The 57,421-nt window shown below is 65.8% G+C and carries 47 protein-coding genes, 2 tRNA genes, 1 pseudogene and 1 riboswitch (2 of these 51 running past the window's edge); of the genes and pseudogenes, 21 read left to right on the plus strand and 29 right to left on the minus strand.

Features of this window, described 5'->3' with window-relative positions; all coding sequences use genetic code 11:
• Window positions 1–369, minus strand: the 5' end (the start) of a protein-coding gene (locus B0B01_RS10845; RefSeq protein ID WP_076649871.1) for an ABC transporter substrate-binding protein. 588 nt of this gene lie to the left of the window's left edge; 369 of the gene's 957 nt are visible here — the first part of the coding sequence; its start codon is at window positions 367–369; the stop codon falls past the left edge of the window.
• 170 nt (window positions 370–539) lie between these two features.
• On the opposite strand from B0B01_RS10845, the gene B0B01_RS10850 reads away from it, so the two are divergent.
• A complete protein-coding gene (locus tag B0B01_RS10850; RefSeq protein WP_143733046.1) occupies window positions 540–1,247 on the plus strand; it encodes a response regulator in 708 nt (235 codons plus the stop codon).
• On the opposite strand, the gene B0B01_RS10855 is transcribed toward B0B01_RS10850, so the two are convergent.
• Complete coding sequence (locus B0B01_RS10855) at window positions 1,220–4,174, minus strand: ATP-binding protein (protein ID WP_083946179.1); 2,955 nt, start codon at window positions 4,172–4,174, stop codon at window positions 1,220–1,222. The two genes, B0B01_RS10850 and B0B01_RS10855, sit on opposite strands and share 28 nt — an antisense overlap.
• A 53-nt stretch (window positions 4,175–4,227) precedes the next feature.
• Between B0B01_RS10855 and torT the strand changes: the two genes are divergently transcribed.
• The gene (gene torT / locus B0B01_RS10860; protein ID WP_083946181.1) at window positions 4,228–5,289 is read left to right on the plus strand and encodes a TMAO reductase system periplasmic protein TorT; all 1,062 of its coding nucleotides are present in this window, start codon (window positions 4,228–4,230) and stop codon (window positions 5,287–5,289) included.
• A gap of 250 nt (window positions 5,290–5,539) precedes the next feature.
• Here torT and B0B01_RS10865 read toward each other — a convergent pair whose 3' ends face one another.
• The 4 genes from B0B01_RS10865 to B0B01_RS10880 all read right to left on the minus strand — a co-directional run bounded on the left by B0B01_RS10865 (window position 5,540) and on the right by B0B01_RS10880 (window position 9,960).
• Complete coding sequence (locus tag B0B01_RS10865; protein ID WP_076649873.1) at window positions 5,540–5,947, minus strand: hypothetical protein; 408 nt, start codon at window positions 5,945–5,947, stop codon at window positions 5,540–5,542.
• Between the two features lie 109 nt (window positions 5,948–6,056).
• The gene (locus B0B01_RS12915) at window positions 6,057–6,737 is read right to left on the minus strand and encodes an ANTAR domain-containing response regulator (protein ID WP_159438974.1); all 681 of its coding nucleotides are present in this window, start codon (window positions 6,735–6,737) and stop codon (window positions 6,057–6,059) included.
• 76 nt (window positions 6,738–6,813) lie between these two features.
• Complete coding sequence (locus B0B01_RS10875; protein WP_076649875.1) at window positions 6,814–7,992, minus strand: transporter substrate-binding domain-containing protein; 1,179 nt, start codon at window positions 7,990–7,992, stop codon at window positions 6,814–6,816.
• A 333-nt stretch (window positions 7,993–8,325) separates the two neighbouring features.
• On the minus strand, window positions 8,326–9,960 hold the full coding sequence (locus tag B0B01_RS10880; RefSeq protein WP_076649876.1) for a purine-cytosine permease family protein: 1,635 nt from the start codon (window positions 9,958–9,960) through the stop codon (window positions 8,326–8,328).
• Here B0B01_RS10880 and B0B01_RS13290 point away from each other — a divergent pair.
• Window positions 9,865–10,188, plus strand: coding sequence for a hypothetical protein (locus B0B01_RS13290; protein ID WP_200805421.1), 324 nt, complete (start codon window positions 9,865–9,867; stop codon window positions 10,186–10,188). The genes B0B01_RS10880 and B0B01_RS13290 overlap by 96 nt on opposite strands.
• Window positions 10,189–10,314: 126 nt before the next feature.
• On the opposite strand, the gene B0B01_RS10885 is transcribed toward B0B01_RS13290, so the two are convergent.
• The 3 genes and pseudogenes from B0B01_RS10885 to B0B01_RS13445 all read right to left on the minus strand — a co-directional run.
• Complete coding sequence (locus tag B0B01_RS10885; protein WP_083946185.1) at window positions 10,315–12,399, minus strand: hydantoinase B/oxoprolinase family protein; 2,085 nt, start codon at window positions 12,397–12,399, stop codon at window positions 10,315–10,317.
• A 35-nt stretch (window positions 12,400–12,434) separates the two neighbouring features.
• A complete protein-coding gene (locus tag B0B01_RS10890; protein WP_234967786.1) occupies window positions 12,435–13,961 on the minus strand; it encodes a hydantoinase/oxoprolinase family protein in 1,527 nt (508 codons plus the stop codon).
• 36 nt (window positions 13,962–13,997) lie between these two features.
• Window positions 13,998–14,507, minus strand: a pseudogene (locus B0B01_RS13445) (hydantoinase/oxoprolinase N-terminal domain-containing protein); the annotation flags it as partial.
• Between the two features lie 453 nt (window positions 14,508–14,960).
• A riboswitch (TPP riboswitch) is annotated at window positions 14,961–15,065 on the plus strand.
• Window positions 15,066–15,141: 76 nt separating this feature from the next.
• Here B0B01_RS13445 and thiD point away from each other — a divergent pair.
• Window positions 15,142–16,035, plus strand: a complete 894-nt coding sequence (gene thiD / locus B0B01_RS10895) for a bifunctional hydroxymethylpyrimidine kinase/phosphomethylpyrimidine kinase (RefSeq protein ID WP_076649878.1) — start codon at window positions 15,142–15,144, stop codon at window positions 16,033–16,035.
• A gap of 20 nt (window positions 16,036–16,055) precedes the next feature.
• On the opposite strand, the gene B0B01_RS10900 is transcribed toward thiD, so the two are convergent.
• The 7 genes from B0B01_RS10900 to B0B01_RS10930 all read right to left on the minus strand — a co-directional run bounded on the left by B0B01_RS10900 (window position 16,056) and on the right by B0B01_RS10930 (window position 23,788).
• Window positions 16,056–16,937 (minus strand): energy transducer TonB, encoded by an 882-nt coding sequence (locus tag B0B01_RS10900; protein WP_076649879.1) that lies wholly within the window; start codon window positions 16,935–16,937, stop codon window positions 16,056–16,058.
• Window positions 16,934–17,407 carry a TonB system transport protein ExbD gene (gene exbD / locus B0B01_RS10905; RefSeq protein ID WP_076649880.1) on the minus strand — a complete coding sequence of 158 codons (474 nt, stop codon included), beginning with the start codon at window positions 17,405–17,407 and terminating at the stop codon, window positions 16,934–16,936. The genes B0B01_RS10900 and exbD overlap by 4 nt, the downstream gene beginning before the upstream one ends.
• Window positions 17,408–17,413: 6 nt before the next feature.
• The gene (exbB, locus tag B0B01_RS10910) at window positions 17,414–18,631 is read right to left on the minus strand and encodes a tonB-system energizer ExbB (RefSeq protein ID WP_076650192.1); all 1,218 of its coding nucleotides are present in this window, start codon (window positions 18,629–18,631) and stop codon (window positions 17,414–17,416) included.
• Window positions 18,632–18,841: 210 nt separating this feature from the next.
• The gene (locus B0B01_RS10915; RefSeq protein ID WP_076649881.1) at window positions 18,842–19,525 is read right to left on the minus strand and encodes a Fe2+-dependent dioxygenase; all 684 of its coding nucleotides are present in this window, start codon (window positions 19,523–19,525) and stop codon (window positions 18,842–18,844) included.
• Window positions 19,519–20,214 (minus strand): tetratricopeptide repeat protein, encoded by a 696-nt coding sequence (locus B0B01_RS10920; protein ID WP_200805422.1) that lies wholly within the window; start codon window positions 20,212–20,214, stop codon window positions 19,519–19,521. Before B0B01_RS10920 ends, B0B01_RS10915 begins: the two co-directional genes overlap by 7 nt.
• Window positions 20,215–20,228: 14 nt before the next feature.
• Window positions 20,229–22,508 (minus strand): TonB-dependent receptor, encoded by a 2,280-nt coding sequence (locus tag B0B01_RS10925; protein WP_083946187.1) that lies wholly within the window; start codon window positions 22,506–22,508, stop codon window positions 20,229–20,231.
• Window positions 22,509–22,663: 155 nt separating this feature from the next.
• Window positions 22,664–23,788, minus strand: a complete 1,125-nt coding sequence (locus B0B01_RS10930; protein ID WP_076649882.1) for an alpha-hydroxy acid oxidase — start codon at window positions 23,786–23,788, stop codon at window positions 22,664–22,666.
• Window positions 23,789–23,942: 154 nt separating this feature from the next.
• Between B0B01_RS10930 and B0B01_RS10935 the strand changes: the two genes are divergently transcribed.
• From B0B01_RS10935 to B0B01_RS10945, 3 genes are read left to right on the plus strand one after another with little or no spacing between them, the layout of a single operon-like run.
• Window positions 23,943–24,656: a lysophospholipid acyltransferase family protein gene (locus B0B01_RS10935; protein WP_200805423.1), complete on the plus strand. Its 714-nt coding sequence runs from the start codon at window positions 23,943–23,945 to the stop codon at window positions 24,654–24,656.
• Window positions 24,653–25,600, plus strand: coding sequence for a phosphatidate cytidylyltransferase (locus B0B01_RS10940; protein WP_076649883.1), 948 nt, complete (start codon window positions 24,653–24,655; stop codon window positions 25,598–25,600). Before B0B01_RS10935 ends, B0B01_RS10940 begins: the two co-directional genes overlap by 4 nt.
• 45 nt (window positions 25,601–25,645) lie before the next feature.
• Window positions 25,646–26,311, plus strand: a complete 666-nt coding sequence (locus B0B01_RS10945) for a CDP-alcohol phosphatidyltransferase family protein (RefSeq protein WP_076649884.1) — start codon at window positions 25,646–25,648, stop codon at window positions 26,309–26,311.
• Between the two features lie 23 nt (window positions 26,312–26,334).
• Here B0B01_RS10945 and purB read toward each other — a convergent pair whose 3' ends face one another.
• The 3 genes from purB to glnA form a co-directional block, all read right to left on the minus strand.
• Window positions 26,335–27,639, minus strand: a complete 1,305-nt coding sequence (gene purB / locus B0B01_RS10950) for an adenylosuccinate lyase (protein WP_076649885.1) — start codon at window positions 27,637–27,639, stop codon at window positions 26,335–26,337.
• A 58-nt stretch (window positions 27,640–27,697) separates the two neighbouring features.
• The gene (locus tag B0B01_RS10955; RefSeq protein WP_076649886.1) at window positions 27,698–28,372 is read right to left on the minus strand and encodes a 5-formyltetrahydrofolate cyclo-ligase; all 675 of its coding nucleotides are present in this window, start codon (window positions 28,370–28,372) and stop codon (window positions 27,698–27,700) included.
• A gap of 153 nt (window positions 28,373–28,525) precedes the next feature.
• Window positions 28,526–29,932 (minus strand): type I glutamate--ammonia ligase, encoded by a 1,407-nt coding sequence (gene glnA, locus B0B01_RS10960; RefSeq protein ID WP_076649887.1) that lies wholly within the window; start codon window positions 29,930–29,932, stop codon window positions 28,526–28,528.
• Between the two features lie 226 nt (window positions 29,933–30,158).
• On the opposite strand from glnA, the gene B0B01_RS10965 reads away from it, so the two are divergent.
• Complete coding sequence (locus B0B01_RS10965; protein ID WP_143733047.1) at window positions 30,159–31,733, plus strand: NAD(P)H-hydrate dehydratase; 1,575 nt, start codon at window positions 30,159–30,161, stop codon at window positions 31,731–31,733.
• A gap of 93 nt (window positions 31,734–31,826) precedes the next feature.
• Window positions 31,827–31,911 (plus strand) — tRNA-Leu (locus B0B01_RS10970).
• A 5-nt stretch (window positions 31,912–31,916) separates the two neighbouring features.
• On the opposite strand, the gene B0B01_RS10975 is transcribed toward B0B01_RS10970, so the two are convergent.
• Entirely contained in the window at window positions 31,917–32,522 is a 606-nt protein-coding gene (locus B0B01_RS10975; protein ID WP_076649889.1) for a hypothetical protein, read from the minus strand.
• Window positions 32,523–33,082: 560 nt separating this feature from the next.
• Here B0B01_RS10975 and B0B01_RS10980 point away from each other — a divergent pair.
• Window positions 33,083–33,159, plus strand: a tRNA-Asp gene (locus tag B0B01_RS10980).
• Window positions 33,160–33,497: 338 nt separating this feature from the next.
• Here B0B01_RS10980 and B0B01_RS10985 read toward each other — a convergent pair.
• Together B0B01_RS10985 and B0B01_RS10990 are read right to left on the minus strand one after the other, a co-directional pair.
• Window positions 33,498–34,292 (minus strand): lytic murein transglycosylase, encoded by a 795-nt coding sequence (locus B0B01_RS10985; protein WP_076649890.1) that lies wholly within the window; start codon window positions 34,290–34,292, stop codon window positions 33,498–33,500.
• A 76-nt stretch (window positions 34,293–34,368) separates the two neighbouring features.
• Window positions 34,369–35,763 carry a M20/M25/M40 family metallo-hydrolase gene (locus B0B01_RS10990; RefSeq protein ID WP_076649891.1) on the minus strand — a complete coding sequence of 465 codons (1,395 nt, stop codon included), beginning with the start codon at window positions 35,761–35,763 and terminating at the stop codon, window positions 34,369–34,371.
• Between the two features lie 293 nt (window positions 35,764–36,056).
• Here B0B01_RS10990 and hemA point away from each other — a divergent pair, with 293 nt between their 5' ends.
• From hemA to ispG, 3 genes are all read left to right on the plus strand, one after another.
• Complete coding sequence (hemA, locus tag B0B01_RS10995) at window positions 36,057–37,280, plus strand: 5-aminolevulinate synthase (protein WP_076649892.1); 1,224 nt, start codon at window positions 36,057–36,059, stop codon at window positions 37,278–37,280.
• 119 nt (window positions 37,281–37,399) lie between these two features.
• Window positions 37,400–38,632 carry a helix-turn-helix domain-containing protein gene (locus B0B01_RS11000; RefSeq protein WP_076649893.1) on the plus strand — a complete coding sequence of 411 codons (1,233 nt, stop codon included), beginning with the start codon at window positions 37,400–37,402 and terminating at the stop codon, window positions 38,630–38,632.
• A gap of 77 nt (window positions 38,633–38,709) precedes the next feature.
• Window positions 38,710–39,831, plus strand: a complete 1,122-nt coding sequence (gene ispG / locus B0B01_RS11005) for a flavodoxin-dependent (E)-4-hydroxy-3-methylbut-2-enyl-diphosphate synthase (RefSeq protein WP_076649894.1) — start codon at window positions 38,710–38,712, stop codon at window positions 39,829–39,831.
• Window positions 39,832–39,883: 52 nt separating this feature from the next.
• Here ispG and B0B01_RS11010 read toward each other — a convergent pair whose 3' ends face one another.
• The gene (locus B0B01_RS11010) at window positions 39,884–40,636 is read right to left on the minus strand and encodes a DsbA family protein (RefSeq protein WP_076649895.1); all 753 of its coding nucleotides are present in this window, start codon (window positions 40,634–40,636) and stop codon (window positions 39,884–39,886) included.
• Window positions 40,637–40,796: 160 nt separating this feature from the next.
• Between B0B01_RS11010 and B0B01_RS11015 the strand changes: the two genes are divergently transcribed.
• The 4 genes from B0B01_RS11015 to prfB all read left to right on the plus strand — a co-directional run bounded on the left by B0B01_RS11015 (window position 40,797) and on the right by prfB (window position 47,058).
• Complete coding sequence (locus tag B0B01_RS11015) at window positions 40,797–41,942, plus strand: pyridoxal phosphate-dependent aminotransferase (protein ID WP_076649896.1); 1,146 nt, start codon at window positions 40,797–40,799, stop codon at window positions 41,940–41,942.
• Window positions 41,942–43,192: an N-acetylmuramoyl-L-alanine amidase gene (locus B0B01_RS11020; RefSeq protein ID WP_076649897.1), complete on the plus strand. Its 1,251-nt coding sequence runs from the start codon at window positions 41,942–41,944 to the stop codon at window positions 43,190–43,192. The genes B0B01_RS11015 and B0B01_RS11020 overlap by 1 nt, the downstream gene beginning before the upstream one ends.
• Window positions 43,193–43,284: 92 nt before the next feature.
• Window positions 43,285–45,837, plus strand: a complete 2,553-nt coding sequence (locus B0B01_RS11025) for a penicillin-binding protein 1A (protein ID WP_076649898.1) — start codon at window positions 43,285–43,287, stop codon at window positions 45,835–45,837.
• Window positions 45,838–45,933: 96 nt separating this feature from the next.
• Entirely contained in the window at window positions 45,934–47,058 is a 1,125-nt protein-coding gene (gene prfB / locus B0B01_RS11030; RefSeq protein WP_076649899.1) for a peptide chain release factor 2, read from the plus strand.
• Between the two features lie 6 nt (window positions 47,059–47,064).
• Here the strand turns inward: prfB and B0B01_RS11035 are convergent, their stop codons facing one another.
• Window positions 47,065–47,862, minus strand: a complete 798-nt coding sequence (locus B0B01_RS11035) for a helix-turn-helix domain-containing protein (protein ID WP_076649900.1) — start codon at window positions 47,860–47,862, stop codon at window positions 47,065–47,067.
• A gap of 226 nt (window positions 47,863–48,088) precedes the next feature.
• Between B0B01_RS11035 and B0B01_RS11040 the strand changes: the two genes are divergently transcribed.
• Complete coding sequence (locus B0B01_RS11040) at window positions 48,089–48,427, plus strand: hypothetical protein (protein ID WP_076649901.1); 339 nt, start codon at window positions 48,089–48,091, stop codon at window positions 48,425–48,427.
• A gap of 103 nt (window positions 48,428–48,530) precedes the next feature.
• Here the strand turns inward: B0B01_RS11040 and ilvN are convergent, their stop codons facing one another.
• The 5 genes from ilvN to metG form a co-directional block, all read right to left on the minus strand.
• Entirely contained in the window at window positions 48,531–49,091 is a 561-nt protein-coding gene (gene ilvN / locus B0B01_RS11045; RefSeq protein WP_076649902.1) for an acetolactate synthase small subunit, read from the minus strand.
• Window positions 49,092–49,146: 55 nt separating this feature from the next.
• Window positions 49,147–50,898 carry an acetolactate synthase 3 large subunit gene (locus tag B0B01_RS11050; protein WP_076649903.1) on the minus strand — a complete coding sequence of 584 codons (1,752 nt, stop codon included), beginning with the start codon at window positions 50,896–50,898 and terminating at the stop codon, window positions 49,147–49,149.
• Between the two features lie 284 nt (window positions 50,899–51,182).
• Window positions 51,183–52,004: an arginyltransferase gene (locus B0B01_RS11055; RefSeq protein WP_076649904.1), complete on the minus strand. Its 822-nt coding sequence runs from the start codon at window positions 52,002–52,004 to the stop codon at window positions 51,183–51,185.
• A gap of 124 nt (window positions 52,005–52,128) precedes the next feature.
• A complete protein-coding gene (locus B0B01_RS11060; RefSeq protein ID WP_076649905.1) occupies window positions 52,129–52,572 on the minus strand; it encodes an RDD family protein in 444 nt (147 codons plus the stop codon).
• A gap of 72 nt (window positions 52,573–52,644) precedes the next feature.
• Window positions 52,645–54,354, minus strand: coding sequence for a methionine--tRNA ligase (gene metG / locus B0B01_RS11065; RefSeq protein ID WP_076649906.1), 1,710 nt, complete (start codon window positions 54,352–54,354; stop codon window positions 52,645–52,647).
• Between the two features lie 193 nt (window positions 54,355–54,547).
• On the opposite strand from metG, the gene B0B01_RS11070 reads away from it, so the two are divergent.
• The 3 genes in view from B0B01_RS11070 to B0B01_RS11080 are tightly spaced (at most 19 nt apart) and all read left to right on the plus strand, a layout consistent with a single transcriptional unit that may run on beyond the window.
• On the plus strand, window positions 54,548–55,465 hold the full coding sequence (locus tag B0B01_RS11070; RefSeq protein WP_076649907.1) for a 3-dehydrocarnitine:acetyl-CoA trimethylamine transferase BcoG: 918 nt from the start codon (window positions 54,548–54,550) through the stop codon (window positions 55,463–55,465).
• A complete protein-coding gene (locus tag B0B01_RS11075) occupies window positions 55,462–55,941 on the plus strand; it encodes a hypothetical protein (RefSeq protein ID WP_076649908.1) in 480 nt (159 codons plus the stop codon). The genes B0B01_RS11070 and B0B01_RS11075 overlap by 4 nt, the downstream gene beginning before the upstream one ends.
• 19 nt (window positions 55,942–55,960) lie before the next feature.
• On the plus strand, window positions 55,961–57,421 hold the 5' portion of the coding sequence (locus B0B01_RS11080; protein ID WP_076649909.1) for a carnitine 3-dehydrogenase. 12 nt of this gene lie beyond the right edge of the window; the window shows 1,461 of its 1,473 coding nt (coding positions 1–1,461); the start codon lies at window positions 55,961–55,963; its stop codon lies off the right edge, out of view.

Below are 57,421 nucleotides of genomic sequence, written 5' to 3' on the forward strand. Positions count from 1 at the left end.
TTCCTTGGTCCAGAGCGGATACCACCAGTCCTCGCGGGTGATGGCATCGTGATCGCCCGCGTCGTGGATGCCACCCTTTTCGACCGCGGCGTTGAAGGCGGCGGCAAAGGCGCCCTCCCAGACTTCGAGCTCCACGGTGGCATCGCCGAGGCGGATCGCCTCGTAAACCGCCTGGCTGTCGGTCGAGACGTATTCGACGTTGTCGCCGATCGATTCGAGCATGTCGCCGTAGATGTGGCTCATGACGATCTGGCTCGACCAGTTGTGAATCGGAATGATGACCGGATCGCTCGAATCCTGGGCGAGCGCGGCCTGCCCGGACAGGGCGAGTGCGGCGGCGGTGGACAGAAGTATCGTGGTCTTTTTCATTTGGTTTCCCTGTTGTTACGGCGGTCGAAAATGCCGCCGGATCGTTGCGGGGGAGTGATCTCCCCTCGATTCGATCCTAGGGAGCGGTTATGAACATGTCAGACCTTTCCCATGAACAGGCTGGTCCGGGATGTGAAACATTGTTAACAGTCGCCCCGGGGAGGACGACCATGACAATGCGCGACACACCGCATATCCTCATCATCGAGGATGAACCCGTCACGCGGGCGACACTTGCCGCCTATCTCGACCAGAGCGGCTATCGCATCAGCGTCGCCGATGATGCAGCGGCGGCCGAAGCGATCCTGGCGGCGGATCCGGCCGATCTGCTGCTGATCGACGTCAATCTTTCGGGCAAGGACGGGTTGCAGATCACCCGCGAACAGCGCGCGATTTCCGAGGTCGGGATCATCCTGATCAGCGCCCTGACCGAGGATGTGGACCGTATCGTCGGGCTGGAGATCGGCGCCGACGACTATGTCTGCAAGCCGTTCAACCGGCGCGAGCTTCTGGCACGGATCAAGAACCTGCTGCGGCGCACGACCCAGTTGCGTCATGTCAACAACCGGACGCTGCGCTTCGAGGGGTTCGTTTTCGACATCCTGACCCGCCAGTTGCACGACCCCAAAGGGCGGCTGATCCCGCTGACCCGGGGCGAATACGAGATCCTGCGGGCGCTCGCCGCGCAGCCGGGCGAAGTGCTGAGCCGGGATGCGCTGCTGCATGCCATGGCGCGGCGCCACGAAAGCGGATCGGACCGCACCATTGACGTGCTGATCCGGCGCCTGCGCCAGAAGCTTGGCGACGATCCCCGCGCGGCGCGGTTCATCACCACATCTCACGGCGAAGGCTATGTGTTCACGGCCAACATGGGCTGACCCCCGCCGCCAGAATCAAGCCGGGCAAGCTCGGCCTGCATCCCTGCGCGCAGATCCCGCGCCTGCCGCTCCAGCGTTTGGAGCTGGGGGGCAAGGGTCTTGGCGGATTCACCGCTGCGCGCGGATTTTTCCAGGCCGGTGAGGGTCGCGAGGAAGTCGGAGACCTCGAAATTCGAGGCCGCGCCCCGGGCCCGGTGCGCCTCGGCGGCAAGCGCGGGCCTGTCGCCGGCCGCGGCTGCCGCACGGATGCGCGCCATGTCCACCTCGAGGCGTTCGAGATAGAGTCGGGCCAGCGCGCCCGCCTGTTCGGCCCCGAGATCGGCGATGGTTCCCGCCAGAAGGCGGGTGCGGGGGCCGGCGGGGGGCACGGCGGCGCTGCGGGGCGAGGGGAACACCTTCCGGCGCCGCCCGGCCAGCACCTCGGCAATCGCCTCGGCAAGGCGCTCCGGCGAAACGGGCTTGGTGACGAAACAGTCCATGCCGGCGGCAAGCTGATCCTCGATCTGGTCATCCGCCGCATGGGCCGAGATCGCGATCAGCGGCAGATCCGCCAGCGCAGGGTCGGCATCGGCGCGGATCAGCCGCGCGATCTCGAGCCCGCTTTTCCCCGGCAGGTTCACATCCATCAGCACCAGTTCGAACTGTTGCAGGCGCAGCCGCTCCAGCGCCTCCTCGCCGGTGGCGACGCAGGTCACGTGATGGCCCATCCGTTCAAGATAGGCGCGTGCGACGCGGCGGTTGATTTCGTGATCCTCGACCACCAGCACCTCGAGCGGATCGGCCGCGGGCAGCGGCGCGGGGCGATCGGGCGGCGTCAGCAGAGCCGGATCCGCCAGCGCGAGCGGGACGCAGAGCGTGAACACCGAACCGACCCCGAGGCGGCTTTCGACCCCGAGCGTCGCCCCCATGGCATCGGCGAACTTGCGGCAGATTGCGAGCCCGAGCCCGGTGCCCCCGAGGCTGTGGCCATTGGGGCTGCGTTCCTGCTCGAAGGGCTCGAACACGCGTTCGAGCGCCTCTGCCGAAATGCCGCGCCCGGTATCGCTCACCTCGAAGAAAAAGAGCGGCATCTCCGTACCGGGCACGTGTTTCTGGCGCACCCGCAGCACGACCGTGCCCTCGTCGGTGAACTTGAGCGCGTTCGAGACCAGGTTGAAGAGAACCTGCCGCAGCTTGACCATGTCGCCCCGCACCGCCAGCGGAAGGTCGCCCTGCGCATCGACCAGAACCTGAACCGGCTCCTCGGCGTCTTCGGGGCGCATGAGCAGGGCAATGTCGTGCACGAGTTTCGGGATCGAGAACACCTGTTCCTCGTTCGGGAACTCCCCCCGTTCGGCGCGGGAAAAATCCAGAATGTCATTGAGCAGCCCGAGCAGGTTTTCCGCCGACGAAAGCGCGACCTGCACGTCCTCGTCGCCGCCCGAGTTCGCCCGGTCATGCGAAAGCTTGCGCAGCATCCCGAGCACCCCGTTCATCGGCGTGCGGATTTCATGGCTCATCATGGCGAGGAATTCGGACTTCGCGCGGGTGGCGGCCTCGGCCTCGCGGCGGGCGGCGGTATGGGCCGCGACCTCGCCGCGCAGCTCTTCGGTCTGTTCGTTCACCAGGCGCTGGAGCTCGTTGCGGTGCTCGAGAAGCTCGGCCGCGTTGCGGTCGCGCTCCTCCTGCAGGGCCTGGTTGGTCAGCGCCTGCTGGCGGAAGAATTCGACCGCGGTTTCCATGCGCGCGATCTCGTCCCGGCCCTCGGGGTGAATCGCGCCGTGCAGCCGCCCGGCGGCCAGGGCGCTCATGCGGTTCGACAGCCGGTCCAGTCGGCGGGTCACGTTGCCGCGAATGTAGAACCACAGCACCAGCAGCGAAATCAGCATGGCGATCGCGCCGGCGACCAGATTGCGCATCTGCACGTCATGGATCGCGGCGAGCGAATGCACGCCCCGCTGGCCGGCATGTTCCTGCGCCTGCATGGCCGCCGCATCCGCTTCGTGCCCGAGCAGCAGCGAGGTGCTGCGCAACTGGTTCTGCCCGGCGGCGATCTGCCCGTCGAGCCGCAGGATGTTGGCCGAGGCGCCAAGCGCGCTCGACTCGCCGGGGCGGGCCTCGGTCAGCAGGGTGATCTTTTCGAGCAGCTCCGCCGCCTGCAGCGCCCGGCCGGGGTCGCGCACCGACGCGATGCGCCGCCTGAGAATTTCGATTCGCTCGATCAGCCCCGCCTCGAGATCCTGCAGCGTCTCTGGATCGCCGATGCCGCCGATCCGGTTCGCCATCAGCCCGATTTCCGAACTGCGCGAGCGCAATTCGAACATCAGACCAAGCTGGAACAGATCCACCTCGATCAGCTTGTCGAGCGCATCGAGCCGGCTGTTCTCGGATCCTTCGCCCTCCGCGCTCAGGTCATAGATGTTCGAGATCATCGCCGATGTGCCCATCTGCGCGTTAGCGACCAGGGTATCGGCCATCTCGAGCAGGATATTGGTGGCCTCGCCGACCACCGCGAGCTTGGCATCGCGCTGCTGGGTCTGGGCAATGCGCTGGCGCACCAGGTCGTCAAGCGCCGTCATCTGTTCCCCGACCTGCCGGAGCGTCGCGAGGATCCGCCCGTAGCCCGGCCCGCTGGCCGGGCCGTGCTTGTCCTCGAGCCGCTGTTCGAGCGCCAGGATCTGCGTCAGGAGGAAATCCGACCGTTGGCGGCGCTGGGCCTGGGTGCGCACCTGCGCCAGTTCGGGGGCAAGCGCAACGATGCGGGCGCTTTCCTCGGCGATGGTGCGCACCTCGGCGATCATCGGAATGGTTTCGTCGATCATGGCGGTCTGTTCGCGCGCCACATCGCGCAGTTCGAACCAGCCGAAAATATCCGCGAGCACCGGCAGACCGGCGATGACGGCAAAGGCCAGCAGCAGCCGCGCGCCCAATCCTGCGTTTCCGAACATTGCACTCCCTTGCCGGTCGGGGTTCTATGACTCCCAGCCTACAGGGATTTGTCATGACCGGAAGAACAAGGTTGCGCCTGCCGCTGATCCTCGCCTGCCTGCTGATGCCTGCCGCGGCCCTGGCGGAGACCTGGGCGCTCGAGCAGCGCACGATTCCGTTCGATTACGACAGCCCTGCGGTGCCGCTCGATTACGAGCCGCTCGAGCGGGCCGAGCAGGACTGGAACTTCTGCGTGGCCCTGCCGCACATGAAGGACGCCTATTACCTCAGCATGAATTACGGCATGGTCGAAGAGGCGCGCCGCCTCGGTGTCCGTTTCCACATGCTCGACGCCGGCGGCTATCCCAACCTCGACCGCCAGATCGAACAGATCGAGGATTGCGTCGCGCAGGGGGCCGATGCGCTGATCGTGGTGACGGTGTCCTACGAGGGACTGAGCCCGGTGATCGCGCGCATTTCCCGACAGATCCCGGTCATCTCGGCGGTAAATGACATCGCCAACGAGGGAATCTCCGCCAAGGCCGCGGTGTCCTGGTACGATATGGGAAATGCCGCAGCCCGGGTGATCGCCGAACGCCACCCCAAGGGGTCGGAGCCGGTCGATCTGGCCTGGTTTCCGGGGCCCGAAGGGGCGGGCTGGGTGCAGTTCGTCGAGGCGGGCTTTCGCGACGGGATCCGCGAAAGCTCGGCCCGGGTGGTGGCGACGCAGTTCGGCGATACCGGCCGCGAAATCCAGGTGCGGCTGGTCGAGGAGGTGCTCGATGCCCACCCCGGCATCGCCTATCTGGTCGGCAGCGCACCCACGGCCGAAGCGGCCATTTCCGTACTGCGCGCGCGCGGCCTGTCGGATCGTGTTGGAATCGTTTCGGATTACATGACCCACGCGGTCTATCGGGCGCTCCGGCGCGGACGGGTCATTGCCGCGCCGACGGATTTTCCGGTCATGCAGGGGCGGCTTGCGATCGAGATGGCGGTGCGTGCGGTGGAAGGGCGGCTTGAAGTCCGCCATGCCGGTCCCCGGATCCAGTTGGTCACCCCCGAAAACGTGCGGGAGATCGGCCCCGAGGGTTCGCTTGCGCCACCGGATTTCGTGCCGGCCTTCGTGTTCGAGTGATGCGGATACGGCGGATCCGGGGGCCCGCAGGCCCCCGGGGTGCGGGGTCAGAATCCCGCGAAATATTTCCCGATCAGCACCAGCGCCGCGGTGATGGCGATGATGATGATCCAGGAAACGACCACATGGGCCGCGCCGTCTTTCTTCATGGTCTGTCCTCCGGGCCGGCCTTGCGCACGGGCAGAACCGGCGCCGATGAATCCCGGAACGGCGCCTGGCCCGCAGGGCGGGCAGGCGCGGTGAAGAAGCCTCAGCCGCGGAGCGGCGAGGCTCCGGCAGAAGGGAACAGGGGCGGTGCGCGGATCGGGGCGTGGCTCTCCGGCGTGGCGCGGCGGGGCAGGGCGCTTGCCCGCGCCCAGGCTGGGCGGCGGCCGGCCGACAGCAGAACTGCTGGTGCACGGTCCGCAATGACATCCGCCGCCGGACCCGGCGGGCCCGCGGGCTCGTCGTCCGCCCGAGCCGCCACGCGGGGCTGCGGTTCGTTGCCGGCCAGCAGGAAACGGGGCTGATCGAAAAGGCGCTCGTCCCCGCCCGGCCCGGCATTCGCATGGGGTGCGAGGATGAGGCAGAGCAGGGCGACAATGGCAAGGACGCCGGCCAGCCGGGGCAGCAGTCCGGGATGCGGGGCATCGGTCGCTTCCGGCAGGCGGGATGACAAGGGCGGACCTCCAGGCCGGGTCATGCGATCGTCAGCATATGCACACGCAGCCGCGGCCGCGCAAGAGAGCACCCCGACCCGGACCCGCCGCAGGCGCGCCGCCCGGCTGTCAGCCCGAGGAACACTCCGAATCGCGAAGCTCGTTCAGAAACGACAGCGCCTCGTTGTCGTTCCAGTCGAGCACGCCGAGAATTTCCTCCGATATGACATCGACGGTGGTCCGCCGTTCCATCGCCAGCCGGCGCAGCCGGTCATAGGCTTCCTTTTCCGACCGATTGCTGGTCAGCATCATGGCCAGCTTGGCGCGCTCCACCGTCCGGCAGGTTTCCAGCTTGGCCCCCAGCCGGCTGAGGGCGGAGCGCAGCTTCTGTTCGCGCCGATAGTTGTTCACCGTCACCAGCAGGTTGGTGAGGATGCCGAACGGCCGGATCGGCAGCCCGATGACGGCATTGGCGCGCATTCGCAAAAGACGGTCGATCGCAAGCGGGCTTTCGTAATCAATGACCGCAATGAGCACCGCGGGCGGAGCGCTTGCATTCCACTGAAATGTCTCGTTGTCCTCGATCACCTTGTCGACCATGACGAAAACGACGTCGATATCCTCACCGTAATCCGGCGGCGGGGGCCAGACTTCGTTTACCCGGCAACCGATCCTGACCAGATGGGATTTGAGCGCGGCGCCCTCGCTGATTTTAGGCTGGACCAGAAGGATACGCAGCGAACGGAGATCCTTGACAAAGACCGGACTCTCCTTTTCACCGGACTCATGTAAGGCACGAGCAGCTCGCATATCGGGGGCCTTTTGCTGGGGAGCCATTCGGGGTTCTACCTTGCGTTCGAAAGACCATGAGACGGGACACATTTCTCTAACAGCGGATCTTGCTGGGCCGGACCGTTGAAAGCTGGTCGTGAATATCGAATAACCCGTCATCATTCAGCGTGTAATTGGCCTGATAAGGGTCGGGACGTATGGCTTCGCTTGAGGCGGCAATAATGTCGAATTGCCCGTCTTCTCTCACCGCCCCGATCTTTGGCCAGATATAGCGATGCGAATTGGACGGGTCGATGGTGACGCGCCCCTGCGGTGAATTGAACGAGGACGTGAAAATTGCCGACCGTATCTGGTTGAAATTGTCCGAATCGCAATTCTGCATGGCCTGCGCAACCACATGGGTCTGCGTATAGGCCGCTTCCCAGCACATATTGACGCTCACCGGCTTTCCTTCGCTCGCCTGATATCGTTGCAGGCAAAGCCGGTTCATCGGATTGTCCTGCGACTGGAAATATGCGGCGGCCGTTATATGGCCAATGGCGGCGGCACCGATTTCCTTTATGTCGGCCTCGCTCGTCGTCAGGCTCGCGACCGGGAGCTGCTGCGCGTCGAGACCGCTTTCCGCATAGGCCCGGTAGAAGTTCACATTCGAGCTGCCGACGAAATTGTTGAATATGACGCTCGGCCTGCGGCGGTTTATCTCCTTGATCAGCAAGTAGAACTCGTCCAGGGACGCATCTTCGCGCAGATAGTGCTCGCCGATGATTTCACCGCCGTTCGAGCGGACCAGTTCGCCCATGATCCGGCCCGATTCACGCGGCCACACATAATCGGACCCGACGATAAAGACCCGCGGATCGTAATGTTCGAGAAGGTAGCTGCCAAGGAAAAAGCTGTTCTGGTTCGGAACGGCCCCGAAATAGACAGCGTTCCCCGAATATTCGAAACCCTCGTATTGCGCCGGATAACACAGAAGCCCGGCTTCCCTGTCGAGCACGCTCAGAACGGCCTTGCGCTGGCTCGAGGTATAACATCCCAGGATCACCCGGACCGATTTTTCGGTCAGAAGCTCCTGTGCCATTTTCTCGTAAGCCGATGTTTCGCCTTTGGGGTCGCCATATACGGCATTCAGCCGGCGCCCGTTTATTCCCCCATCGGCATTTATTTCTTCAATTGCAAATCTGGTGGCTGACAACATGCTGCGTTCGGTAACCGATGTCCACCCGGATGTCGAAAACAGAACGCCTATGTTGATGTCATTGTCAGACGGCATATCAGCAAGCCTCCGTTAAGTTACAGGGCAGGCGGCAATACCAAAACCTGAACCTGTGCCTGAAATATTCATCGACCACGGGATTGAATGTTGCATGTCCGCCGCTGCCGTTCAATTCATGGATGATGCCCGGGGCGAAGAGGGCCGGCGCTCGGGCTGTGGTTGATCCATGGGCGGAAATTCACTCATTTCGGGCGTGATCCTGCCCTGATGCTGCCATGTTCAGTGTCGAAGATGGACAGGGCCTGGCCCGGTGGCCGGGGGCTTGTCGCATCTGCTGGCGGGGTGGGTTGCAGCCGCTCCGGGCTGCAACCTTCTGTTTCGAGCACAGGCTCAACCGGCCCCGACCGGCGCCTTGATCGGTTCGGATTCGCGGACATATTGCCCGGCTTCGACCCGTGCCGCCTTCAGGAACTCGCTCTGGTCCGACGCGCAGGCGAGGCAGATCGGAGCATGTCCGGCCGACGGATCGCGATCCATTTCATGGGCGATATAGGCCTGGTGACAGACATGGCAGCGAATTCTCGCTGACCAGGGATCGTCGACCTCGTTGCGGGGGTCGTGCGGGCGGTCCATGATGTACCAGTTCATCCGCGCGATGCCGAGCGACGCCGCGTAAATGGCGACGGCAATGACCAGCGTGACCGGAGGGCCCCAGATGCCGCCAAAGCTGCCGCCAAAGATCAGCATCAGGCAGCCCGTGATCGAGGCGATGATCCATGCGCCAAGCCCGCCCGGATTGATCATCGGAACGCGGCCCGGCCGGAATTCGAGCATGTCGGCCTTGACCCCGCGCAGATAGCACCAGCCGATATGCGTCATGGCGACACCGACCCAGGCAACGATGATGACGCCCTGGAACTGCAATGTCAGAAGCAGATAATCGAAGACGTTGGTGAGCATCACGAGGAATATCACCACGGTCATGATGATCACCCAGACCGTCCGCGGCCATGAAATCTTGAACGCCCGTGCAAAGAAGTTCTGCATGTTCGTCGATGACAGATAGAAGTTGATCGTGTTGATCCGCGTCTGGCTGGCCCAGACGAGGATGACGCCGAACGGCCCCATCAGCGCAACGATGCCGATGATCGCGGAGGTCTCGGAAAGCTCGCCCTCGATCGGAATCGTATGGGCGATGAAGATCCCGATGGCGCCGTTGATGAGCAGCGTCACCACGTAGAACGGAATGCCGAAGCTGAAATTACCGTTCGCCGGCGCATCTTCCTTGCGGCCGAACCGGGCCACGTCCCATGTCATCATCACGACGACCCAGACGCCCATGTAGACGGTGAACGCGAACCACCACCCCGGAACGCCGAGATCGGCCTCTACGGCCGGAAAATAGGTCAGCCATTCGCCGGAATAACCATGTCTTGCCGAAGCCCAGATCACGCAGGCGATGAGCCCGAACACATAGAGCGGCAGCAGGATCCCGTTGATCCGGTCAAGCCAGGTTCTCACCCCGCGCATGACCAGCGGTGCGCTGTAAAGACAGACGATGAAATACCAGAGGCTCATCGGCCCGCCGAAATAGTCCTGCAGCGCGATGGCCACGATCGAGCCTTCGGCGATCGCGTAATAGGTGATCGTCACGCCGAACAGCAGGGCGGCGAATGTCGCGCCGACCTGGCCGAAGACCGCCCGTGAAAACAGGGCGACGCTGGTGCCGCTGCGCGCGGAAAACCGTGCCGCCACGTTGCAGAGGAGGCCGTAAACCACGGTGGACAGGGCAATCCCGATCAATGTGTCCACGGTGCCGACGGTCAGCGCGACGGTGCTGCCGACCACAACCCAGAACATGGCGCTCATGAGGCCGAACCATGCCATGGATAGTGAAAAACGAGAACTTCGCCAGGTTGGCGGAACGATATGCAGCGAAAAATCTTCGGCTGCGGCCTGGCGAAGGACTTCCGGTTCGTCCTGATATATGATTTCCGGTTCTGGAATTCCGCTGGCGGTGGTCATTTTTATTCTCCCGTTGGCTGGCTTTCGCCAATGTCCGGGCTGTCAGTGAAAACGCAGTCACCTGTGCCCGGTGATTGCCATTTGCGAATGTCGCACATGGTGTTTTCAGATATGGCCACCTTGAAATCTCAGGGTCTTCCGATCGCTTCTCCGAGCATGCTGATGAAAAAAATTCGGGCGCAGAAATATTCCGGTTCCGTGTTCATACTTGGCAGTTTCTTGTTTTGAATACCGGCACTCTCAGGCGGGAACTTTTCACCATCAATTCACTCGGGCTCCTGATCCTCGGGTTCAAGGGGACATTGTGGATGAGGCGGCGACCCAAGCCGCCTCATCCTGACAAGGCGCTGTCGATCAGGCCGCCTTGTTTCTCTGGGACGCTTCCTCGCTCAGGACGGCCAGCGTCTTGCCCCAGTAGGGCACGACCCGGCGCTTGAGCATGGCGCGGAACTGCTGGGTCGTCGTCGGCAGAAGGGTGCCGTCACCCCAGTCGAGGATCACGCCATACTGACGCACGCAGTCCATCACGTTGAGGTCGCCGTCGCGATATTTCCGCGCGATTTCCTCGGCATCCTGTTCGAGCCAGCCGATGCGGGATTCAGCGATCCGCTTGCGCTCGCGCTCGGTTGCCTCGTGATCGACCTCGTATTGGGCGAGATCGCGGTCGATTTCGCGAATGACGACCCCGTAGTCGATCAGGGCGCGTTCGACGCTCACATATTCATCGGTGACATCGTCGCAGACCAGTTCCGGGTCACGCAGGAGCGGATCGCCGACACCGCCGCCACCGGCGGAGGGGCGTGTGAACACGTCATCCACGTCGATCGGCAGGGTCGAGAAGATCGAGCCGAGATAGCGCTCCCGCTCGGTCCCCTTGTTGAGCCAGACCCCGTGCGGGATCGACGGCAGGCCGCCCCACATGCCCCATGTGACCGAACGTTCGCGGTCGCAGCAGTAGGAGACCACGATGCGTTCGCCCTCGAAGACGGAGCCGCCCTTTTCGGCGCCGAGCCCGCCGCGCGCCTCGCCCGGGCCGGCCGAGTCCTGCACGAGGTCATGGCATTTCGTCAGCACCGGAGCGAGCCGTTCCTGACCTTCGAGCGGCTGGATGCCGTATTGCGCGCCAAAGACCGGGGCCGTCGCGTTGAACCCGTCGCGCCCGTTGCGGCCGCCCCAGCCGCCGGCCATCCAGTCGTACCACATGAAGTAAGGTCGCCCCTCGAGCCGGGTATCGCGCCCGCCGACCAGCAGATATTCAAGGTTGAAGGCACAGCCCATGGTTCGCTCTGGCAGGATTTCCGCCCAGAGACCGAACACCGAGTTCATGAGCTTTTCGAATGGCCCGGAACAGAAGCCCGCGCATGGGCTTGGCCATTCCGCGTTGACCACGGTGCCGGGTTCGCCGACGTTGACCGTCACCGCGCGGTAAAGCCCGGAGTTCAGCGGCAGCTCGGGGAACTGGTACTTGGTCCCGGCGACGATCCCCGCAAAGGCGCCCCCGTATCCCGCGTTGAGGAAGGTCGAGATCTGCGGGTGTGAACCGGACAGGTCGTAATGGGCGTGGTTGCCGTCGATCGTGAACTTGATCTTGATCGGGATCAGCCCTTCCTCGAGCTTGGGATCCTGGTCGATGTAATCCTCGGCATACCAGGTTCCGTCCGGCAGCTCGGACAGCCGGGCGCGCATGAGCACCTCGACGTAATCCTGCACCTCCTGGAAGGCGGTGCGGATCGTGTCGACCCCGTACTTGTCGCAGAGCCGGACGATTTCGCGCTCGGCAACCGCGGTGGCTTCGGCCTGTGCCTGCATGTCGCCGATGATGTCGCCGGGGTTGCGGGTGTTGGCCGCGATGAAACGCGCCACGTCCTCGTTCCAGACGCCCTTGCTCCAGACCCTGACCGGGGTGATGCGCAGCCCTTCGCCCATATGGTCAAGCGCGGTGATGTTGAACGAACCGGGTGCGGCGCCGCCCACATCGGCCCAGTGACCATTGGCCTGCGAATAGCCGAGAAGCTCGCCCTTGTAGAAGATCGGGCGCAGGATCCGGGTGTCGTTGAAGTGGCTGCCGCCGCGGAACGGGTCATTGATGATGAAGACGTCGCCGGGGTGGATATCGTCGCCGAATTCCTCGATCACCGCCTTGCAGGTATAATGGAGCGTTCCCACGTGGGCGGCAATGTCGCCGGTCCCCTGCATCACGAGATTGCCCTGCGGATCGCTCAGCCCCGAGGAAAAGTCGCGGCAATAGATCACGAAGGAATAACAGGTCCGGAGAAGCTGCTCGGCCATCTGGTCGACGATGTTGACGAAGGAGTTTCGCAGCACCTCGAACGTGATCGGGTCAAGGCTGGTCTGGAATTCGGTCTTCCGGTCTTCGGGTGCCGGGGGAAACTGAATTCCCTTGTCGGACAGGCCGGTGAATTTGGTCGGTTGTGTCATGTCGTTTCCTTTCGATGTCGCGTCGGACGCGGCGTTCATGCGGTATTGACGTTGATCTGGATATTCAGCCATTCGTCGATATAGGCCGTGGCGTCCGGCGGAATGACGGTGGTCGAGTCGAGCTGATCAATAATCGCCGGTCCGTTGATCGTCACACCCGCCGGAAGATCATCGCGGTCGTAAAGATTGGTGGGGACGGCCTTCGTCTGCCCGTGGAACCAGACCTCGCGCGATCCTTTGGGCGTTGCCTGCGCATTCCTGTCGATTTCGACTTTCGGGAAGGTCGGTTTCGGAGTGACGCCGATGGCACGAACGGTCAGGCGATAGATTTCCACCGGGAAATCCTCCCGCCGGAAGTTATGCGCCTTTTCGTATTCGTCGTGGAAGATCGAAACGGCATCTTTCATCGACTTGATTTCGCCCGGAACCGGAACCGCGAGCGAACGCCACTGACCGCGATAGCGCATGTCCACGAAACGCTGGAAGGTCATGTCCTCTTCGGCCACACCGTCGCGTTCAAGCCGCTCGCGGCCCTCGGCTTCGATCTTGCGGAAGGTGGCTTCGATGTCCGTCGGATCGGCCTCGGCCGCGTCCTTGAGGAACATCTGCGTCACGTCATGCTGCACATCGACCAGCATGCAGCCGACCGCCGAGGTCACCCCCGGGTTGGGCGGCACGATCACCATCGGCACGTTGAGCTCGCGGGCGATGTCCACCCCGTGCAGCGGTCCGGCACCGCCGAAGGCCACGAGCGCGAAATCGCGCGGGTCATGGCCGCGGGCGATCGAGATCAGGCGGACCGCATCGGCCATGTTGGCATTCGCGACCCGCAGCGTGGCGAGTGCCGCGTCGATGATGTCGAGCCCGAGCGGCTCGGCCACCTTCTGCATCGCCTCGATGGCTGCCTCGCGGTCAAGCTTCATGCTGCCGCCGGCGAGTTCGGTGCCGACACGCCCCAGGATGATGTTCGCATCGGTGTTGGTCGGATCGAAGCCGCCGGCCTTGTAGCAGGCAGGGCCGGGCACGGAGCCGGCGGATTGCGGACCGTTGCGCAGCGAGCCGGCCTTGTCGATCCAGGAAATCGAACCGCCCCCGGCGCCAATGGTCAGAACCTCGACCGAAGGGAAGCAGATCGGGTGGCCCCAGTCGACCTCCCACTTGTCGGTCATGCGCAGCGACCCGTTTTCCGCCAGCGAGATATCCGCCGAGGTTCCCCCCATGTCGAGGCCGATCGCATTGCTGTGGCCGCAGAGGCTGGCGAAATACTTGCTGGCGATGGCGCCGGCGGCGATCCCCGATGCGGCAAGCCGCGCCGCGTATTTCTCGGCCGTCGCCGGTGTCATCACGCCGCCGCCCGAATGCAGGAGCAGAACGTCGGCCTCGTATCCGCTTGCGGTCGTCCGCTGGTCGAGATCGCGCGCATAGGGCCGGATGATCGGCGCAAGGATCGTGTTGGCAACCGTGGTCGAAAACCGGTCGTCCTCGAAGATTTCGGGATGGGTTTCGTGCGAGGTCGTGATGGCCACATCCTCGCCGAGTTCCTCGGCAAGTATCTCGGCCATTCTCATTTCATGCTCGCCGTTGATATAGGCATTGATGAAACAGATCGCGACGGCGGTGACATTGCGCTTGCGGAGAATTCGGGCCACTTCGCGAGCTTCATTTTCGTCCATCGGCTCGACGATTTCGCCGCGGTAATTGATGCGCTCGCTGACAACCAGACGATCCCGACGGCGGATATAGGGCGGCGTCCCCTCCTTGTAGGCATCCCAAGGATCTTCGCGTGTGCCACGGCCGATTTCCAGAACATCGCGGAATCCGCGCGTCGTCACCATTGCCGCAGGTTTGAAATTCCGGGTGATGAGAGCATTGGTCGCAATGGTCGTTCCATGCGTGAAAAGTTCCACGTCTTTCCAGTTTATATTGGCTGCCTCCGCACCGTTCATGATGGCGTCAATCGGGTTCTTGGTGCTCGCGACTTTTGCCACCGTCTGGTTGCCATTTGCGTCGAGAACGAAAATATCGGTAAATGTTCCACCGACGTCGATTGCCGCTCTGATACGCGTTCCGTGGAGCGCAGAATCCGCGCCTGTTCCATCCATACTCATATGAATATTTCCTCCCGTTTATGCGGAGTGGATTGCACGCACAACACGAGTAGCGTTGCGTATTGCCAGTGCAATTATGTCTGGGATTTGGTGGTCATTCACGCCGTTCGCACAGGGCATCGGGTGATATGGCCGCATTCGCTGTTGAATGCCCTTTCACGCTACAGCATTAATCTCGTTTGCGCTACAAATTCTTTCGGGTCATGCTGCAATTGCAAACCGAAGCGGCCAATCCTGCAGAATAAAATGCCCAGGCAACGGGATAGCGGCAAATGCTCCGGTTTCTGCACCGCAAAAGCCACCGTCTCCGCTCCGCAGCTCTGGCGGGCAGGCATCCGACGGATTGCAATCTGGGCGGAAGTCCGCGCCGCCGACGAATCAGCCGGCCCCCGCGAAGGACGGAAACCATGACCCTTGCAAGCGGTAACCTGCGCGTTAAGATGACGCACGGAACTCATACGCTTGGGGTGTCCCTGACGGGGCTGAGAGGCGCGACAGCGTCAACCCATCGAACCTGAACCGGGTCATGCCGGCGGAGGGAAGGGTAGAGTGGAACAGGCCCGCCTGTTCCAGCGCAACCGCGCGCGATCCCTTCCCGATGCCGCCGCCACCCGCCACAACCGGAGCGTCGGCCATGCCAGCAGCAGCATCATTCATTCACATACCTGCGATTGCCCTGACCATCGCCGGCTCGGACAGCGGCGGCGGCGCCGGGATCCAGGCCGACCTGAAAAGCTTTTCCGCGCTCGGGGTTTACGGGGCCTCGGTGCTGACCGCGGTGACGGCGCAGAACACGCGCAGCGTTACGATGGTCGATGCCGTGAGCCCGGCGATGATCGCCGCCCAGATCGACGCGGTTTTTGACGACCTCGCGGTGAGCGCGGTCAAGATCGGTATGCTGGGCGACCCCGGGGCGGTGGCCTGCGTCGCCGAGCGTCTGTCCGTGTGGCTTGGCCGGCGGCCGGTTCCGGTCGTGCTCGATCCGGTGATGGTGGCAAAATCAGGCGATGCGCTGATCGCGGCCGAGGCGATGCCGGTGCTGCGTGAAAAGCTGCTCCCGCTTGCCACCCTGCTCACGCCCAATCTGCACGAGGCCGCCTGGCTTCTGGGGTGCGAGCCGGCGCGCAACAGCGGCGAGATGGTCGAACAGGGCGAGCGTCTGCGGGCGATGGGCGCGCAGCAGGTGCTGATGAAGGGCGGACACGGGGAGGGAGACTTCTGCACCGATGTCCTGGTCGGGCCGCAGCCGCTTGAACTCGGCGCCGCGCGCCATGCCACCCGCAACACGCATGGCACCGGATGTTCGCTGTCCTCGGCGATCGCTGCCGGGCTGGCCAAGGGGCTCGACATGGGGGTGGCGGTCACCCGCGCCCATGGCTGGCTTCAGGGCGCGATCGCGGCGGCCGACACACTGGGGGTCGGGCAGGGGCGGGGACCGGTGCATCATTTCCACGCGATCTGGCTGGCGCCCGGGCGGCAGAAGACGGATCATGCGGCCCCCGAAAGGACGCATGAGGTGGAAAGCTGACGGTCCCGCTACAGGGAGCGTCAGCGGATGCTGAAGCGGATCGGGGCCACGATCGTGCGATTCACGCCGGGCGGCGGGGCCGGAACCGGCGAGGCGCGCTGGACGAGTTCGACCACCGCCGCATCGAGCGCCGCCGACCCGGAGGAGGCCGCCAGCGAGACACTGGTCACATTGCCCTGCTCGTCGATCGAGAAGCGCACCTGCGCCGTGCCCTCTTCGCGCCGCGCCCGTGCCGCGCCGGGATAGCGCTTGCGCCGCTCCAGATGCGCCATGAGCTGCGATTGCCAGCGCGAGGGCGAGACGTTCGAGCTGGCCTGCGCTGCCGAATCCGCCGTGGCGGCATTCCGGGCAGCCTGGGGCGCCTGGGTCGCGGCCCGGGTCTGCGCCTGCTGCGGCGGGGTCTCGGGCTTGGGCTGTTCGCGCGGGGTTTCGCGGGGCTTTTCGGGTTCGACCTTTTTCGGCTCCGGACGTTCCGGGCGTTCCTTCGGGCGCACGGCGGCGATCTCGGGGTCCGCGACCTCGGCTTCGGGAAGCTCCACCTCGGGTATTTCCTCGGGCTCGGGTTCCGGTTCCGGTTCGGGTTCCGGCTCCGGTTCTTCCGGCTCGGGCTCGGGCTCGGGTTCCGGTTCGGGCTGCTCCTCGACATCCTCAAGGTTCTGCTCGGCCTCGCCGACCTCGGTTTCATCGACCTCTGCCGTTTCGGGCAGGGGGGCAAGCTCGACCATGATCGCGGGCGGCGGCCCGTCGGGTGCCGTGTCTTCCTCGGGCACATGGAGAATCAGCACCGCCGCGCCCACATGCGCGCCGAGCGCGATCACCGCCGCCCCGGCCCAGAGCAGCACGCGTGCGCTCCGCCCGCCGCCGCGGTGTATCGCAGCAAGGGGATCGGGCCCGGTGCTCATGGTGCGGCCTGTTCGTCCGGGTCGGACACGCCCGCGGCCGCTGCTGCTGCGGCGCCGCCCTCCAGCCCGACAAGGGCGATCTTGAGATAGCCGGCCGAGCGCAGAAGGTTCATCACCTCCATGAATTCGCCGTAATCGACCCCCTTGTCCGCCCGCAGGAAGATCCGCGCCTCGTGATCGCCGCCGGTTTCCTGTTCAAGCCGGCCGGCGATGTCCTCGCGCGTCACCGGGGTTTCACCAAGGGCAAGCGTGAGATCCGATTTCAGCGTCAGATAGATCGGCTCGTCCGGCCGCTCGGCGCGCGGCGCGTTGGAGCCCGGCAGGTCCACGTCCACATCCACCGTCGCGAGCGGCGCCGCGACCATGAAGATGATGAGAAGCACGAGCATGATGTCGATGAACGGCACCACGTTGATTTCGTGGTTGTCCCGCAGGTCATCGGTCAGGCTGTTGCGGAAACGGCTTGGCATGGGTTCTTACTCTGCGGCACGGGCGGTCAGGTCATGGGGGGCGGCAAGCTGCCGGAAATCGAGATCCCGGCTGACCAGCCGCTCGATTCCGGCGGCAACCTCGGAAAGCTCATGGCGATAGCCGGTGATCCAGCGCGCGCAGGCGTTGTAGATGATGACCGCCGGGATCGCCGCAACAAGGCCGAGCGCGGTGGCAAGCAGCGCCTCGGCAATGCCGGGGGCCACGACCGCAAGGCTCGACGATTGCGCCTCGGCAATGCCGATGAACGAATTCATGATTCCCCAGACGGTGCCGAACAGCCCGACAAAGGGCGCGGTGGAGCCGATCGTGGCAAGGATGCCGGTGCCGACGGCCGCGCGCCGCCCGGCGCTTGCGACGATCTGGTCAAGCGCCGAAGTCACCCGTTCCTTGAGCCCGCTGCCGCCCGCGTGATCGGTCGCCGGGCCGGAAAGCTCGGCCTCGGTCAGGGCGGCACGCAGCATCTCGCCGGCCGGGCCGCGGCTGCCTTTCATGCGCTCGGCGGCGTCGCGCAGGCTCCGCGCCTCGGCGACCAGACGGCGCGCCTTGCCCGCCCGTGTCCGCGCGCCCATGATTTCGAGCGCCTTGAACAGGGCCACGGTCCAGGTCACGAGCGAGGCAAAGATCAGCCCGAGCATCACCAGTTTCACGATCACGTCGGCGTTGCGATACATGCCGAGCGGAGAAAGGTCGTCGGGCAACTCGCCGCTCTGTTCGGGGGTGGAAAGCAGCGACGACAGGGCGCCGGCCGGATCCTCGATCGGCGAGGGGATCGGGGCCGCCTGTGCCGCGGTCCCGTCGGTGGCCTGGGGTGCAGGCGTTTCCGGCCCGCCCGCCGAATCGCTTGCCGAATCGTTCGCAGCATCCATGGCACGGAACCGCGTGACGTCGGTGACCGCGGCGTCGGGCTGTGCGGGAGTCGCGTTCTCGCTGCCGGAGGGCGCGGCTTGCGACGTTGGCGATGTGTCCTGCGCCGTCTGCGGAGCCGCTTCGTCGGCCGTTGCCGGGGATTCGCCGGTTTCGGCGGCGGGCGCCGCGCGTTCCGGGGCCGGTGTCGTGCCCTCGGGCGTTTCCGTTGCGCTGTCCTGATCCGGCGGGACGGTCTGCGCCCCTGCGGGCGAGGCATGAAGCGGGGCGGCCAGCGCCAGCAGACCGGCGAGGACAAAAGCAACCGCGCGCGGTCCGGTCCCGGGGCGGCCTGTCATGCTGCGTCCGTTTTCGACAGGAAAATACATGTGACGACCTTTCACGATTTTCAGCAGTCGGGCGAGTGGCGCCCCGGCGGATGTTCAGGGCCTCTTGCGGCCGCAGGAAGGTGGGGGTTCATTACCTGAGTGGCTTGCTCAACTATTTCCGGCTTCCCGTCAAGGCCCCGCGAAACAGTTTTCTCATATGGGCGGCCGGGCGCGGAAGGTTCAGATCTCGGCCCACATGCGGATCAGGTTGTGATAGATGCCGGTCAGGCGCACCGCCTCGGGCGAATTGGCACCATTCCGGGCAGACAGCGACTGGATCGACTGGTCGAGGTCGAACAGGATCGTGCGCCGCTCGTCCGAACGCACCATGCTCTGCAGCCAGAAGAAGGACGACACCCGCGCCCCCCGCGTGACCGGCGTCACCTGATGCAGCGAGGTCGAGGGATAAAGCACCATGTGCCCCGCCGGCAGCTTGACCTGCTGCGCGCCGAACTGGTCCTCGATCACCAGTTCGCCGCCATCGTATTCCTCGGGTTCGGACAGGAACAGCGTCATGGAAAGATCGGTGCGCAGCCGCTCGCCGGTCAGCGGCACGGAGCGGATGGCATTGTCCACATGGATGCCGAAGGTTTCCTCCTGCGCGTAGCGGTTAAACATGGGCGGCAGGATCCGGTGGGGCAGGGCGGCCGACATGAACAGCGCGTTTCCGGCCAGCCGGTCGAGGATGAACTGCCCGAGCTCCAGCGCCGTGCGGCTGTCGGGGTCGAGCTGGTGGTTGCGTTTCACATCATAGGACTGGGAACCCGCGGTTTTGCGCCCGTCCTGCCAGTCGGCGGCATCGAGCGCGCGGCGCAGTTCGGAAACCTCGGCCGGGTTCAGAACCCCGGGGATGGCGATCAGCATGACGGCGGCTCCTGGTGGTGGTCCGGGGCAGGGGTGGCGGCGGCGGCGGTCCTTGCGCGCGCCTGCGCCGCAAGGGTGCGCAGGCGGCTGTCGGAATGACCGGCCAGCCCCGCGGCCATGGCGCGCCAGTAGTCGGGAAAGCCGCAGTTGAGCGAACGCCCCAGCCAGCCGAGCGCGGATTCGATGTGCCCCGTCTCGATCATGCGGCGTGCCAGGTTGAACATGGCCCAGGGATCGCCGGCCTCGGCCCCGGCGTGGAAATAGTCGTCCGCGGCGTCGGGCAGATCCGGGCCGTCACCCGATTCGGCCAGCATGCCGAGCATGTTGAGCGCCTGCACATGACCATGCCCCGCGGCCTTGGCGTAAAGGGCATGCGCGGTGGCAGTGTCCCGTGTCACGCCGCGCCCGGAAAGGTGAAGGTCGGCCAGGTTGAACATCGCCCAGGCTTCGCCCGCATCGACGGCGCGGCGGAACCAGTCGGCAGCCTGCACGGGGTCGGGGGCCACGCCCCAGCCGCGGTCATGGATGCGCCCGAGCATGGTCAGCGCCATCGCCTCGCCGCTGCGCGCAGCCATGCGGAAACTTTCGATGGCCGCCGGTGCATCGCCGCTGTTCAGCAGCATCTGCCCAAGCGCCAGCGCGGCCCTTGCGGCCGCGCTGTCCTGTTTTCCGGCTTTGGTTGCCTGCACGGTCTGCCCCGCGTTCAGAACCGCTTGCTGACCGAGACCACGAAGGTCCGCCCCGAATCCGGGACCGCCCGCGAGCTGCTGAAGGTCGAGCTGTAGTTCTGGTGATCGGTCAGGTTGTAGGCGTTCAGCGCCAGCCGCCAGTCGTTCTGCTCATAGGAAATCATCGCGTCGAGCGAGAACGTCTCGGGGATCTGCGCGGTGTTGTCCGGGTTGGAGAAGTATTTCGAGGCATAGCGGATGCCGCCCGCCAGGGTGACTTCGCCGGGGATCGAGACGCCGCTTTGCGGCAGCACGTAGCTGGTCCAGATCGAGGCGTTGTTGCGCGGAACACCCGGCGCACGGTTGCCGACATTATCGTCCTCAATGCCCGGCCCGCCACGCACCTTGCCATCAAGATAGGCATAGTTCGCATAGACGCTCCAGGCATCGGTGATTTCGCCCGAGGCGCCGATTTCGATACCGCGGATGCGGCGGCCCTGTCCGGCGTCCGAGAACCCGACATCGATACTGCCGTCCGGGTTGACGTCATAGCTGTTCTTCTTGGTGATCTGGAAGATCGCCCCGGTCAGGCCGACTCGCCCGCCCATGAGGTTCATCTTGCCGCCGAGTTCGATCAGATCCGCGCGTTCGGGCTTCAGCGAACCTGCGATTTCGCTATCGAAAGCGTTGACGTTCATGGCAATGTCCGTGCCTTGCGGACGATAGGTGCGCGCAAAGCTCAGATAACCCATGAGGTCGGGATTGGGCTCGTAGATGATGCTGATCGACGGGCTGATCTTGCTGGAACTGCCCCTCGCGCTGATTGGGTCTGTTGCCCCGATCAGCAGACCGTCGAAGCTGTTCTCGAAATGATCCAGCCGCGCAGCACCGGCGATGGACCAGCCGTTTCCGAAAGACATGCGGTCGCTTACGAAAAGCCCGGCATTGAAGGCGGTCGACCGCATCTGCGGGCCATATTCAATCGCAAGGCTGCCGATGTCATAGACCGGGTTCGTGACCGGAGTGGTGCCCGGGCGCGCCGGCACAAAGGTGCCGCGGCGGCGCTTGTCCACCTGATAGTTCAGATCGAGGCCGACCATGACATCATGTTCGACCGTGCCGGTCTGGAATTCGCCGCGCAGCGCCAGCACGTTCTGGAAACCCCAGCCTTTCTGCCTGTAGGTCATGCCTCCGCCAGCGGCATAGGACATGTCGACATCGATTCCGGCGAGGAGGTCCGCAAGCTGTTCCGGGGTGAGCGCGGCGGGATGCGTCGCCGAGCGATCCCGGGTAAAGCGTGAAAGCCGGGTATCGTTGGTGAGGATCCAGCCATTGCCCATGTCATGGCTCAAGGTTGCGGTGATGTCATGAACATCGGTATCGTCGCGGTCGGTGCTGCGCACATAGGACGTCCTGCGGCTGTAACCCGGCACGCCATATTCCAGCAGCGGGCGCGAGATGCCGTCCGCGCCTTCGGCCATGGGCTGGCCCATGTCGGGTTTGCCGCGTTCGCGCAGATAGGAATAGCCGATGTGGAACTCGGTTCCGGTGCCGATCCCCGTGCCCCAGTCGACGGCGAGCCCGAGGCGGTCGGATTCCACGTGGTCGCGGTGCGCGGCGTCCTGCTTCTGCGCCATCAGGTTGAAGCGCAGCGCCTGGTTCTCTCCGACCACGCGGTTCGTGTCGATCTGGATCCGCCCGAGCGGCCCGGTGCCCGCCATGCCGCTGACGGTCGTCTCGTCGGTCAGATGGGCGCGTTTCGAGGTCTGGTTGATCAGCCCGCCCATGTTGCCGACGCCGAAGTTGTCCCCCGAGGGGCCTTTGAACACCTCGACCGATTCGGTGTTGAAATTGTCATGGGTGAAGGCGCCGAAATCGCGCAGCCCGTCACGATAGATATCGCCCTGCGCCGCGAGGCCACGGATGCGGAACTGGTCGCCGGAAGAGCCGCCGCGCCCCTCGCCGGTCGAAAGGGTGATGCCCGGCACGTTGCGCAGGGTTTCCTCAAGCGTGATCGCCTGCTGCTGCCGGATGATCTCGGCCGGCACCACCTGGATTTCGCGCGGCGTCTTGAACACCGTCGCCGGCAGGCGCGAAACACCGGTTCCGGCCTCGTTGGTGTTCGCGGGCGCCGCGCCGGTCGTGATCGAGATGGTATCGAGCGTGGTCATGCCGGGTTGATCCGGCTCGTCCTCGGGGCTGTTGTCCTGGGCATGGACGGCCTTGGCGGTAGCGATTCCCCCGAAAGCGACACCGAGCGATACGCCGACGGTGGAAAGTTTGAAACGCAACGATTGGGGCTGAATGGCAGCCATGTCCTCTGTCCTCGTCCGAGCTGTTTTGAACTGCTGGCTGGCGGCGTTCGCGCGCTGGCTGTCCGCGCTTATAGAACAAAAGCCGAGGGATTCAATCAGGAATCAACTTTCCGTGTCTCGCCCCGCCTGACCGTTGCCGCCGCACAACCTCCGGATCAGCCCTGCGCAAACGGCGCAGCGGGGCTTGATCCGTCGGATGACCAGATCACGCCGGCGTCGATCCCGGCGATGCTGCGCCGTCCGGTCAGGGCCATCGCGACCTCTAGCTCACTGCGCAGGATCGACACAAGATGCGCAACCCCGGTTGCGCCGCCGACCGCCAGCGCATGGATCTGCGGACGCCCGATCAACACCGCCTGCGCGCCGAGCGCGAGCGCCTTCAGCACATCCGTGCCCCGCCGGATGCCGCCGTCGCAAAGTACCGGGATGCGGCCGGCTATGGCCCGGGTGATGCGGGGCAGGGCCTCGGCCGTCGCCGGCGCGGTATCGAGCGTGCGCCCGCCGTGGTTCGAGACGATGATCCCGTCCGCCCCCGCCTCGACCGCGCGCAGCGCATCATTGGGGGACATGATCCCCTTCAGGATCACCGGCAGCCGGGTGCGCGATTTCAGCCAGGCGATGTCCCCCCACCGGGGTGCCGCATCCATCAGCCCGAGGAACGTCGGCCCGCGCCCCGGCAGGTCGCGGACCACGGGCGGCCGCAGCCCGTCAAGGTTCGGGCAATCACCGGCCGGCACGAATCCCGCGCGTTGTTCGGCGTTGCGCAGCCCGCTCACCGGGGCATCGACGGTCACGACCAGCGCGGCGCAGCCGGCGGCCTCGGCCCGGCGCAGCAGGCGTTCGCTGTCCTCGCGCCGGGGCTGCAGGTAAAACTGGAACCAGAACGGCCCGGGCGCGCAGGCGGCGACCTCTTCGATGGCCATGCTGGACTGGGTCGAAACCACCATGAGGCTCCCCGTTGCGGCGGCACCGCGGCGGGTTGCGCACTCGGCCCCCGGGTGGGCCAGCCCGTGCCGCGCAACGGGGGCAAGCATCAGCGGATGCGCAAGGTTCAGCCCGAACAGCCGGGTTTCGGTATCGGCGCCGCGCATGTCGGCAAGAACCCGGGGTTCGAGCCGGATCGCATCCCAGGCCGCGCGATTGGCCCGGGCCGTGATCCCGTCGGCCCCGGCACCGTTCAGATAGGCGAAGGTCGCCGGGTCGAACATCCCCGCGGCCCGGTCCTCATAGTCGCCCGCGCAGGTAATGCCGCTCGGGATCGGACTGTCGCTCTTGCCCACTCTCACCTCCGGCGGGTGCAATCGGATGCAGGATAGCAGGGCCGCTGCCGGGTGCCAGCGGTGATGAGCGCCCCGCGCCGGGCGGGGAGTGGACACGCCGTCCCGGACCCGCCAACATGGCCGCAGAACGAGGGCGGGAAACGGGCGTGAGCGCATGAGTGACGATGACCGGCAGGCGCCGTTCCCGAAGGATGCCCTGCGGCAGCTTTCGGCCCGCATGGCCGGCGGCATGATCCGCATCTTTGCCCGGCTGCTGACCGCGGTGCAGGCGGAGTGGCGCGGCAGCGAGCCGCTGCCACGCAAGCGGATCTATTTCGCCAATCACAACAGCCATGGCGATTTCATCCTGATCTGGTCGGTGCTGCCGATACAGGCGCGCCGGCACTGCCGCCCGGTCGCCGGCGCCGATTACTGGGACCGGGGATCGCTGCGCCGCTTCATCGGGCGCGACGTGTTCAACGCGGTGCTGATCGACCGGGAACGCGGGTCGCAGCGCGCCGACCCGATCGCGACCATGGCCGGGGCGCTGGACCGGGGCGATTCGCTCATCCTGTTCCCCGAGGGCACGCGCAACCTCACCGACCAGATCCTGCTGCCTTTCCGCAGCGGGATTTACCGGCTTGCGGCCGCCCGCCCGGAGGTCGAACTGGTCCCGGTCTGGATCGAGAACCTGAACCGCGTCCTGCCCAAGGGCGAGGTCATCCCGGTGCCGATCATGTGCAAGGTGATCTTCGGCACTCCGATGCGCCCCCGCACGGATGAGGACAGGAACGCCTTCCTTGCCCGCGCCCGCGCGGAGCTGCTGGCCCTGCAGGGCCAGCCCGCCGGCGATGTGCCCGCCGGTGCAACGACGGAGCAGACATCATGAGCGATATGAGCGGCGATCTGTTCCGGGTCATCCTCGGGGCCGGATTGATCCTTGTCGTCGCCTCGGTCATCGGCTGGGCGCTCGGGCGGCGCTATTCGCCCGATGGCGGCAACGTGACCATCGAGAACCTCAACGACCGCATCCGCGCCTGGTGGGTCATGGTGGTGGCGCTGTCGCTGGCCATGCTCGGCGGGCGCACCGGAGTGGTGATGCTGTTCGGGCTCTGCTCATTCGCGGCGCTGCGCGAATTCATGACGCTGACGAACCTGCGGCGCGCCGATCACTGGTCGCTGGTGCTGGCCTTCTTCGTCGTGCTGCCGGTCCAGTATTACCTGATCTGGACCGGCTGGTACGGATTGTTCGCGATCTTCATCCCGGTTTACGTGTTCCTGCTGCTGCCCATCGTTTCGGTGCTGCGGGGCGAGACCGGGAATTACCTTGTCCGCATCGCCGAACTGCAATGGGGGCTCATGATCTGCGTGTTCTGCGCCTCGCATGTGCCGGCGCTGCTCACGCTCGATATTCCGGGATTCGATGGCCGGGGCGTTCTGCTGATCGCCTTTCTGGTCGTGGTGGTGCAGCTTTCGGACGTGCTGCAATATGTCTGGGGCAAGCTTGCGGGGCGGCACCGGATCGCGCCGCGGCTGTCGCCCTCCAAGACGGTCGAGGGGTTCCTCGGCGGTGTCCTGAGCGCAACCCTGGTCGGCGCCGGGCTCTGGTGGATAACGCCGTTTACGCCGGGGCAGGCGGCGCTCATGGCGCTGGTCATCACGCTCATGGGCTTCTTCGGCGGACTTGTCATGTCGGCAATCAAGCGCGACCGCGGCATCAAGGACTGGGGCCATATGATCGCCGGCCATGGCGGGTTCATCGACCGGCTGGATTCCGTCGTCTTCGCGGCGCCGGTCTTCTTTCACCTCACGCGCTATTTCTGGTCGGTGTGACGCCGCGCCGGCCGGCTGCCCGGAAACAGGAAGGACACCCGATCCATGAACAGATCTCCGGCCCGCCGTCCGCTCGCCAGCCGCAACACGATCTGGGCCGCGCGCCTGTCGGGCCGGCTTGCCCGGGCCGGGGCCTCGCCGAACGGAATTTCGGTCTTCGGCATGGGGCTCGCGCTGGTCGCGGGGGCGGCGTTCTGGGCGGCAGGCGGGTTCGGCGGGTCGGAAACCACAGGTGCCGGGCGGGTGCTGCTGCTTCTTCTCGGGGCAGCGGCGACGCAGGGGCGGCTGCTTTGCAACCTGCTTGACGGGATGGTCGCGATCGAGGCCGGGCGGAAAGCCCCCGACGGCCAGTTCTGGAACGAATTCCCCGACCGGATCTCGGATGCGCTGATCCTCGTCGGCCTTGCGCTCGGCGCGGGTCTGCCGGCGCTCGGCTGGGCCGTGGCGGCGGCGGCCTTCCTCACCGCCTATCTGCGCGAGCTGGGCATGAACTGCGGCTTGCCGGCGGATTTCTCCGGCCCCATGGCCAAGCCGCACCGGATGGCGGCGGTGACGGTAGCGGCCCTGCTGAGCATCCCGGCGCCGCTCGCCGGCTGGCGCAACGAGGTCATCGAGGCGGCGCTCTGGCTGATCCTCGCCGGCACGATCCTGACCGCGCTGCGCCGGGCGATCCGGCTGGTGCGGCAGTTGCGGCAGCGCGGCCGGCACTGATCCATCAGATCAGGAACGCATTACTATTCAGTGAAAACACGTTGGAAAATCGTATCGACGTGTTTCGTGTGATAGTCGAGGTCGAATTTCTCCTCGATCTCCGCCGGGCTCAGCGCCGCGGTCACTTCCGGGTCGGCGAGAAGCTCGGTGCGGAAATCCTTGCCCTGTTCCCAGACCTTCATCGCGTTGCGCTGCACCAGCCGATAGGCATCCTCGCGCGACACCCCGGCCTGGGTGAGCGCAAGCAGCACGCGCTGGCTCATGACCAGGCCGCGGAACCGATGCAGGTTGGCCAGCATGTTCTCGGGATAGATCACGAGCTTGTCCACCACCTGCGTCAGACGGGCGAGCGCGAAATCAAGCGTCACCGTGGTGTCGGGGCCGATCGTGCGCTCGACCGAGGAATGCGAGATGTCGCGCTCGTGCCAGAGCGCCACGTTTTCCAGCGCCGGAACCACCGACATGCGCACGAGCCGCGCCAGCCCGGTCAGGTTTTCGCTCAGCACCGGGTTGCGCTTGTGGGGCATGGCGCTGCTGCCCTTCTGGCCGGCGCTGAAGAATTCCTCGGCCTCCAGCACTTCGGTGCGCTGCATGTGGCGGATCTCGACGGCGATGTTCTCGATGCTGCTGGCGACCACGCCGAGCGCGGCAAAGAAGGCCGCGTGCCGGTCGCGCGGGATCACCTGGGTGCTGATCGGCTCGGGCACGAGCCCCATCTTCGCGCAGACATGTTCCTCGACCGCCGGGTCGATATTGGCGAAGGTGCCGACCGCGCCCGAAATCGCCCCGGTCGCCACTTCGGCGCGCGCGGTTTCAAGCCGTTTCAGGTTGCGGCTCATTTCAGCGTAGAACCGGGCAAAGGTCAGCCCCATGGTGGTGGGTTCGGCGTGGATCCCGTGGCTGCGGCCGATGCGGATCGTGTCCTTGTGCTCATAGGCGCGCCGTTTCAGCGCCGCGAGCAGATCCTTCATGTCGCTGATCAGGATGTCCGCCGCCCGCACGAGCTGCACGTTCAGCGTCGTGTCGAGCACGTCGGAACTGGTCATGCCCTGATGCACGAAACGCGCCGCATCGGCACCGACGATTTCTGAAAGGTGGGTCAGGAAGGCGATCACGTCGTGGCGCGTCACCGCCTCGATTTCCTCGATGCGGGCCACGTCGAACTCGGCATCCTTCGCCTTCCACACGGCCTCGGCATTCTCGCGCGGGATCACGCCAAGATCGGCCATGGCGTCGCAGGCATGGGCCTCGATCTCGAACCAGATGCGGAACCGGGTCTGGGGCTCCCAGATCGCGACCATCTCGGGGCGGGAATAGCGGGGGATCATGGGCGGCGGCACCTTTCCTGTTGCGGTCTGGCGCCGTCATAGACCGCGCGGGGCCGGCTCACAAGCCGGGCGCGCCCTCGCCGGGAACCCGGCCCCTTATCGCGCCGTCGCCAAGGACCAGCGTCGTCATGGGGATGTCCCAGGGCATGGGAAAGATGGTTTTCATCTGCGCGAAGGGCTGGCCCACGGCGATCACCCAGGGCATGGATTCGAAACTCGCAAGGGTGCGGTCGTAATAGCCCCCGCCGTTTCCAAGCCGAAAGAGATCCTCGTCGATGCCGACCACCGGTGAAATCACGATGTCGGGGATTTCGGGGTCGCCCTCGGCCGGGATCGGAATGTTCCAGATGCCGCGCTCCATCCTGCAATGCGGTTCCCAGTGGCGGAAGATCAGCGGCGCGCGCTCGGTCTCGACCACGGGGAGCAGGATCCGCGCCCCGGCGCCATGCGCGCGTTTCATCCATGGAATGAGGTTCAGTTCGCTGCGGATCGGCCAGTAGGCGCCGATAACACGTCCCTGCAACGGGGCGATGAGCCGGTCGAGCGCCTCGCTCACGACGTCGCTCATGCGCGCCGTTTCGGCCTGCGGCACCGCGCGGCGTTCGGCATAGAGGCGCTTGCGCTCGGCGCGGCGGAACTGCGCGACGTCGCGGGCCGCTTCGGGATCGACCACATGGCCGCCGACCAGTTGATGGGCGAAACAGGGCTCCGAGCCCCCGCTTTCTTCGGACATGGGCAGGTCTCCTCTGGCGGAAAACCTAGAAAGCGCCCGGGCGAATGTCAAAGCGCGATCCGGGGCCGCCTGCGGATTGCGGAGCGGCCGCGCGCATCCGGCCGCCGCGCGCTGTCATGTGGCCGATCCGTCATGCCGATCCGTCGCGGGGCGCTAGATGCTGTAATACATCGCGAATTCGACCGGGTGGGGGGTCGTGTCGTAGCGCGTGACCTCGGTCCATTTCAGGGCGATGTAGGATTCGATCAGTTCGGCCGGAAAGACATCGTCCACGCGCAGGAAATCGTGATCTTCCTCCAGCGCGTCGAGCGCCTCGCGCAGCGACCGGCAGAGCATGGGGAATTCGCCGGGCCGCTCGCTCGGGATGTCGTAGAGGTTCGTTTCCATCGCATCGCCCGGGTCGATCCGCTGTTCGATCCCGTCGAGCCCGGCCATCAGCAGCGCCGAAAACGCCAGATAGGGGTTGGCCGAGGGATCGGGGAACCGCGCCTCGATGCGGCGGCCCCGCGCCGAGCGGGCCCAGGGAATGCGCACGCAGCCCGAACGGTTATGCGCCGACCAGGATTGCAGCACCGGCGCGGCAAAGCCGGGCACGAGCCGCTTGTAACTGTTGGTGGTCGGGTTGGTAAAGGCGTTGAGCGCCCGGGCGTGACGCAGGATGCCGCCGACGAACCAGAGCGCCGTATCGCTGAGCCCGCCATAGCCGTCGCCGGCAAACAGCGGGTGGCCGTCCTTCCACAGCGACAGGTTCACATGCATGCCGCTGCCGTTGTCGCCCTGCAGGGGCTTGGGCATGAAGGTCGCCGTCCGGCCATAGGCTGCGGCGACGTTGCGCACGACATACTTGTATTTCTGCATCTCGTCCGCCTGCCGCAGCAGCGGCCCGAAGACGAGGCCAAGCTCGTGCTGGCAGGTGGCCGCCTCGTGATGGTGCTTGTCCACCTGCATGCCCATGGCCTGCATGGTGGTCAGCATCTCCGAGCGCAGATCCTGCCCGTCGTCCATGGGACCGACCGGCAGATACCCGCCCCGGACATGCGGGCGGTGGCCCTTGTTGCCGGCGGCATAGGCGGTGTCGCTGTTCCAGGCGGCGCTCGGTGCGTCGACCTCGTGGGCGACCCGGTTCATGGTGGTGGCAATGCGCACGTCGTCGAAGATGAAGAATTCGGCCTCGGGGCCGAAATAGGCCGCATCGGCCACGCTGATGCGGTTCAGATGCGCCTCGGCGCGGGCGGCGATGCTGCGGGGATCGCGGACATAGGCCTCGCCGCTGTCGGGTTCGACCACCGAGCAATGCAGGCAGAGCGTCTTTTCCGCGTGAAACGGGTCGATATAGGCGTGCTGCGGATCCGGGCGCAGTTTCATGTCCGAAGCCTCGACCGATTTCCACCCCGCGATCGAAGAGCCGTCGAACATGCAGCCTTCCTCGATCAGGGCGGCATCGACATGATCGGCGGCGAGCGTCACATGGTGCAGCGCGCCGCGCAGATCGGTAAAGCGGACATCGACAAAGCGAATCGCTTCGTCCCGGATCCGGCGGAGGATGGCTTCGGTGCTCATGGTCGGGCCTTTCTCACGGCGCTTTCTTGACCTCGTCCGGTGACGGGTGCTTCATCGGGATTCGACGCCGCCACCTGGGCAGCCCGGACAGGCGGGGTTGCGACAGGAACCTGACCGCGCAAAAAACATCAATCGCGGGCGATGACAATTGCCGAACGCATGTCGTGCCCATGATTCCGGGCCACCGGGCAAGAAACGCGGGCAAGAAACGGGAGGGAAAACCATCGTGCAACCTTTCCTGACCGCGGCGCAGATGCGCAGTATCGAATCCGCCGCGATGGAATCGGGGCGGGTCCGGGAACTTGCTCTCATGGAATGCGCAGGGCAGGCGGTGGCCGATTCCATCCTGGCCCAGTGGCCGGATGTGGCCGGTCCCGAAAGCGACGGGCTACGCCGGCCGGTGATGGTGCTCTGCGGGCCGGGCAACAACGGGGGCGATGGGTTCGTGGCGGCGCGGCTGCTGGCCGCGCACGGCAGCCGGGTCGAGGTCTTTCTGCTCGGACAGCCCGACGCTCTGCCCCCCTCCGCGCGGCGCAACTGCGAGCGCTGGCAGGGCATCGGCCCGCTGCGCCCGCTGGCCGAGGCGGCCGGGATGGCGCAGGCCACGAATGATACAGTCGTGGTCGATGCGCTTTTCGGCACCGGGCTTTCGCGCCCGCTGTCGGGTGTCGCGCGGGATCTGTTCGGCCGGCTTGCCGCATTGCGCCACCGGGATAACGGGCCGCGCCTCGTGGCGGTGGATATCCTTTCCGGGCTCTGTTCGGACAGCGGGCGCGTGCTTGGCGACGACACCGGCCCGGAGCTTCCGGCGGCGGATCTGACCGTCACTTTCGAGGCCGCGCGCCTTGGGCATGTGCTCTCGGCCGGGGCGGGGCTTTCGGGGCGCCTGGTCGTGGCGCCGATCGGGCTGGCGCCGGAACTCGCCGCGCTCGCGGCGGGTGGCGGGCTGGCAGAGGCGGCGCGGCCCGATCCGTCGGCGCTGGCCAAGGATCCGGGCGCCCACAAATATGACCACGGACATGCGCTGATTCTCTCGGGCGGGGCCGGGCGCAGCGGCGCGGCCCGGCTCGCCGCGCGGGGCGCGCTGCGAATCGGGGCCGGCCTCGTCACGCTCGGCGCGCCGCCGGATGCGCTGCCCGAGATCGCGGCGCAGATCACCGCGCTCATGCTGCGGCGGATCAACGGCAGGGGCGATCTTGTGCGCATGCTGGCCGATCGGCGCGTCAATGCGCTCTGCCTCGGTCCCGGGCTCGGGGTCGGACGGGCGCGGGAACTGGTTCCCGCCGCTCTGGCGGCCGGGCGGGCGCTCGTGCTCGACGCGGATGCTCTCACGGCCTTTGCCGATGCCCCGCAGGAACTTTTCGCGCGGCTGCACCCCCGCTGCGTGCTGACCCCTCACGGCGGCGAATTCGCGCGCTTGTTTCCCGACATCGCTGCGCGCCTCCAGGCGCCCGCGCTCGAGGGGCCGGCCTTTTCCCGCGCCGATGCGGTGCGCGCGGCGGCGGCCGAGGCGGGCTGCGTGGTGCTGCTCAAGGGGCGCGACACGCTGATTGCGACGCCGCGGGGGCAGGTCCGCGTGAATGCGGCGACCGGTGCGCGGGCCGCGCCCTGGCTTGCCACCGCAGGGGCGGGCGACGTGCTCGCCGGGTTCCTCACCGGGCTGCTTGCCCGCGGGCTGGAGCCGCTCGCCGCCGCCGAAACCGCTGCCTGGCTGCATCTCGAGGCGGCGCGCGACTTTGGTGCCGGGCTCGTAGCCGAGGACATCCCCGAAGCCCTGCCGGACGTCCTGCGCCGGTTCTGAAACAATCCGGGTGCCGCCTTGCCCGATTTCACGCTCGCATCAGTGCCCGGGCTTTGCTATGCACGCGCAGGCCCGCGCCGGGGGCCGGGTTGGGCGGGTGTGGCGGAATTGGTAGACGCACCAGATTTAGGTTCTGGCGCCGCAAGGCTTGGGGGTTCAAGTCCCTTCACCCGCACCATCACATCACCTGAACACATCGCCCTTGATAGGGCCGGTGCCATCATCGCAACTTAACAGTGCCTTGGTTCCGGCTTGTTGCAAGACAGGAGTGATCAGTTTCGGGCGTTCGGAAAAGTTCTCGACAAAGGTGCTGGCATAGCATTCGCAAAATTCCTGGCCTTCGGCTTCCGGCATCATTATCACATAGTCTTGGCACTGGTTTCTCGCATATTCCGCGATACCCGGTTCGTTAACGCATTCCGTCTGCCGTTTTTCGGCAAAATGCATTAAATTCAGTTTGCTCACCCTTAGTTCTTCTTGCTCTTCTTCGGGCAGTGCCTTGTGACCTGTTCGAGTATCCGCGAATTTCTCGGCCAGACAGCGACAATCAATGAAGCTGGAATACAGGCTGTTACGCGCGCAGCTGTCTTGGACATATTGCGCTTCGGTCATGATCTCTTGCCGGGTTTCCAGGGGAAGCGCATCATAAGATGGATTGTCGATTTCAATCGCCGTCGGGCGTTCATCCGCGTCGGGGCCAATCGTGCCATCCGCCGCCTGTTGCGCCAGAGTGGATGATACGGAAAACATTATCATGCACAGGCTGCAAGCTATGATTTTCGTAATCATGTCCACCGTTCCCGACACTCTGTTATCTACTTTTGAAAATCATTGTATCATGGTATGCTTCCGGTTTCTTTGGGTCAATATATGAATGCCCGGCTTGCTGTCGCACGGGCAATTGTATCGGCTAGCGGTGTCATAAATCGGGACCGGGATGCGGGCCATTTCAGGCTTCAGGATCAGGGCATCTGCTCCGATCATGTGTCGAGTTTATCATGAACGCGATGCGGACTTTAATGTCGGGTCGTGGAATCGGCTTCGGCTTCTGCAGTAACGGGGGGTGACCCCGCGTATACCACCTGGCAGCAGCCTGTCCCCGGCCGGCGCGTTGAGATCGCGTTGTGCCCGGCGCATCCGCCGCTCTGGCCGGACAGGGTGGTTTGCAGTTTCTCGGCTGGTTCACTGCCCGCAAGAGTCCCGCCGCCGACCGCGCGGATGGCCGGATTCGGGCCGCGCAGGCGGGCGATCGGCAAATCTCGTGAAATGCGGCAAAAGACGGCTTGACCCTGCGCGGGGGGCACCATAATAGAGGCGGGCGTCCGGGCGAGGGTCCGGGCGGACAGTGGGCGGTTGTAGCTCAGTTGGTTAGAGTACCGGCCTGTCACGCCGGGGGTCGCGGGTTCGAGTCCCGTCAACCGCGCCATCACTGTCAGATCCTCCGGCCGGCCAGGCCCGATGTCGATATCCGGGGCGGGGTTCATTCCCCCGGGGGCCGGAAGCGGACATTGGGCGGTTGTCGAGAGGCGCCGGCCGGCTAGGGCAGGCAGCGCGCCGCCGGGCTCCGTTTCCAGTTCATGAAAGACGACACCGGCTTGCCCGCAGGCCGCGCACAACACCATTCGCGCACATGTCGCCAGGTAATGCGCACGGCATTTCGGCCGGACCCGCGGTCCGCCGGTTTTGGCCGACGCGGGGAACGATGCTGGGAAACGATGCGGGCCGGGAAGGTGGCGGCCAACCCGGCAGCCGCCGCCCCGTGGCTCAGCCGTCGATGCGCCGGGCCATGATGGCGATCGCCTGCTGATAGACTCCGGCCGCGTTCCATTCCCCGATCACCGCGAAATTCGGCTCTCCCGGCTGATAGCCGAGCCCCGGCTGCCAGCCCTTCTGGCGCAGGTAATTGGCCGTGGAGGCCAGCGCGTCCATCACATCGTTGAAGTCGATCCGCCCGTCACCGTTGCCGTCCACCCCGTAGGTAAGCGCATTGCCCGGCAGGAACTGGGTATGACCAAGCTCCCCGTGGCGGGCGCCGATGGTCGCATTGGTGATCTCGCCCCGGTCCACCAGCATCAACGCGCTGATTGCATGCGGGGTGAAAAAGCCGGGGCGGCGGCAGTCATAGGCCAGCGTGGTGATCGCCGAGACCACCGGCGTGTCGCCCATGAAATTGCCGAAACCGGTTTCCATGCCGTGAATCGCGATCAACACGCCTGCCGGCACGCCATAGTCACGCTCGAGCGCGGCATAGAGCCCGGGATTGTTCGCCTTGCGCTGGCGCCCCTGGGCTATGATCGTGTTCGAGCCGCGCACCTCCATGAATTTCTCGAGCGAATAGCTGAAGGATTTCTGATTGCGATCGGCCGAGATCGTGCGCGAGGAATACTGGGCCTGCGAAAGCGCCTGCAGGCCACGTTCGCCGACGCCGGCCGCTGCCGCCTCCTGCGCGAAGTCGGCCTTCCAGGCGGCAAAGCCCGAACTGTCGTTGCCGCAGGGCGCCGCCACCGCAAGCGAGGGCAGGGCAAGGGCGGCACAAAGAAGGGTCGCGATGCGGATCATCCTGAATTTCCTTTATCAATCCAGAAGCTGAAGGTTATCGGCGCGGAACGGAAAGGCAAGTTTTCCGGCCCGGCCGTCAGGGACGGGAGCCGAGCTCATGCAGGATGCGCACCCAGCTCCGGGTGCCCTTGTGAAAGCTTTCCAGGTCGTATTTCTCATTGGGTGAATGGATCGCGTCGTCGTCATTGGCAAAGCCGATCAGCATCGCATCCATGCCGAGCACCGAGCGGAAATGGCCGGCAACCGGGATCGAGCCGCCCATGCCGATCAGGGCCGCCTCGCGCCCCCATTCCTGCTCCAGTGCGCGGCTTGCGGCGGCGAACTCGGGGCGCCGGGTGTTCATCACCGCCGCCCGGGAACCATCGACGCGGGTGCTCCATTCGACCCGCGCATCGGGCGAAAGCCGCGCCTCCACATGGGCACGCAGGCGTTTCCGCACCCGGTCCGGGTCCATCTCGCCGACCAGCCGGCAGGTCAGCTTGCAATGGGCCTGCGAGGGGATCACCGTCTTGGACCCGGCGCCGGTATAGCCGCCCCACATCCCGTTCACCTCAAGCGTCGGGCGGGCCCATTGCTGTTCGAGCGTGGAATAGCCCTTTTCGCCATGGGCGCACGAGAGCCCGACCGAGCCGAGATAGGCCGCCTCGTCAAAGCCGCAGGTCTTCCATTGCTGCAATTGCCCGGCTGGCACGTCCTGCACGCCCTCGTAGAAGCCCTCGACCGCGACGCGGCCGGTATCTTCGTCATGGAACGAGGCAACGATCCGGGCCATTTCGCGCAGCGGATTGAGCGCCGGGCCGCCGTAATAGCCGGAATGGAGGTCGATGCGCGGTCCGGTGATGGTGAATTCCTCGTTCATCATGCCGCGCAGCTGCGATGCGATCGAGGGCCTGCCGGGCGCGATCATCGAGGTATCGCAGACCAGCGCCAGGTCGGCGCGCAATTCATCGGCATTCGCGCGCATGAAGGGCACGAGCGAGGGAGAGCCGCATTCTTCCTCGCCCTCGATCAGGAAGGAGACCGCGCAGGGCAGGGCGCCATGCACCGCCTTCCAGGCCCGGCAGGCCTCGACGAAGGTCATGAGCTGCCCCTTGTCGTCCGAGGCGCCGCGCCCGCGGATCACGCGGCCCCGCGGGGTGTCCTGGATTTCGGGCTCGAACGGGGGCCGGTCCCAGAGGTCGAGCGGATCGACCGGCTGCACGTCGTAATGACCGTAGAACAGCAGGCGCGGCCCCGCACCGTCGCCATGCCCGACCACCGCCGGATGCCCGCCGGTCGGGCGGCTTTCGGCCCTGATTCCGAGGCTGCGGAGATCCGCAACCAGCCAGTCCGCCGCCGCCGCGCAGTGATCCGCATAGGCCGGGTCGGTCGAGACCGAAGGGATGCGCAGCAACCCCATCAGCCGCTCCAGCGCGGCCGGCAGCCCGGCATCGACATGATCGAGGACGGCGGAAAGCGATGTCGGCGGCATTGCGGGGCTCCTTGGTGGTCCGGTTGGCGGTCGTTTGACGGTCCGGGGACGACCCCGGGGTGATTGCGAACCTAGCAGGGCACGGGCGGCAGTCCAGCGGCGCGGTGCGCGGCCCGGGCGATGGCGCGCCGCTTATTGACCGATGTCAAGGATGCGACATGTCGTCCGCGGCATTATGGTTGAACAACAGACCTGTGTCCGTTATCCCTTTGCAAGCGAGACACGAAGCCCGCCCGCGGGGCGGTCCGGGCCGGTCTGCGAAAAGATCGCGGAAGGATCGAAGGAGGCGCCTGGTGAACTATACAGCAGAACTCGAAACGGCGATTGATCGTTTGCACCAGGAAGGCCGCTACCGCACATTTATCGACATCGAACGTCGCAACGGACAGTATCCCCATGCCATCTGGACCCGCCCGGACGGCAGCGAACAGGAGATAACCGTCTGGTGCGGCAATGATTATCTCGGCATGGGCCAGCATCCCGTGGTGCTGGCGGCGATGCAGGATGCGCTTGTGTCCACCGGGGCCGGCTCGGGCGGGACGCGCAACATCTCGGGCACGACCATCTATCACAAGCGGCTCGAGACCGAGCTTGCGGATCTGCACGGCAAGGAACAGGCGCTGCTGTTCACCAGCGCCTACAATGCCAACGATGCGACGCTTTCGACCCTGCGCAAGCTGTTTCCCGGCCTCATCATCTATTCCGACGCGCTCAACCACGCGAGCATGATCGAGGGCATCCGCCGCAACGAGGGGCCCAAGCGCATCTTCCGCCACAACGACACCGCCCATCTGCGCGAACTGCTGGCCGCCGACGATCCGGCCGCGCCCAAGCTGATCGCCTTTGAATCGATCTATTCGATGGACGGCGATTTTGCCCCGATCAAGGCGATCTGCGATCTGGCCGACGAGTTCAACGCGCTCACCTATCTCGACGAGGTTCATGCCGTGGGCATGTACGGCCCCCGCGGCGGCGGCGTGGCCGAGCGCGAAAGGATCATGCACCGGCTCGACATCATCAACGGCACCCTTGCCAAGGCTTTCGGCGTGATGGGCGGCTATATCGCGTCGAGCGAAAAGATGTGCGATGCCATAAGGTCTTATGCGCCGGGGTTCATCTTCACCACCTCGCTGCCGCCGGCGGTTGCGGCGGGGGCGGCGGCGTCGGTCGCGTTCCTCAAGACCGCCGATGACCTGCGCCGCCAGCACCAGACCCAGGCCGGCATCCTCAAGACGCGGTTCAAGGCGCTTGGCATGCCGGTGATCGACCACGGCAGCCATATCGTTCCGGTGATGGTCGGTGACCCGGTGCACACCAAGAAGCTGAGCGACCTGCTGCTGAAGGATTTCGGCATCTATGTGCAGCCGATCAACTTCCCGACCGTGCCGCGCGGGACCGAGCGGCTGCGCTTCACGCCCTCGCCGGTGCACCGGGCCGAGCAGATCGACCGCCTTGTGTCCGCCATGGATGCGCTCTGGTCGCATTGTGCGCTGAATCGCGCCGAACTCGCCGGCTGAGCCGTTCGGAGCGGTGGGCAGAACAACCTCCGCATGTTAGGAGTCCGGTAACGAGAACGCGCGAGAATCAGGCGATTCTCGTGTATGACAAATGTTATCGGCAGTTCGGAGCAGCAGGAATGATCGGGCGCAAGACCGTGCGCAACCCGGAAATCGACGATCTGAATGATGCCGACGGAATCCGCCCCCGCGGTTTCGACGATTTCGACCTGCGCCTTGGCGATGTCATGCGCGGCGAACGGGCGACCCTGGGGAAATCCCTGCTCGACGTGCAGCGCGACCTGCGCATCAAGGCCTCCTATATCGCCGCGATCGAGAACTCCGACCCGACGATTTTCGAGACACCGGGCTTCATCGCCGGCTATGTGCGCTCCTATGCGCGCTATCTCGGCATGGATCCGGATCGGGCCTTCGCCGATTTCTGCCGCGAGAGCGGCTTCAGCGTGGCGCACGGGATGTCGGCCGAGGCCTCGGCCTTCCGCGCCGCACCGCTCGAGGCCGCGCGATCCGCCGGCGGCGGCGTTTCCGGCGGGTTTTCCGCGCCGCCTTTCGCACCGGTGTCCGACGGCTTGTTCGGGGGGATCGACCTGCGTGCCATCGGTTCGGCGCTGGTGCTGGTCGCGCTCATCGGCGGAATCGGCTACGGCGGCTGGAGCGTGCTGAAACAGGTGCAGCAGGTGCGGCTTGCGCCGGTGGACCAGGCCCCGGTGGTGCTGGCCGATCTCGATCCGCTGCGTGACGACGAGAGCGACGAGGAACGCCGCGCCCCCTCGATGGAGGCGCTGGGCCGGCTGTATCGTCCGCAGGCGCTGGATACGCCGGTTCTGGTGGCCCGCGACGGGCCGATTTCCTCGCTCGATCCGCGCGAAGGCGGCACATTCGACCTGCCCCGGCTTCCCGATACGCTCCTCGCGCAACCGGCGAGCGACGGGTTCGCGGAGCAGATTCGCTCGGCCCTGTCCTCGGCCATGCCGCAGGTGGTCGAAAGCCCCGCGCCGCCGCTGCGCATGATCGCCGTGCGCCCGGCCTGGGTGCGGATCAAGGCGGGCGACGGCTCGGTGCTGTTCGAGGGGATCATGGAAAACGGCCAGACCTACGATGTGCCCACGACCGAAGAGCCGCCGACGCTGCGCACCGGCGAATCCGGCTCGGTCTATTTTGCGGTCGACGGGGTGCATTACGGCCCGGTCGGCAAGCGCGGCGTGGTCACGTCGAACATCACGCTCTCGGCCGAGGCGATCCGCGACCGGTACGAAGTCGCCGACCTTGACCGGGACCGCGATCTTGCCCGCATGGTGGCCGAGGCGCAGACCGCGCCCGCCGCCACAGAGCCGGCGCTCGCCGCACCGTGACCGTCCGCGCCATTGCGGTGCCGGCCCGCGCGGATTAACCTGCGCCGGAAATCCCGACCGCTACGGAGTCCGATGCGATGTCGCTGAATGCCATTCGCCCATGGCGCACCATCATGCGCCGCAAGTCGCGCCAGATCATGGTGGGGAAGGTGCCGGTCGGCGGGGACGCGCCGATCGCGGTGCAGACCATGACCAACACGCTGACAACCGATGTGGCCGCGACCATCGCGCAGGTGCAGGCGGCAGCCGATGCGGGTGCCGATATCGTGCGCATTTCGGTTCCCGACGAGGAATCGAGCCGCGCCCTGCGCGAGATCGTTCGTGAAAGCCCGGTGCCGATCGTTGCCGACATCCATTTCCACTATCGCCGCGGCATCGAGGCGGCCGAAGCCGGAGCCGCCTGCCTGCGGATCAACCCGGGTAACATCGGTGATGCAAGGCGTGTGCGCGAGGTGATCGCCGCCGCGCGTGATCACGGCTGTTCGATGCGGATCGGGGTGAACGGCGGCTCGCTTGAACGCCACCTGCTCGAGAAATACGGCGAACCATGCCCCGAAGCGATGGTTGAATCCGCGCTCGAACATATCCGCATCCTCGAGGATAACGACTTTCACGAGTTCAAGATCAGCGTCAAGGCATCCGACGTGTTCATGACCGCCGCCGCCTACCAGCAGCTTGCGGACGCGACCGAGGCGCCGCTGCATCTCGGCATCACCGAGGCGGGGGGCATGGTGAGCGGCACCATCAAATCCGCGATCGGGCTTGGCAACCTGCTGTGGATGGGGATCGGCGACACGATCCGGGTGAGCCTGTCCGCCGACCCGGTCGAGGAGATCAAGGTCGGTTTCGAGATCCTGAAATCGCTCGGGCTGCGCCATCGCGGCGTCAATATCATCTCCTGCCCCTCATGTGCGCGGCAGGGATTTGATGTGATCGAGACGGTCCAGATCCTTGAAAAGCGCCTCGAACATATCAAGACGCCGATGAGTCTTTCGATCATCGGCTGCGTGGTGAACGGCCCGGGAGAGGCGCTGATGACCGACGTGGGCTTCACCGGCGGCGGCGCAGGCAGCGGCATGGTCTATCTTGCCGGAAAGCAGAGCCACAAGATGAGCAATGCCGAAATGATCGACCACATCGTCGAACAGGTGGAAAAGCGCGCCGGGGAACTGGAAGCGGCGGCGAAGGCGGCGGAATAGGCTCCGCTCGCCGGGCATCGGCCGATGCCGCCGCCGCCGGCCGGTCCGGTGCTCACTGATCCCGCTCGCGTTTTTCGGCCACCATCACGGCCAGTTGCTCGGCCGGGACAAAGCCGCGGATCATCTCGTCGGCCAGCACGAAGGTCGGGGTGCCGCTGATCTGGAGCCGCTGGGCCAGTTCGCGGGTGCGGATGATCTCGTTGTTCACCTCGTCGCTGTCCATGCGCTGGATGATCGCGCCGGTATCAAGGCCAAGATCGTCGGAAAGCCGGCGCAGCCGGGCCTCGTCGGGTTCGCCGTTCATAGCCATGAGCGCGTCATGCACCTGTTCATAGGCGTCGCCCCCCTCGACCTGGCGGGTGGCGATGGCAAAGCGGGATGCGGCCAGCGAGGCTTCGCCGAGGATCGGAAGTTCCTTGATGATGAAGCGGATGTTGCCGTCCTGCTCCAGCAGCTTGTCGATCTCGGGCGTGGCCTTGCGGCAATAGGGACAGCGATAATCGGTGAACTCGACCAGGGTGATGTCGCCCTCGGGATTGCCGGCGACGTGGGAAAACCCGTCATCGAAGATCGCGTCGCGGTTCACATCAACGAGCGAGAAATCGGCCTCGGCCTGGGCTTCGGCCTGGCGTTCTTCCATGGCCTGAACCGCCTCGAAGATGATTTCTGGATGTTCCATCAAGTAGTTGCGCACTTCGGCCCGGAAGGCATCCCGTTCCTCGGCGCTCATGGCATTGAGATCGAGCGCCTGGAGCGGAGCGGCAAGGCCGAGCGCGATCAGGGCAGGGGCGGCGAGGCGGAACATGTGAAATCCTTTCGACGGGTCTGGGTGCATTGACCACAATCCGGCGACCGCGCCAAGCCCCGGCGCATCGGCGGGCGCGGCCGGCAGGAGCACAGCCATTGACGGGGTGCGCCTTGCGCGCGCATATCCCGAAGCCATGGCCGCACCATCGGAGAAGCGCATGCGAAACTCAAGCCGCTCACAGGTCGATCCCTTCATCGTGATGGACGTGATGGAGGCAGCGCGCCGGGCCGAGGCGGCGGGGCGTCACATCATCCACATGGAGGTGGGCCAGCCCGGCACCGGTGCGCCCCGATCGGCGATGGAGGCGCTTTGCGCGCGGATGCGGGCCGAGCCGCTCGGCTATACGGTGTCGCCCGGCCTGCCCGAACTGCGCGCCCGCATCGCGCGGCTTTACGGCGAATGGTATGACGTCGATCTCGCGCCCTCGCGGGTGCTGGTGACGAGCGGATCCTCGGGCGGCTTTCTGCTGGCTTTTACCGCGCTGTTCGACAGCGGCGCGCGGGTCGGGGTCGGGGCGCCCGGTTATCCGAGCTACCGGCAGATCCTGCGCGCGCTCGGGCTCGAGCCGGTCGATCTGCCGACCACGGCGGGGAACCGCTATCAGCCGGTGCCGGCGAATATCGCCGGGCGCGATCTTGCGGGGCTCGTGATTGCATCGCCCGGAAACCCGACCGGCACCATGCTGGACCGGGCCGCGCTTGGCGCGCTGGTCGAGGCGACCCGGGCCGGCGGCGTGAGCCTCGTGAGCGATGAAATCTATCACGGGCTTGAATATGGCGAACGGGCGGTGAGCGCGCTCGAACTCACCGATGACGTCTATGTCGTCAATTCCTTTTCCAAGTATTTCTCCATGACCGGCTGGCGTGTCGGCTGGATGGTGGTGCCGGAAGATCATGTGCGCGTGGTGGAGCGGCTCGCGCAGAATCTTTTCATCTGCGCGCCCCATGCCAGCCAGATTGCCGCGCTCGCGGCGATGGACTGCGGCGAGGAACTGGCCGCGAACCTTGCCGTCTACCGGCGGAATCGGGCGCTGATGCTCGAGGGGCTGCCGCGCGCCGGCTTTACCGACATCGCCCCGCCCGACGGGGCGTTCTATGTCTATGCCGATGTCTCGGCCATCACCGACGACAGCCGGATCCTGGCGGCGGAGATTCTCGAACAGGCCGGGGTGGCGGTGACGCCAGGGCTTGATTTCGATCCCCAGCGCGGCCATCGCACCCTGCGGTTTTCCTACGCGCGCGAGACCGCCGACATCAGTGAGGGGCTCGCGCGGCTCGCCGCCTTCATGGAGGCGCGGCGCTGATGCGGCGGTGGCTCTGCGCATGTGTCGTGCTTCTCGTGCTGGGGGTGGGGGGTGTCGCGCCGCAACAGCCGGCGGCGGAGCCGGGGGCCGCAGAACCTGCCGCGGACGTGCTGGCCGAGGGCAGCGGGATTGCCGATCTGCGCGGCGGCGGGGCGGAATTCGACCTCGTGCTGTCGCGCGGCGTGCCCTATCGCGCCTTCACGCTCGATGCGCCGCCGCGCCTCGTGCTCGATTTCCGCGGTGCCGATTTCGGGCGGCTCGATACGGGGACACTGAATGCGGGCGATGCGATCACCGGGCTGCAGGCGGGCATTTTCGAGCCCGGCTGGTCGCGGCTTGTCGCGATGCTGTCCGGGCCGATGGCGATCACGCAGGCGGCGATGCGGCTTGACGGCGAGAGCGGGCACGCGCATCTGACGGTCCGCCTTGCCCCGGTCGGCGCCGAGGACTTCGCCGCCCGCTCCGGCATGCCGCAGGATCCGGGTTGGCGCCCCGCGTCACCAGCCCCCGTGCCCGCGCCGCGGCCCGGCCGCAGCAACGGGGCGCGGCCGCTCGTGGTCGTGCTCGACCCCGGACATGGCGGCGTCGATCCGGGGGCCGAAACCGCAGGCATCGCGGAAAAGGATCTCATGCTCACCTTCGCGCGCGAGTTGCGCGACGTGCTGCTGCGCGGGGATGACTTTCAGGTGATGCTGACCCGCGAGGACGACCGTTTCGTTTCGCTGGAGCGGCGGATCGCGCTTGCGCATCAGGCGCGGGCGGATGTGTTCATCTCGCTGCATGCGGATTCGCTGATCGAGGGGCAGGCGCACGGGGCGACGGTGCATGTGCTCTCGGCCGAGGCAAGCGATCGCGCCTCGGCCCGGCTGGCCGAGCGCCACGACCGCGACGACCTGCTGGCGGGGGTCGATCTGGCCGGTATTGATGACGAGATCACCGACATTTTGCTGAATCTGGCCCAGCGCGAGACCCGGCCGCGCAGCGAGGCGCTGGCCCGCGCGCTGGTCGAGGGGATTTCCCAGACCGGAAGCCCCATGAACCGCCGCCCGCTGCGGCGCGCGGCCTTTTCGGTGCTGAAGGCGGCCGATATTCCCTCGGTCCTGGTCGAGGTCGGCTTCCTGTCCAGCCCGCGCGATCTGCGCAACCTTCGCGATCCGCGCTTTCGTGTGACCTTTGCCGAAGGGGTGCGCGCCGGGCTCGAGGGCTGGCGCCAGGGCGACGCGGAACAGCGGGCGCTGCGCCGCCGATAGGCGGGCCGGCGCAGGCGGGCCTCTACACCGCTTTGCTCTTGGCCGCGGGATCGCTATACAGGCGCCAGCGCGCAAACAGGGGCAGCCAACCCGTGATCCGTTTCATCCTGTCTTTTTTCGGGGCGATCTTTTCGCTTCTGACGCTTGGCGTTGCGATCGTTGCGCTGGGCCTCGGGGCGATATTCTGGATCTACGGCCACGACCTCCCCAGTCACGAATCGCTCAAGCAGTACAAGCCGCCGACCATCAGCCGCATCTATTCGGGCGAGGGGCAGCTTATCGACGAATTTGCCCGTGAACGGCGCCTGTTCACCCCGGCGGCGGAAATTCCCGATCTTGTGAAACAGGCTTTCATCTCGGCCGAGGACAAGAATTTCTATTCGCACAAGGGCTATGACACGCGCAGCATCGCGGTCGCCGTGTTCGAGGCGGTCCGTTCGCGCGGGCACAACGTGCGCGGCGCCTCGACCATCACCCAGCAGGTGATGAAGAACTTCCTGCTCTCGGGCGACCGGCGGCTTGAACGCAAGATCAAGGAAATCATCCTCGCCGCCCGCCTCGAAGAAACGCTCGACAAGGAACAGATCCTCGAACTCTACCTGAACGAAATCTATCTCGGGCAGAACTCCTACGGGGTGACGGCCGCCGCGCAGACCTATTTCAACAAGACGCTGGCCGAACTCGAACCGCATGAGGCCGCGTTCCTTGCCTCGCTGCCCAAGGCGCCGAGCGACTATCACCCGGTGCGTGAAAAGGAGCGGCTGCTGTCGCGGCGCAATTTCGTGCTGAACGAAATGCGCGAGAACGGCTATCTGAGCCCGGAGGAATATGATTCCGAGGTGGAAAAGCCCCTGCGTTCGGTGCAGAACGGCGATTTCCCGAGCTTCCGCACCGCATTGCCGCCGCGCGATTATTTCACCGATGAAATCCGGCGCCAACTGACCCAGGATTTCGGCGAGGGCGAATTCTTCACCGGCGGGTTCTCGGTGCGCGCCACCATCGACGAGGAAATGCAGCGCGAGGCGGCACTTTCGCTCGAGGCGGCGCTCGAACGCTACGACCGGGGCGCGGGCGTCTGGCGCGGCACCGGCAAGACCATCGAGGCCGACAAGCTCGGGAGTGAAGAACTCTGGCGCGTCGCGCTGGCGGCGACCCGTGTTCCGCGCGATATCGAGCTCAACGGAAAATGGCGCCCCGCGGTGGTGCTGGCGGTCGAGGACGGTCGCGCCCGCATCGGGATCGAGGGCGAGGAGGAGGACCAGGGCGGCCACTGGATCCCGGCCGAGGACGTGCAATGGGCGCGCAAGCGCAACGCCGACGGGTCGCTCGGGCCCAAGGCGCAGGGCGCGGGCGATCTGCTGTCGGTCGGCGACGTGGTGCTGGTGCGGGCAATGACCAGCAACGATGACGGCTCCTTCATCCGCTGGACCCTGCGCCAGACGCCGGAGGTGCAGGGCGCTTTTGTTGCCATGGACGTGAACACCGGGCGCGTGCTCGCCATGCAGGGCGGGTTCTCCTATCAGTCCTCGGTGTTCAACCGCGCCACCCAGGCACAGCGCCAGCCGGGTTCGGCCTTCAAGCCCTTCGTCTATGCGGCCGCGCTCGACAGCGGCTATACGCCGGCGACCATCGTCGTCGATGCGCCGATCGAGGTGAACACGCCGCAGGGGCTGTGGCGGCCCCGGAACTCCACGAACCGCTATTACGGGCCGACGCCGCTGCGCACCGGGATCGAACAGTCGCGCAACCTGATGACGGTGCGGCTGGCGCAGGAGGTCGGCATGGACGTGATCGCGGGCTATGCGGAACGCTTCGGCGTCTATGACAACATGAGCACCTATCTGGCCAATTCGCTCGGCTCCGAGGAAACCACGCTTTACCGGATGGTGGCCGCCTATGCGATGTTCGCGAACGGTGGCGAGCGCGTCGAGCCGACCCTGATTGACAGGATTCAGGACCGCTATGGCAAGACCATCTATCGCCATGACAAGCGCGAATGCCTTGATTGCGATGACGATGACCTGCCGATGGGGCTCGCGCCGCGGATTTCCTCGCAGCGCGAACAGGTCATGGACCCGATCACCGCCTATCAGCTCACCGCGATGCTGGAGGGTGTGGTGAAGCGCGGCACCGCCGCGAGCGTGGTGAACCTTCCGGTGCCGACCGCGGGCAAGACCGGCACCACCAACGACGCGCGCGACGTCTGGTTCCTTGGCTTCACCAGCAATATCGTCGCCGGCTGCTACATCGGTTTCGATCAGCCGCGCTCGCTCGGCTCGCGCGCCTACGGGGCGACCATGTGCGGTCCGGTGTTCCAGTCCTTCATGACCAAGGCAGTTGAGAAATATGGCGGCGGCCCCTTCGCCGTGCCGCCGGGCGGGCATTTCATCAAGATCGACCGGTTTACCGGCGCGCGCCTGTCGGACGAGGCGACGGGCGAAAACGTCGTCGCCGAATATTTCCGCGACGGGGCCGAGCCGATCTTTGGCCTGGCCTATGACGGGGGCTTCGCCATGGGGTCGAACCTGCCGCTGGTCGAGGATGTGCGCGAACATGTGCGCGAGGTCGAGACATCCTCGGGCAGCAAGGCCAGCATCGGTTCCAAGGCGAATTTCGGCACGGTGAGTTCGGGCGGGCTCTATTGAACCGCAGCCCGGCGCGCCTCATGTCGCCGTCCTCTGCTTGCTGCGGCCGGACGGGCAGTTTATCACGTGCCACGAACAGGATCACGAGGCTGGACCATGCGCGCTGAAACCCAGAACCATATTGCCGGGATCGAGCGTTCGCTCGAGCTTCTGGCGCAGCGGATGGATCGCGAGACCGCCGGGCACCGGCTTGAGGAACTGAACGCAAGGGTCGAGGATCCCGATCTCTGGAATGATCCCGAGGCGGCGCAGAAACTGATGCGCGACCGTCAGATGCTGGTCGACGCGATCGAGACCCATGACGGGATCGCGCGCGAACTGTCCGACAATGTGGAACTGATCGAACTGGGCGAAATGGAGGGCGACGCCGAGATCGTGGCCGAGGCCGAGGCGGTGCTTGCCGAACTGGCCGGGCGCGCCGCGCACAAGTCGCTCGAGGCGCTGCTCGACGGCGAGGCCGATGCCAATGACGCCTTTCTCGAGGTCCACGCCGGGGCAGGGGGCACCGAAAGCTGCGACTGGGCCTCGATGCTGGCGCGCATGTATCTGCGCTGGGCCGAGGGGCGGGGCTACAAGGTCGAGCTGCAATCCGAAAATGCCGGCGATGAGGCCGGGATCAAGTCGGCCACCTACAAGATCAGCGGGCCCAACGCCTATGGCTGGCTGAAATCCGAAAGCGGCGTGCATCGCCTCGTGCGGATCAGCCCCTATGACAGCGCCGCCAAGCGCCATACATCTTTCAGCAGCGTCTGGGTCTATCCGGTGGTCGACGACGATATCACCATCGAGGTGAACCCGGCCGATATCCGCATCGACACCTATCGCAGCACCGGCGCCGGCGGTCAGCACGTGAACACGACCGACTCCGCGGTGCGGATCACGCATATGCCGACCGGGATCGTGGTGACGAGTTCGGAAAAGTCCCAGCACCAGAACCGCGATATCGCCATGAAGGCGCTGAAATCGCGGCTGTATCAGCTTGAACTCGACCGGCGCAACGCGGCGATCACCGAAGCCCATGAAAGCAAGGGCGCCGCCGGTTGGGGCAACCAGATCCGGTCCTACGTGCTGCAACCCTACCAGATGGTGAAGGATCTGCGCACGAACCACGAGACCTCGGACACGAAGGGCGTGCTTGACGGCGATCTCGACGCCTTCATGGCCGCGACCCTCGCCCTCGATCTGTCGGGCAAGAGCCGGGCCGATGCGCAGGCGACCTGACGCCCGCTAGCGGAACGGGCGGTCGATCTGCAGCAGGTGGCGGTGAAACGGCAGCAGCGCCGCCCGCGTGACATAGCCGGCCGCGCGCGCCGCCTGCATGACCGCTGCGCGATTGCGCCCCAGATGTTCGTAAACCAGCCGCGTCGTCCGCAGTTCGGCCGGGCTTTCGCGCGTGGGGCGGGCGGTATAGCCCAGCCAGAAGTTGTTCTCGAACGAGGCCACCCGCGCCAGATGGATGAACGAGGTCGTCATGCCGTTGCGCCGCGAGACCAGCGCCGCGATCCCGTCTTCCTGCCGCATCACGAGGCCGCGGAATTCACGCGCCGGCCCCATCGGGCGCAGCCCCTGTTCGCGCAGCGCCTCGCGCGGCTCGTAGCCCCGCAGGTAGCAGGTGCCGGCGCTGCGAAAGACCAGCACGAGCCCGACGAGGAACTGGTCCGGCCGCGCCGGATGCTGCCGCGAGAACCGGTAAAGCCCGCTCGGGAAGGTTTCCTCGTCCACGTCTCCAAGCGAGGGGCCGATGAAATCGGACAGGACCGGCCCGTTCAGAACCGGCTCGCGACGCTGCCCGTGGTCGAGCGGCTCCAGCAGCACGCGGGCATCGACTCCGAAGGTGGTGCAGATCCGGTGCAGCACATCGGGGCGCGGAAAGCTCTCGCCGTTCAGGAAGCGGTTTATCTGGGTGCGATTCAGGCCGAGTTCGCGCGCCTGTTCCGATATGGATCCGCGCGCGCGGATCAGTGTCCGAAGATTGTTGCCGAAAACAGATCGCAACTGCACCGGCGACTGAGCGGTCTTAACCATACACGAGCCCTTACCCGCCGCGTCAGAGGCGGCAAGATTCAACCACACCGGCCCGCTCCGAACGACTCCCACCCCCGGCAGCGACACGATTCCGTGACAGGCTGACACGAAATCGTGATAAATTTTAGCGGATTCGGCACAAGATACAATCCATCGAACCGGAATAATCCATGACAGAGCTGGTCCGAAAGCCGAGAACCGGTGAAAACAACGAAATGGTGCGGAAATGGATGGTGTGGTTCTGTGGCGTGACCGTGAAAGGGGCAAGGCGGTGATCTGGTGTTCGGATCACGGCGACCTGGCGTTCTGCCGCGACGGCGATGGCGATGGCGGAGAGCAGTTCCGTTTCGGACCGGGCGATCTGGTGGAATTCGATCTGGCGATCGAACAAAGCCTGCGCTGGGCCCGTAATCCCCGCCTGATGGTGTCGGGGGCCTTTTCCGATCTGGCGCAGCAGTTGCTTTCCCTGATCGGAATGGGGCCGCAACCGGGCATGGCCCCGCGCGCCTCGGCCGAGATCCTGCCGTTCTGCTCCCGGGTGGAGACCTGTCCGACCGGCATGTGACAGCACCCCGACTGTAACGCCCCCGGCGGCCGGGATGCGGAGGGCGCAGGCCGCGCCGGTGCGGACCTTCCCGGGGTCGGCCGCGGGTTTTGCGGTGCGCGCCTTACTGCCCGCGTAGCAGCGCGGCGATCCCGGTGCGCGCGATTTCGGTCAGCCCGAGCGGGCGCATGAGATCGGCGAAGGCGTCGATCTTTTCCGGCGTGCCCGTGATCTCGAAGATGAAGCTCCCGAGCGTGGTGTCCACCACATTGGCGCGGAAGATATCCGCAAGGCGCAGCGCCTCGACCCGTTCCTTGCCCTCGCCCACCACCTTGATGATGGCAAGCTCGCGCTCGACTGCGTTGCCCTCGACCGTCAGGTCATGCACCTCGTGCACGGGAATGATCCGCCCGAGTTGCGCCTTGATGTGTTCGATCACCTGCGGGGTTCCGGTGGTGACGATGGTGATGCGCGACAGGTGGCCGGTGTGATCGACCTCGGCCACGGTCAGGCTTTCGATGTTGTAGCCCCGTCCCGAGAACAGCCCGATCACCCGTGCCAGCACGCCGGGCTCGTTCTCGACCAGCACCGCCAGCGTGTGACGCTCGTCCACGTCCGAAAACGTCGGGCGCAGGTTGTAGGCAGAGTGCCGCGAGGCACCTTTCTTGATATGCAGGGCTGACATGTCGTGCCTTTCCTATGGGTCGTCGTCGTGCGGGCGGGCGTCTTGCGGGCCTTGCCTAGACCAGAACCGCGCCATCGGCGCCGATCGCGCCTTCGGTCTTTGCCTCGCCAAGCAGCATTTCGTTATGCGCCTTGCCGCTCGGGATCATGGGGAAGCAGTTTTCATGACGTTCGACCAGGCAGTCGAAGACCACCGGCCCGTCGTAGTTTATCATCTCCATGATCGCATCGTCGAGATCGGCCGGATCCGAGCAATGGATGCCCTTGGCTCCGAACGCCTCGGCCAGCTTGACGAAATCGGGCAGCGCCTCGGACCAGCTTTGCGAATAGCGCCCGCCATGCAGCAATTCCTGCCACTGGCGCACCATGCCGAGGCGTTCGTTGTTGAGGATGAACTGCTTGACCGGCAGGCGATACTGCACCGCGGTGCCCATCTCCTGCATGTTCATGAGCCAGGATGCCTCGCCCGCGACATTGATCACCAGCGCATCGGAATGGGCCATCTGCACCCCGACCGACGCCGGCAGCCCGTATCCCATGGTGCCGAGCCCGCCGCTGGTCATCCAGTGGTTGGGCTCGTCGAAATGCAGATACTGCGCGGCCCACATCTGGTGCTGGCCCACATCGGTGCAGATGTAGCGTTCGCGCCCCTTGGTCAGCGCCTCGAGCCGCTGCAGCGCATACTGCGGCTTGATGGTCTTTTCGCTCGGGGTGAAGGACAGGCAATCGACCTTGCGCCACTCGTTGATCTGTTCGTGCCAGGCGGCGACGGCGGGCGCATCGGTGCGGGCGCCGCGCGCGGTCCAGATCCGCAGCAGATCCTTCAGCACGCTGGCCACATCGCCGACGATCGGAATGTCGGTCTTGATCACCTTGTTGATCGAGCTCGGGTCGATGTCGATATGCGCCTTGACCGATTTCGGACTGAACGCGTCGAGCCGCCCCGTGATCCGGTCATCGAACCGCGCGCCGATGTTGATCATCAGGTCGCAGCCGTGCATGGCGAGGTTGGCCTCGTAAAGCCCGTGCATGCCGAGCATGCCGAGCCAGTTGCTGCCGCTGGCCGGATAGGCGCCAAGCCCCATCAGGGTCGAGGTGACGGGAAAGCCGGTCGCGTCCACCAGTTCGCGCAGCAGCCGGCAGGCTTCGGGGCCCGAGTTGATCACGCCGCCGCCGGTATAGAACACCGGGCGTTTCGCCGTCTCCATCGCTGCGGCAAGTTCGGCGATGATATCCGGGTCGGCGCTGGTCTGGGGCGCATAATGGCTGCTGACCGACTGGCGCGGCGTATAGACGTCGGTCGCGAACTGCACATCCTTCGGGATGTCGATCAGCACCGGCCCCGGCCGCCCCGTGGTGGCGACGTGGAACGCCTCGTGGATGATCTGGGGCAGGCGGGCGGTATCCTTCACCAGCCAGTTGTGCTTGGTGCAGGCGCGGGTGATGCCGATGGTATCGGCCTCCTGAAACGCGTCCGAGCCGATCATGAAGGTCGGCACCTGCCCGGTCAGCACGACGATCGGCGTGCTGTCGAGCAGCGCGTTGGTGAGCCCGGTCACTGCGTTGGTCGCCCCGGGGCCCGAGGTGACCAGCACGACGCCGGGCTTGCCGCTTGCACGGGCATAGCCTTCGGCCGCATGCACGGCCCCCTGTTCGTGGCGCACGAGCACATGGCGGATGTCGTTCTGAAGGAAGATCTCGTCATAGATCGGCAATACGGCGCCGCCCGGATAGCCGAATATCGTGTCCACGCCCTGTTCCTTCAGCGCCTGGACCACCATTTTTGCTCCGGTCATCTCACGTGTCATCTGCTAGCTCCATCCGAGACATCGCCGTATACGCATAAAAAAGCCCCCGAGGATTTCGGAGGCGCATGGGGTCTGAATATGGCAATCCGTTACCGGCCCATGCACCTGCTTCCTGCTACTACTACCACCGAGGTGATCATGACTAGGGGACTCCGTGATGCTGGCCGAAGATTATGAGCCCGGGCAACAAGGGTCAACCGTCAATCGCCGGTTTGTGACCTGCGGTCGCGGATGATGCCCCGTCCCGCGCCGGCGGTCCGCCGCACCGGGATCGGGGGCGGCGTTCAGGCGTCCTTGTGCCGTGCGGGACGCTGGATACAGGCGACCTGTTCGGCGATCGGCGTCGCCGGGGGTGATTGCGTGTCGGCGCCGCATTGCCCGCTGTCGCCAAGCGCCGCCCAGGTGCCGTTGCGATAGACCTCGAGCCCCGAAAAGCGGGCCTTGTATCCCATCTTCGGACTGCCCGGCACCCAGTAGCCGAGATAGACATAGGGCAGCCCCGCCTCGCGCGCGATCTCCACATGATCAAGGATCATGTAGGTGCCGAGCGAGGCATTCGGCCGGTCCGGGGCATAGAAGGAATAGACCATGCTGAGCCCGTCCTCGAGAATGTCGGTCAGGCAGACCCCGACCAGTTCGTCGCGCTCACCGGGGTCGCAATATTCGATCAGGCGGCTGCGGATCGGGGTTTCCTCGACCATGGCCGCGAATTCGAACACGTCCATATCCGCCATGCCGCCATCCGCATGGCGCGCCTTCAGGTAATCGCCGAAAAGCGCGTATTGCTCGTCGGTCGCCCAGGAGGATTTCACCCGCCGTGTCAGTGCGGCATTGCGCCGCGAGGTGCGGCGCTGGCTCTTGTCCGCGCGGAAGGCCGCGACGTTGATCCGCGCCGACATGCAGGCCGCGCAATCGGCGCAGGCGGGGCGGTACAGCACGTTCTGGGAGCGTCGGAACCCCTGCTGCGACAGGCAGTCGTTCAGTTGCGCCGCATCCTCGCCCTGAAGCGCGGTGAACAGCTTGCGCTCCATCCGGCCCTCCAGATAGGGGCAGGGCTGGGGCGCCGTCACATAGAATTGTGGCGCGATCGGAAGTGTATGACGCATCTCGTGGTCCCCGAAACGATCCCGGCGGATCCGGGCGATCTTAACAATCGTTGACGGACGGGCCAACCGGATTCGCGACCCTTCGGGCGACCGCCCGTGCCGTGACCGGCCGGCTCCGGCCCGCCTAAAGCCCGGGATCGCGGCGCCGGTTCAGTGCCGTGGTGCCGAGGATCCGGTCCGTCAGCCCCTGCTTGCGGGCGCTGCCCAGCATCAGCACGACCGAGATCACCTGCAGCACCGGCAGCGCGATCGAGATCATGTAGCCGAGCGTATGCGCCACCGCCTGCCCCGGGCTCAGGGGGCCGTCATCGGCATTGCGCAATTCGATCCCGGTGAACCGCATCCCCCAGGTGGCCGAGCCCCCCGCGATGGTCAGGGAACGGTAGCAGAAGCTCACGATCATCCACAGCACCGGCCAGAAGAAGGCGCCGATGAACAATGTCATCACTACGGCAAGCGCCGAAAGCACGAGGATGATCGCAAGGTCGATCAGCCAGGCGATCAGCCGCCGTCCGTTCACGCCGGTGTAAAGCTGCGGCTCGAGGTCGGGATCGGGCAGGGTGGGCATCGCGGGCCTTTCGATAGCGGATCTGGCAGGGTCCGCTGTCAGATGGGCAGCGCGGGCGCGAAATCAATCGCGCTAGTCGCGGCGCCCGGAAAACCGGGCCTGCCAGTCTTCGCGCTGCTCGTCGGTGATCTTGGCGAAAAGCGGCTCGGGCACGGTGAAGGCATGTCCCGGCGCCAGGGTGTCGAGCGCGCCCGCCACATCGTCGGGCCAGCCCCTGTCGTCGCATCCGAGCGCCGCGAGGATCCGCTCGGCCGCATCGGGAATGAACGGGGCCGAGAGCACGGCGTAAAGCCGCATGAGGTTCAGGCCAAGGCGCACCTGCATCGCGGCGCGGGCGGGATCTTCCTTGAATACGGCCCAGGGGGCGGCGGATTGCAGATATTCGTTGCCCGCAACCCAGATCGCCCGCAGCTCCGCCGCGGATTTGCGCACTTCCATCGCCTCCATCTGCCGCTCATAGGCGCGGATCCGGGTGGTGAGGCTTTCGGCCAGCGCCTGTTCGGCCTCGCCCCATGCCCCGCCTTCGGGGATCGTCTCGCCAAAGCGCGAGCGGCAGAACTTGGTCACGCGGCTGACGAAATTGCCGAGTACATCGGCCAGATCCTTGTTTGCGGAGACCTGGAAGTTTTCCCAGGTGAATTCGGAATCGCTCCCTTCCGGCGCATGGCTCAGCAGCCACCAGCGCCAGTAGTCGGCCGGCAGGATCTCGAGCGCCTGATCCTGGAACACGCCGCGCCCCTGGCTGGTCGAGAACTGGCCGCCGTCGAAATTCAGGTAGTTGAAGGATTTGAGGTGATCCACCAGCTTCCACGGCTCGCCCGAGCCGATCAGCGTCGCCGGGAAGGACAGCGTGTGAAAGGGCACGTTGTCCTTGCCCATGAACTGGACATAGCGCACGTCATCGGCGCCCCTGTCGGTGCGCCACCAGCGTTCCCAGTCGTTCCCGGTCGCCTCGGCCCATTCGGCGGCGCAGCCGATATATTCGATCGGCGCATCGAACCAGACATAGAAGACCTTGCCCTCCATCCCCGGCCAGTCCCTGTCGCCGCGTTTCACCGGAATGCCCCAGTCGAGGTCGCGGGTGATGCCCCGATCCTGCAGCCCGTCGCCGTCATGGAGCCATTTCTTCGCGATCGAAGTGGTCAGCAGCGGCCAGTCGGTCTTGGAATCGATCCAGCGGTCGAGCTCGTCCCGCAGGGCCGACTGGCGCAGGTAAAGGTGCTTGGTCTCGCGCACCTCGAGGTCGGTGCTGCCGGAAATCGCGCTGCGCGGGTCGATCAGGTCCACCGGATCAAGCTGCTTCGTGCAGTTTTCGCACTGGTCGCCGCGCGCGTTTTCATAGCCGCAGTTCGGGCAGGTGCCGACGATATAGCGGTCGGGCAGGAACCGCCCGTCGGCGCGGGAATAGACCTGCCGTTCGCTCACTTCGCGGATATAGCCGTTATCGGCGAGCCGGCCCGCGAAATGCTGCGTCAGCCGGTGGTTCTGCGGGCTCGAGGAGCGGCCGAAATGGTCGAAGGACAGCCCGAAGCGGCGCGCGATGTCCTCCTGCACCCCGTGCATGCGCCGGCAGTAGTCGGCGACCGGCTCTCCCGCCTTGGCCGCGGCAAGCTCTGCCGGTGTGCCGTGTTCGTCGGTGGCGCAGAGGAACAGCACCTCATGGCCGCGGCCGCGCATGTAGCGGGCATAAAGGTCGGCCGGAAGCTGGCTGCCGACAAGGTTCCCGAGGTGCTTGATTCCATTGATATAGGGAAGAGCCGAAGTGATCAGTATCCGTGCCATGCGCGAGGCCCTTTCCGTGATTGCCGCTGCCTGCCTCTTAGCGCAGGCGCGGCAGGGCGTCACCCCCTTCCGCCCTGCCGTCAGGGGGCTGGCCGGTGCGCTGCCCTTGCACGGAAATTTTCGCGCGGATCTATGGCGTTCCGCGCCTTGCCGCGCCATGCTGTCGCCGAAGTTGCAAGGAACGAGGTGAGAGATGCCGCTGAACATGAACCGGGAGGTCTTCATCACCTGCGCGGTGACCGGATCGGGGGGAACGCAGGACCGCAGCCCCCATGTGCCGCGCAGTCCCGAACAGATCGCACAAAGCGCCATCGCGGCGGCCAAGGCGGGCGCGGCGGTGGTGCACTGCCATGTGCGCGACCCCGAGACCGGCGCCCCGAGCCGCGATCCCGCGCTTTACCGCGAAGTGACCGAACGCATCCGGGAGTCCGACACCGACGTGGTGCTGAACCTGACCGCCGGGATGGGCGGCGACATGGTCTTCGGCGGGCCGGAACATCCGCTGCCGCTGAACGAGGAGGGCACCGACATGATCGGCGCCACCGCGCGCATGGAGCATGTGGCGCAATGCCTGCCCGAGATTTGCACGCTCGACTGCGGCACGATGAACTTTGCCGAGGCCGATTACGTCATGACCAACACGCCCGGCATGCTGCAGGCCATGGGGCGCATGATGACCGAACTCGGCGTCAAGCCGGAGATCGAGGCCTTCGACACCGGGCATCTCTGGTATGCGCGCCAGCTGGTCGAGGATGGCGTGCTCGAGGCGCCGGCGCTGGTGCAGCTCTGCATGGGGGTGCCGTGGGGCGCGCCGAACGACCTCAACACCTTCATGGCGATGGTGAACAACATCCCGCAAGGGTGGAATTTCTCGGCGTTTTCCTTGGGCCGCAACCAGATGGCCTATGTCGCCGCCGCGGTTCTGGCCGGGGGCAATGTGCGCGTCGGGCTCGAGGACAATCTCTGGCTCGACAAGGGGGTTCTGGCCGAAAACTGGCAACTGGTGGAACGCGCCGTGACCATCATCGAGAACATGGGCGCGCGGGTGATCGGGCCCGATGAGGTGCGCGAGCGCCTCGGGCTCACCAAACGGGCACCGACACCGCGGTGAGGCGGCTTCTGCTGCTGGCGCTGGTCGCTCTTGCGGGCTGCTCGGCGCCGTTCGCGTCGCGCGGCTATCGCGACACGGGCGCACCGATCGGCGCGACCAGCCGGTTCGACGCCGCGCGCTTTGCCGGCACCTACCGGGTGGTTGCGGAATTCGCGCCCGACAACACCCGCGCCCTGCGCCGCACCCTGCGATTTGAGCAGGGGGACGGCGGCCTTGTCATGCGCGACGGGCTGCGCACCGTGCCGCTTGCGGTGGTCGGGCCCGGGCGGCTGCGCCCCGCGGGCGCGGGGACCGAACAGGACATCTGGGTGCTCTGGGGCGATGCGGATGACCGCACCGCGGTTCTCGGCACGCCCTCGGGCGCTTTCGGCATGATCATCGAGCGTGGCAATGGTGCGGCGGACAGGATGCAGGCCGCGCGCGAGATACTCGAATGGTATGGCTATGACCTCGCGCATCTGGTCTGGTTGGAATGACATTTCAGGAGGACGGACAATGATTGCAGCCATCATCGGCGGCGGCGTGATCGGGGGCGGCTGGGCCGCGCGGTTCCTGCTGCACGGCTGGGACGTGCGGGTGTTCGACCCGGACCCCGAGGCGCAGCGCAAGATCGGCGAGGTGCTCGACAATGCCCGCCGCTCGCTGCCGGGGCTTGCGGATGTGCCGATGCCCGCGGAGGGCACGCTCAGCTATCACGACACGATCGAGGAAACCGTGGCGGGTGCCGCCTGGATTCAGGAAAGCGTGCCCGAGCGGCTCGACATCAAGCACCAGGTCTTTGCGACCGTCCAGGCGGCCTGCGACCCGGCGGCGGTGATCGGGTCATCGACCTCGGGCTTCAGGCCGAGCGAATTGCGGCAGGGGGCGGTGCGCGAGGGGCAGATCATCGTCGCCCATCCGTTCAACCCGGTCTATCTGCTGCCGCTGGTCGAACTGGTCGGCGGGCCCGCGGATGACGCGGCCCTTATCGCGCGCGCAAGCGAGATCATGCGCGGGATCGGTATGTACCCCCTGCATATCCGGCGCGAGATCGAGGCCCATATTGCCGACCGCCTGCTCGAGGTGGTCTGGCGCGAGGCGCTCTGGCTGGTCAAGGACGGCATCGCCACCACCGAGGAGATCGACAACGCGATTCGCTACGGTTTCGGGCTGCGCTGGGCGCAGATGGGCCTGTTCGAGACCTATCGCATCGCCGGCGGCGAGGCGGGGATGAAGCATTTCCTGGCCCAGTTCGGCCCCACGCTGGCGCTGCCCTGGTGCAAGCTGACCGATGTGCCCGAATATGATGACGACCTGGTCGATCTGATCGCCGGGCAGTCCGACGCGCAGTCCGGCGCCTGGACCATCCGCGAGCTCGAGCGGATCCGCGACGCCAATCTCGTGGCCATGATGCGCGCGCTCAAGCAGCAGGACTGGGGCGCGGGCGCGTTGCTCAAGGCCCATGACCTGCGCCTGCGCGATGCAGGCGGCGCGGGCGAGGCGGCACCGGCGGATGGGATCGCGGAGGACGGCCCCGTTCTTACCCTGTCGCAGACGGTCCCGCTCGACTGGCTCGACTACAACGGGCACATGAACGAGAGCCGCTATCTGGAGGCTTTCGCCAGCGCCACCGACCGCTTCATGGAACTGATCGGCTGCGATGCGGAATATATCGCCGCCGGCGGCAGTTATTTCACCGTCGAAAGCCATCTGCGCCACCTGGACGAGGCCCATGCGGGCGATGTGATCACCATCCATACCCGGCTTCTGGCGGGCGAGGGGCGCAAGATGCACCTGTTCCACACCATGCGGGCCGGCGAGCGCGAGGTCGCCACGGGCGAGCATTTCCTGCTGCATGTGAACCTCGAAACCCGCCGCCCGAGCGATCCCGGTCCGCAGGTGGCCGAGGCGCTGGCGCGGATCGCTGCGGCGCAAGGCGGCCTTTCCCGCCCCGAAGGCGCCGGCCGCGCGGTCGGG

It is taken from the genome of Pontibaca methylaminivorans, from assembly GCF_900156525.1.
GTDB lineage: Bacteria > Pseudomonadota > Alphaproteobacteria > Rhodobacterales > Rhodobacteraceae > Pontibaca > Pontibaca methylaminivorans.

Bases quoted from the DNA above. Each gene is read 5' to 3' on its own strand.
- B0B01_RS11055 (WP_076649904.1), bottom strand. From the start codon at position 52,004: ATGCGTCATACACTTCCGATCGCGCCACAATTCTATGTGACGGCGCCC.
- exbB (WP_076650192.1), bottom strand. From the start codon at position 18,631: ATGACAGGCCGCCCCGGGACCGGACCGCGCGCGGTTGCTTTTGTCCTC.
- B0B01_RS10915 (WP_076649881.1), bottom strand. From the start codon at position 19,525: ATGCTGATCGCCATCCCCGGGGTTCTGAACCCGGCCGAGGTTTCCGAA.
- B0B01_RS10880 (WP_076649876.1), bottom strand. From the start codon at position 9,960: ATGACCACCGCCAGCGGAATTCCAGAACCGGAAATCATATATCAGGAC.
- B0B01_RS13290 (WP_200805421.1), top strand. From the start codon at position 9,865: ATGCAGCGAAAAATCTTCGGCTGCGGCCTGGCGAAGGACTTCCGGTTC.
- B0B01_RS11070 (WP_076649907.1), top strand. From the start codon at position 54,548: ATGCCGCTGAACATGAACCGGGAGGTCTTCATCACCTGCGCGGTGACC.
- ispG (WP_076649894.1), top strand. From the start codon at position 38,710: ATGTCGCTGAATGCCATTCGCCCATGGCGCACCATCATGCGCCGCAAG.
- B0B01_RS12915 (WP_159438974.1), bottom strand. From the start codon at position 6,737: ATGCGAGCTGCTCGTGCCTTACATGAGTCCGGTGAAAAGGAGAGTCCG.
- B0B01_RS10935 (WP_200805423.1), top strand. From the start codon at position 23,943: ATGAGTGACGATGACCGGCAGGCGCCGTTCCCGAAGGATGCCCTGCGG.
- B0B01_RS11060 (WP_076649905.1), bottom strand. From the start codon at position 52,572: ATGCCCACCCTGCCCGATCCCGACCTCGAGCCGCAGCTTTACACCGGC.
- metG (WP_076649906.1), bottom strand. From the start codon at position 54,354: ATGGCACGGATACTGATCACTTCGGCTCTTCCCTATATCAATGGAATC.
- purB (WP_076649885.1), bottom strand. From the start codon at position 27,639: ATGATCCCCCGCTATTCCCGCCCCGAGATGGTCGCGATCTGGGAGCCC.
- B0B01_RS10850 (WP_143733046.1), top strand. From the start codon at position 540: ATGACAATGCGCGACACACCGCATATCCTCATCATCGAGGATGAACCC.
- B0B01_RS10975 (WP_076649889.1), bottom strand. From the start codon at position 32,522: ATGATTACGAAAATCATAGCTTGCAGCCTGTGCATGATAATGTTTTCC.
- B0B01_RS10940 (WP_076649883.1), top strand. From the start codon at position 24,653: ATGAGCGATATGAGCGGCGATCTGTTCCGGGTCATCCTCGGGGCCGGA.
- B0B01_RS10885 (WP_083946185.1), bottom strand. From the start codon at position 12,399: ATGACACAACCGACCAAATTCACCGGCCTGTCCGACAAGGGAATTCAG.
- B0B01_RS11050 (WP_076649903.1), bottom strand. From the start codon at position 50,898: ATGACACGTGAGATGACCGGAGCAAAAATGGTGGTCCAGGCGCTGAAG.
- B0B01_RS11035 (WP_076649900.1), bottom strand. From the start codon at position 47,862: ATGGTTAAGACCGCTCAGTCGCCGGTGCAGTTGCGATCTGTTTTCGGC.
- exbD (WP_076649880.1), bottom strand. From the start codon at position 17,407: ATGCCAAGCCGTTTCCGCAACAGCCTGACCGATGACCTGCGGGACAAC.
- B0B01_RS10890 (WP_234967786.1), bottom strand. From the start codon at position 13,961: ATGGCCGAGATACTTGCCGAGGAACTCGGCGAGGATGTGGCCATCACG.
- glnA (WP_076649887.1), bottom strand. From the start codon at position 29,932: ATGAGCACCGAAGCCATCCTCCGCCGGATCCGGGACGAAGCGATTCGC.
- B0B01_RS10925 (WP_083946187.1), bottom strand. From the start codon at position 22,508: ATGGCTGCCATTCAGCCCCAATCGTTGCGTTTCAAACTTTCCACCGTC.
- B0B01_RS10945 (WP_076649884.1), top strand. From the start codon at position 25,646: ATGAACAGATCTCCGGCCCGCCGTCCGCTCGCCAGCCGCAACACGATC.
- torT (WP_083946181.1), top strand. From the start codon at position 4,228: ATGACCGGAAGAACAAGGTTGCGCCTGCCGCTGATCCTCGCCTGCCTG.
- ilvN (WP_076649902.1), bottom strand. From the start codon at position 49,091: ATGTCAGCCCTGCATATCAAGAAAGGTGCCTCGCGGCACTCTGCCTAC.
- B0B01_RS11000 (WP_076649893.1), top strand. From the start codon at position 37,400: ATGATCGGGCGCAAGACCGTGCGCAACCCGGAAATCGACGATCTGAAT.
- B0B01_RS11020 (WP_076649897.1), top strand. From the start codon at position 41,942: ATGCGGCGGTGGCTCTGCGCATGTGTCGTGCTTCTCGTGCTGGGGGTG.
- B0B01_RS11010 (WP_076649895.1), bottom strand. From the start codon at position 40,636: ATGTTCCGCCTCGCCGCCCCTGCCCTGATCGCGCTCGGCCTTGCCGCT.
- B0B01_RS10985 (WP_076649890.1), bottom strand. From the start codon at position 34,292: ATGATCCGCATCGCGACCCTTCTTTGTGCCGCCCTTGCCCTGCCCTCG.
- B0B01_RS11015 (WP_076649896.1), top strand. From the start codon at position 40,797: ATGCGAAACTCAAGCCGCTCACAGGTCGATCCCTTCATCGTGATGGAC.
- B0B01_RS10990 (WP_076649891.1), bottom strand. From the start codon at position 35,763: ATGCCGCCGACATCGCTTTCCGCCGTCCTCGATCATGTCGATGCCGGG.
- thiD (WP_076649878.1), top strand. From the start codon at position 15,142: ATGCCAGCAGCAGCATCATTCATTCACATACCTGCGATTGCCCTGACC.
- B0B01_RS10855 (WP_083946179.1), bottom strand. From the start codon at position 4,174: ATGTTCGGAAACGCAGGATTGGGCGCGCGGCTGCTGCTGGCCTTTGCC.
- B0B01_RS11040 (WP_076649901.1), top strand. From the start codon at position 48,089: ATGGATGGTGTGGTTCTGTGGCGTGACCGTGAAAGGGGCAAGGCGGTG.
- B0B01_RS10955 (WP_076649886.1), bottom strand. From the start codon at position 28,372: ATGTCCGAAGAAAGCGGGGGCTCGGAGCCCTGTTTCGCCCATCAACTG.
- prfB (WP_076649899.1), top strand. From the start codon at position 45,934: ATGCGCGCTGAAACCCAGAACCATATTGCCGGGATCGAGCGTTCGCTC.
- B0B01_RS10900 (WP_076649879.1), bottom strand. From the start codon at position 16,937: ATGAGCACCGGGCCCGATCCCCTTGCTGCGATACACCGCGGCGGCGGG.
- B0B01_RS10875 (WP_076649875.1), bottom strand. From the start codon at position 7,992: ATGCCGTCTGACAATGACATCAACATAGGCGTTCTGTTTTCGACATCC.